Source organism: Pseudomonas kielensis, from assembly GCF_014236655.1.
Lineage (GTDB): Bacteria > Pseudomonadota > Gammaproteobacteria > Pseudomonadales > Pseudomonadaceae > Aquipseudomonas > Aquipseudomonas kielensis.
Window position 1 is genome coordinate 55,258 of the sequence record NZ_JACMYG010000023.1, and the last position, 45,453, is coordinate 100,710.

At 61.2% G+C, this 45,453-nt stretch carries 49 protein-coding genes (1 of these 49 only partly in view); 15 read left to right on the forward strand and 34 right to left on the reverse strand.

Annotation, left to right across the window (positions count from 1 at the left end; translation table 11 throughout):
* The 6 genes from H7995_RS19805 to H7995_RS19830 all read right to left on the reverse strand — a co-directional run.
* Positions 1-520 carry the 5' portion of an HAD family hydrolase gene (locus H7995_RS19805; RefSeq protein ID WP_166591650.1) on the reverse strand. Its footprint begins 134 nt before the window's first position, so the window shows 520 of its 654 coding nt (coding positions 1-520); its start codon is at positions 518-520; the stop codon falls past the left edge of the window.
* 34 nt (positions 521-554) lie between these two features.
* Entirely contained in the window at positions 555-1,544 is a 990-nt protein-coding gene (locus tag H7995_RS19810) for an ABC transporter ATP-binding protein (protein ID WP_185818761.1), read from the reverse strand.
* Positions 1,541-2,341, reverse strand: a complete 801-nt coding sequence (locus tag H7995_RS19815) for an ABC transporter permease (protein ID WP_159997430.1) — start codon at positions 2,339-2,341, stop codon at positions 1,541-1,543. The genes H7995_RS19810 and H7995_RS19815 overlap by 4 nt, the downstream gene beginning before the upstream one ends.
* The gene (locus tag H7995_RS19820; protein WP_302097663.1) at positions 2,328-3,173 is read right to left on the reverse strand and encodes an ABC transporter permease; all 846 of its coding nucleotides are present in this window, start codon (positions 3,171-3,173) and stop codon (positions 2,328-2,330) included. The genes H7995_RS19815 and H7995_RS19820 overlap by 14 nt, the downstream gene beginning before the upstream one ends.
* Positions 3,170-3,976: an alkaline phosphatase family protein gene (locus H7995_RS19825; protein ID WP_166591647.1), complete on the reverse strand. Its 807-nt coding sequence runs from the start codon at positions 3,974-3,976 to the stop codon at positions 3,170-3,172. Before H7995_RS19825 ends, H7995_RS19820 begins: the two co-directional genes overlap by 4 nt.
* Before the next feature lie 140 nt (positions 3,977-4,116).
* Positions 4,117-5,184: an ABC transporter substrate-binding protein gene (locus H7995_RS19830; protein ID WP_166591646.1), complete on the reverse strand. Its 1,068-nt coding sequence runs from the start codon at positions 5,182-5,184 to the stop codon at positions 4,117-4,119.
* 362 nt (positions 5,185-5,546) lie between these two features.
* Between H7995_RS19830 and H7995_RS19835 the strand changes: the two genes are divergently transcribed.
* Complete coding sequence (locus tag H7995_RS19835; protein ID WP_166591645.1) at positions 5,547-6,260, forward strand: UTRA domain-containing protein; 714 nt, start codon at positions 5,547-5,549, stop codon at positions 6,258-6,260.
* 73 nt (positions 6,261-6,333) lie between these two features.
* Here the strand turns inward: H7995_RS19835 and H7995_RS19840 are convergent, their stop codons facing one another.
* The 8 genes from H7995_RS19840 to minC form a co-directional block, all read right to left on the reverse strand.
* Positions 6,334-8,490, reverse strand: coding sequence for a mechanosensitive ion channel domain-containing protein (locus H7995_RS19840; protein ID WP_166591644.1), 2,157 nt, complete (start codon positions 8,488-8,490; stop codon positions 6,334-6,336).
* A 78-nt stretch (positions 8,491-8,568) separates the two neighbouring features.
* Positions 8,569-8,745 (reverse strand): hypothetical protein, encoded by a 177-nt coding sequence (locus tag H7995_RS19845; protein WP_166591643.1) that lies wholly within the window; start codon positions 8,743-8,745, stop codon positions 8,569-8,571.
* A gap of 116 nt (positions 8,746-8,861) precedes the next feature.
* Positions 8,862-10,151 (reverse strand): M18 family aminopeptidase, encoded by a 1,290-nt coding sequence (locus H7995_RS19850; protein ID WP_166591642.1) that lies wholly within the window; start codon positions 10,149-10,151, stop codon positions 8,862-8,864.
* 96 nt (positions 10,152-10,247) lie between these two features.
* Positions 10,248-11,351 (reverse strand): hypothetical protein, encoded by a 1,104-nt coding sequence (locus H7995_RS19855; RefSeq protein ID WP_166591641.1) that lies wholly within the window; start codon positions 11,349-11,351, stop codon positions 10,248-10,250.
* Positions 11,352-11,405: 54 nt separating this feature from the next.
* A complete protein-coding gene (locus H7995_RS19860; RefSeq protein WP_027620023.1) occupies positions 11,406-12,041 on the reverse strand; it encodes an RluA family pseudouridine synthase in 636 nt (211 codons plus the stop codon).
* A 91-nt stretch (positions 12,042-12,132) separates the two neighbouring features.
* Positions 12,133-12,387 (reverse strand): cell division topological specificity factor MinE, encoded by a 255-nt coding sequence (minE, locus tag H7995_RS19865; protein ID WP_095167919.1) that lies wholly within the window; start codon positions 12,385-12,387, stop codon positions 12,133-12,135.
* Entirely contained in the window at positions 12,387-13,199 is an 813-nt protein-coding gene (minD, locus tag H7995_RS19870; RefSeq protein ID WP_166591640.1) for a septum site-determining protein MinD, read from the reverse strand. The genes minE and minD overlap by 1 nt, the downstream gene beginning before the upstream one ends.
* Before the next feature lie 199 nt (positions 13,200-13,398).
* Complete coding sequence (gene minC, locus H7995_RS19875) at positions 13,399-14,136, reverse strand: septum site-determining protein MinC (protein WP_185818762.1); 738 nt, start codon at positions 14,134-14,136, stop codon at positions 13,399-13,401.
* Between the two features lie 121 nt (positions 14,137-14,257).
* On the opposite strand from minC, the gene H7995_RS19880 reads away from it, so the two are divergent.
* Positions 14,258-15,190 carry a lipid A biosynthesis lauroyl acyltransferase gene (locus tag H7995_RS19880; RefSeq protein WP_166591638.1) on the forward strand — a complete coding sequence of 311 codons (933 nt, stop codon included), beginning with the start codon at positions 14,258-14,260 and terminating at the stop codon, positions 15,188-15,190.
* A 46-nt stretch (positions 15,191-15,236) separates the two neighbouring features.
* On the forward strand, positions 15,237-16,406 hold the full coding sequence (locus H7995_RS19885; protein ID WP_166591637.1) for a patatin-like phospholipase family protein: 1,170 nt from the start codon (positions 15,237-15,239) through the stop codon (positions 16,404-16,406).
* 70 nt (positions 16,407-16,476) lie between these two features.
* Here H7995_RS19885 and H7995_RS19890 read toward each other — a convergent pair whose 3' ends face one another.
* The 9 genes from H7995_RS19890 to puuE form a co-directional block, all read right to left on the reverse strand.
* The gene (locus H7995_RS19890) at positions 16,477-17,262 is read right to left on the reverse strand and encodes an outer membrane protein OmpK (protein ID WP_166591636.1); all 786 of its coding nucleotides are present in this window, start codon (positions 17,260-17,262) and stop codon (positions 16,477-16,479) included.
* Positions 17,243-17,638 (reverse strand): hypothetical protein, encoded by a 396-nt coding sequence (locus H7995_RS19895; protein WP_166591635.1) that lies wholly within the window; start codon positions 17,636-17,638, stop codon positions 17,243-17,245. Before H7995_RS19895 ends, H7995_RS19890 begins: the two co-directional genes overlap by 20 nt.
* A gap of 1 nt (position 17,639) precedes the next feature.
* Entirely contained in the window at positions 17,640-18,425 is a 786-nt protein-coding gene (locus tag H7995_RS19900) for an outer membrane protein OmpK (RefSeq protein WP_185818763.1), read from the reverse strand.
* 98 nt (positions 18,426-18,523) lie between these two features.
* Positions 18,524-19,882: a nucleobase:cation symporter-2 family protein gene (locus H7995_RS19905; protein ID WP_166591633.1), complete on the reverse strand. Its 1,359-nt coding sequence runs from the start codon at positions 19,880-19,882 to the stop codon at positions 18,524-18,526.
* A 140-nt stretch (positions 19,883-20,022) separates the two neighbouring features.
* Complete coding sequence (locus H7995_RS19910; RefSeq protein WP_185818764.1) at positions 20,023-21,324, reverse strand: urate hydroxylase PuuD; 1,302 nt, start codon at positions 21,322-21,324, stop codon at positions 20,023-20,025.
* Between the two features lie 50 nt (positions 21,325-21,374).
* The gene (locus H7995_RS19915) at positions 21,375-21,878 is read right to left on the reverse strand and encodes an ureidoglycolate lyase (protein WP_166591660.1); all 504 of its coding nucleotides are present in this window, start codon (positions 21,876-21,878) and stop codon (positions 21,375-21,377) included.
* Positions 21,879-21,997: 119 nt separating this feature from the next.
* On the reverse strand, positions 21,998-22,993 hold the full coding sequence (gene alc / locus H7995_RS19920) for an allantoicase (protein WP_166591631.1): 996 nt from the start codon (positions 22,991-22,993) through the stop codon (positions 21,998-22,000).
* Between the two features lie 91 nt (positions 22,994-23,084).
* A complete protein-coding gene (uraD, locus tag H7995_RS19925) occupies positions 23,085-23,600 on the reverse strand; it encodes a 2-oxo-4-hydroxy-4-carboxy-5-ureidoimidazoline decarboxylase (RefSeq protein WP_166591630.1) in 516 nt (171 codons plus the stop codon).
* Positions 23,597-24,523, reverse strand: a complete 927-nt coding sequence (gene puuE / locus H7995_RS19930; RefSeq protein ID WP_095167940.1) for an allantoinase PuuE — start codon at positions 24,521-24,523, stop codon at positions 23,597-23,599. The genes uraD and puuE overlap by 4 nt, the downstream gene beginning before the upstream one ends.
* A gap of 435 nt (positions 24,524-24,958) precedes the next feature.
* On the opposite strand from puuE, the gene uraH reads away from it, so the two are divergent.
* Entirely contained in the window at positions 24,959-25,312 is a 354-nt protein-coding gene (uraH, locus tag H7995_RS19935; protein ID WP_095078352.1) for a hydroxyisourate hydrolase, read from the forward strand.
* Between the two features lie 186 nt (positions 25,313-25,498).
* Here the strand turns inward: uraH and H7995_RS19940 are convergent, their stop codons facing one another.
* The 3 genes from H7995_RS19940 to H7995_RS19950 form a co-directional block, all read right to left on the reverse strand.
* Positions 25,499-26,125, reverse strand: a complete 627-nt coding sequence (locus H7995_RS19940; RefSeq protein WP_166591629.1) for a LysE family translocator — start codon at positions 26,123-26,125, stop codon at positions 25,499-25,501.
* A gap of 64 nt (positions 26,126-26,189) precedes the next feature.
* Positions 26,190-27,539 carry an NCS2 family permease gene (locus tag H7995_RS19945; RefSeq protein ID WP_166591628.1) on the reverse strand — a complete coding sequence of 450 codons (1,350 nt, stop codon included), beginning with the start codon at positions 27,537-27,539 and terminating at the stop codon, positions 26,190-26,192.
* 219 nt (positions 27,540-27,758) lie between these two features.
* Positions 27,759-28,205, reverse strand: coding sequence for a MarR family winged helix-turn-helix transcriptional regulator (locus tag H7995_RS19950; protein ID WP_182341806.1), 447 nt, complete (start codon positions 28,203-28,205; stop codon positions 27,759-27,761).
* Between the two features lie 82 nt (positions 28,206-28,287).
* Between H7995_RS19950 and H7995_RS19955 the strand changes: the two genes are divergently transcribed.
* Positions 28,288-29,454 carry an aminotransferase-like domain-containing protein gene (locus tag H7995_RS19955; RefSeq protein ID WP_185818765.1) on the forward strand — a complete coding sequence of 389 codons (1,167 nt, stop codon included), beginning with the start codon at positions 28,288-28,290 and terminating at the stop codon, positions 29,452-29,454.
* 78 nt (positions 29,455-29,532) lie between these two features.
* Here the strand turns inward: H7995_RS19955 and H7995_RS19960 are convergent, their stop codons facing one another.
* The 5 genes from H7995_RS19960 to H7995_RS19980 form a co-directional block, all read right to left on the reverse strand.
* Positions 29,533-29,904 carry a glutathione S-transferase N-terminal domain-containing protein gene (locus tag H7995_RS19960; protein WP_166591625.1) on the reverse strand — a complete coding sequence of 124 codons (372 nt, stop codon included), beginning with the start codon at positions 29,902-29,904 and terminating at the stop codon, positions 29,533-29,535.
* Between the two features lie 103 nt (positions 29,905-30,007).
* Complete coding sequence (gene folE, locus H7995_RS19965) at positions 30,008-30,553, reverse strand: GTP cyclohydrolase I FolE (protein ID WP_003204506.1); 546 nt, start codon at positions 30,551-30,553, stop codon at positions 30,008-30,010.
* Between the two features lie 77 nt (positions 30,554-30,630).
* A complete protein-coding gene (locus tag H7995_RS19970) occupies positions 30,631-31,188 on the reverse strand; it encodes a Smr/MutS family protein (RefSeq protein WP_166591624.1) in 558 nt (185 codons plus the stop codon).
* A 75-nt stretch (positions 31,189-31,263) separates the two neighbouring features.
* Entirely contained in the window at positions 31,264-31,584 is a 321-nt protein-coding gene (locus tag H7995_RS19975; protein WP_166591623.1) for a hypothetical protein, read from the reverse strand.
* Positions 31,585-31,715: 131 nt separating this feature from the next.
* The gene (locus tag H7995_RS19980) at positions 31,716-32,306 is read right to left on the reverse strand and encodes a cysteine hydrolase family protein (RefSeq protein ID WP_166591622.1); all 591 of its coding nucleotides are present in this window, start codon (positions 32,304-32,306) and stop codon (positions 31,716-31,718) included.
* A gap of 239 nt (positions 32,307-32,545) precedes the next feature.
* Here H7995_RS19980 and prmB point away from each other — a divergent pair, with 239 nt between their 5' ends.
* Complete coding sequence (gene prmB / locus H7995_RS19985; protein ID WP_166591621.1) at positions 32,546-33,454, forward strand: 50S ribosomal protein L3 N(5)-glutamine methyltransferase; 909 nt, start codon at positions 32,546-32,548, stop codon at positions 33,452-33,454.
* 82 nt (positions 33,455-33,536) lie between these two features.
* On the opposite strand, the gene H7995_RS19990 is transcribed toward prmB, so the two are convergent.
* Positions 33,537-34,328 (reverse strand): hypothetical protein, encoded by a 792-nt coding sequence (locus H7995_RS19990; protein ID WP_185818766.1) that lies wholly within the window; start codon positions 34,326-34,328, stop codon positions 33,537-33,539.
* Positions 34,329-34,425: 97 nt separating this feature from the next.
* Positions 34,426-35,436: an alpha/beta hydrolase gene (locus tag H7995_RS19995; RefSeq protein WP_182341668.1), complete on the reverse strand. Its 1,011-nt coding sequence runs from the start codon at positions 35,434-35,436 to the stop codon at positions 34,426-34,428.
* 79 nt (positions 35,437-35,515) lie between these two features.
* Between H7995_RS19995 and aroC the strand changes: the two genes are divergently transcribed.
* The 4 genes from aroC (at position 35,516) to H7995_RS20015 (ending at position 38,831) form a co-directional block, all read left to right on the forward strand.
* The gene (aroC, locus tag H7995_RS20000) at positions 35,516-36,607 is read left to right on the forward strand and encodes a chorismate synthase (protein WP_166591618.1); all 1,092 of its coding nucleotides are present in this window, start codon (positions 35,516-35,518) and stop codon (positions 36,605-36,607) included.
* 28 nt (positions 36,608-36,635) lie between these two features.
* Positions 36,636-37,790, forward strand: a complete 1,155-nt coding sequence (locus H7995_RS20005) for an MFS transporter (protein WP_166591617.1) — start codon at positions 36,636-36,638, stop codon at positions 37,788-37,790.
* Positions 37,787-38,332, forward strand: coding sequence for an acireductone dioxygenase (locus H7995_RS20010; RefSeq protein WP_166591616.1), 546 nt, complete (start codon positions 37,787-37,789; stop codon positions 38,330-38,332). Before H7995_RS20005 ends, H7995_RS20010 begins: the two co-directional genes overlap by 4 nt.
* Positions 38,333-38,564: 232 nt before the next feature.
* Positions 38,565-38,831 (forward strand): helix-turn-helix domain-containing protein, encoded by a 267-nt coding sequence (locus H7995_RS20015; RefSeq protein ID WP_166591615.1) that lies wholly within the window; start codon positions 38,565-38,567, stop codon positions 38,829-38,831.
* Positions 38,832-38,894: 63 nt separating this feature from the next.
* Here the strand turns inward: H7995_RS20015 and H7995_RS20020 are convergent, their stop codons facing one another.
* Positions 38,895-39,173, reverse strand: a complete 279-nt coding sequence (locus H7995_RS20020) for a DUF3509 domain-containing protein (RefSeq protein ID WP_095167968.1) — start codon at positions 39,171-39,173, stop codon at positions 38,895-38,897.
* A gap of 407 nt (positions 39,174-39,580) precedes the next feature.
* Here H7995_RS20020 and H7995_RS20025 point away from each other — a divergent pair, with 407 nt between their 5' ends.
* The 5 genes from H7995_RS20025 (at position 39,581) to H7995_RS20045 (ending at position 45,419) form a co-directional block, all read left to right on the forward strand.
* Positions 39,581-41,419 carry a long-chain-acyl-CoA synthetase gene (locus tag H7995_RS20025; protein ID WP_166591614.1) on the forward strand — a complete coding sequence of 613 codons (1,839 nt, stop codon included), beginning with the start codon at positions 39,581-39,583 and terminating at the stop codon, positions 41,417-41,419.
* Between the two features lie 97 nt (positions 41,420-41,516).
* Entirely contained in the window at positions 41,517-42,035 is a 519-nt protein-coding gene (locus H7995_RS20030; protein ID WP_166593169.1) for an ankyrin repeat domain-containing protein, read from the forward strand.
* A gap of 91 nt (positions 42,036-42,126) precedes the next feature.
* Positions 42,127-42,657, forward strand: a complete 531-nt coding sequence (locus H7995_RS20035) for a hypothetical protein (RefSeq protein ID WP_095167974.1) — start codon at positions 42,127-42,129, stop codon at positions 42,655-42,657.
* A gap of 76 nt (positions 42,658-42,733) precedes the next feature.
* Positions 42,734-42,925 carry a PLDc N-terminal domain-containing protein gene (locus tag H7995_RS20040; protein ID WP_095167976.1) on the forward strand — a complete coding sequence of 64 codons (192 nt, stop codon included), beginning with the start codon at positions 42,734-42,736 and terminating at the stop codon, positions 42,923-42,925.
* A 400-nt stretch (positions 42,926-43,325) separates the two neighbouring features.
* A complete protein-coding gene (locus tag H7995_RS20045) occupies positions 43,326-45,419 on the forward strand; it encodes an LTA synthase family protein (protein WP_166593170.1) in 2,094 nt (697 codons plus the stop codon).
* Positions 45,420-45,453 lie beyond the last annotated feature (34 nt).

Genomic DNA, 45,453 nt, shown 5'->3' on the forward strand with positions numbered 1-45,453 from the left:
CGCCTTCGAGATTTTCTTCTTCGGCGTCCAGCCATTCCAGCAGGCGAGTGATTTTGCCTTCGCGGTAGGTCAGGGTGCCGACGGTTTGGCCGCTGTAGAAACCATTGACCACCTCCAGCTCGATACCCAGCACCTCATCGATACCCAGGCGCTCGGCGATGGGCGTGACCAGGTGGGTGCCCGAGGCGGAAATCACCAGGATCCGGTCGCCTGCCTTGCGGTGGGCGGCGATGGTCTTGGTGGCATCGCTGAAAATGATCGGCTCGATAAAGTCTTCGACCCAGGGCCCCACAAGGTGCTCGACCTCTTGCGGGGTGCGCCCGATCAAGGGTTCCAGGCTGAAGGCCATGAACTCTTCCATGGCCAGCTTGCCGTGGCTGTAGGCGTCCATCAGTTCGTTGTTGCGGCGCATGAACGACTCGCCGTCGACCCAACCCAGGCGGGCCATCTGTTCACTCCAGAGGGTGGCACAGTCGCCGTGAATCAGGGTTTCGTCCAGATCAAAAATTGCCAGGGCCATCAGTGCTCTCTCTTCAGCTCATTCGTTGACATCATCAGGCGACCTCACACAGGGCGCTCGGATCGATGGACAGTGCCAGGCGCTGACCGTCGGCATGCAAGTCAGCCGCCGAACGGTTCAGGACATCCACCACCAACTCCACGCCGCGTGACTCGACCCGATAGCGAATCACGTTGCCCAGCAGGCTGTGACTGCGGATCAGGGTATCGGGTTCGCCCGTGCGGCTCAGTACGATGGCCTCGGGGCGAATCGCGATGTGGCTGTTGACGGGACGTTGCAGCAGTTTACTGGCACTGGCGGCATCAAGCAGGTTGTAGTTGCCGATGAATCCGGCGGCAAACACGTCCACTGGCGCAGTGTAGAGGGTCTCTGCGTCGCCACTTTGTACGATTTTTCCCTGGTTCATGAGGAATATCCGATCAGACATGGTCAGGGCTTCCTCCTGATCGTGAGTGACGAAAATAGTGGTCAGCCCCAATTCACGCTGGATCTGTCGGATCTGCTCGCGCAGGTGCTTGCGAATCCGCGCATCCAGCGCCGACAGCGGCTCATCGAGCAGCAGCAGGCGTGGACGGGTGACCAGGGAGCGGGCCAGGGCCACGCGCTGGCATTGGCCGCCGGACAACTGGTGCGGATAACGCGCGGCAAAGTCCGTCAGCTCCACCAGTTGCAGCACTTCCTGCACGCGCTTGTGGCTGTCGTCGGCATTGACCTTCTGCATGCGCAAGCCGAAGGCGACGTTCTGCTCCACGGTCATGTTGGGGAACAGCGCATAGCTCTGGAACACCATGCCGATCCCGCGTTTTTGTGGGCTCATGGGCACCAGGTCCTGCCCCTCGAGCAGGATCTTGCCGCCATCCACCGCGGTCAGCCCGGCAATGCAGCGCAGCAGGGTGGACTTGCCGCAACCCGATGGGCCGAGCAGGGTGACGAACTCGCCCTTGTGGATTTCGCAATTGATGTCACTGAACACCGTGGTGCCGGAATAGTTTTTTTGCAGGTGTTGGACGCTGACATAGCTCATTGGCTTTTGTCCTTGTTCAAGATATTGGCAGCCCAGGTCAGAACCAGCACAAAGAGGAAGTAGGAGATCACCAGTGCGCTGGTGAAGTGGCCACTGCTGTTACGCATGTTGTTGAGGTACACCTGCAGGGTTTCGTAGCGGGTGCCGACCAGGATGTTGGCAAACACGAACTCGCCGAACAGGAACGAGAACGACAGCAGCAACGCCACCATCAGGCCCTTGCGCAGGTTCGGCAGCACCACCAGGAACGCCGCCTGGAAGGTGCTGGCGCCGAGCAACTGGGCAGCGTCCATCAGGTCGCGCAGGTTGATCGCCTGCAGGTTGTTGGTGATTGCCCGGTACATGAACGGCAGCGCCACGGTGAAGTAGCAGCCCACCAGGATCCAGGGCGTACCGACCATGGCGAACGGTCCGGAACCGTAGAGCTGCAACAGGCCCACCGAGGACACCACCGGCGGCACCGCGAACGGCAGCAGGATCAGGATGTTCATCAGCGCATCGAGTTTCGGGAAGTGGTAGTGCACCACGAACAGCAGCGGCAGGATCAGCACCACCGACAGGATCAGTGCCCCGACGCAGACCAGCAGCGACTGGCCGAAGGCATTGAGAAAACGCGGGTCACTCCACAGTTGCAGGTACCACTTGAAGGTGAAGCCGGAGGGCAGGATGGTCGCCGACCAACTGCTGGAAATCGAGTAGATCAGCGTGCCAACTAGCGGCAACAGCAAGATGGCAAACAGCAGGTAGACCACCACACGGTGATAAAGGGCTGCAGAGCCGGGTTCAGCGCGAGACATGGTAGCTCCTCTTCAACAGTAACTGATGGACCACGGTCACCAGGGTCATCAAGGCCACCAGCACCACGGCCAGGGCGCTGGCCATGTTCGGGTCGAGGGAAATGTCACCTGAAACCATCGCCGCGATGCGGATCGGCAAGACGTTGAAGTTGCCGGTGGTCAGGGCGTACACCGTGGCGTAGGCGCCCAGGGCGTTGGCCAGCAGGATCACGAAAGTGCCGAGCAGGGCCGGGGTCAGCACCGGCAGGCCGATGTGGCGCCAGAACTGCCAGCCGTTGGCCCCCAGCAACTCGGCGGATTCGCGCCAGTCTTCGCGCAGGGCGTCGAACGCCGGGTACAGCAGCAATACGCCCAGGGGGATCTGGAAGTAGGTGTAGAGGATGATCAACCCGGTTTTTGAGTACAGGTTGAAGTCCTCAATGATCCCGGCCTGCTTGAGCATGATGGTGATGCTGCCGTTGAAGCCCAGCAGGATGATGAAGGCGAAGGCCAGGGGCACACCGGAAAAGTTGCTGGTCATGTTGGCGAAGGCGTTGACGAAGTTACGCAGCCTGGAGTCGACCCGGCGCAGCGAGTAGGCGCCAAGGATGGCGATGACAATGCCGAACAGGCTGGAATAGAAACTGATTTCCAGGCTGTGCTGGATCGCTTGCAGATAGAACCTGGAGCTGAAGATTTTATCGAAGTTGGCCAGGCCCCAGCCAAACTCTTCCGATTGCAGGCTGTTGATCAGCACCCAGCACAGCGGGGCGATCTGGAACACGAAAAAGAAGATCGCAAACGGCACCAGGCACAAGGCTGCCAGCCATTTACCGCGCGTGATGGCGTTCACTTGAGCAACTCCCGGCATACAGGTTTGTCGTGGGGTATGCCGAGCAACTGGCACACCGTGCCGCACAGTTCGAGCTGTGCGGGAGCGGCATCGGGGTCGAAGCTGAAGGCATTGCCGATCACAAACAGCGGGACCTCCCGTTCCTCGGCCAGCAGGCCGTTGTGGGAGCGGTCGTTGTTCATGCCGTGGTCGGCGGTCACCAGCACCTGGTAGCCGGCGTCGAGCCAGCCTTGCAGGTAGTCGGCCAGGATGATGTCGGCCGAGCGGGCGCTGTTGCGGTACTGCGGGGTGTCGAGGCCGTGCTTGTGCCCGGCGTCGTCGATGTTCATCGGGTGCACCAGCAGAAAGTGCGGGGCATGTTGCAGGCGCAGGTGCTCGGCGTCGGCGAACAGGTGCGAATCCGGGTAGTGGTCGGACCAATAGAAGTGGCCGTACTGGATCGGCAACTCGGGCTCGGCGGTGTGGCGATCCCGGGCCGGGACGAAGGGGGAGCGGTTGTACAGCTCGCTGACCCAGTGATAGGCCGCGGCGGCGGTAGTCAGGCCGGCGTCACGGGCGTAGTGGTAAATGCTGCGCTGGTTGGACAGGCGCGCGACGTTGTTGTGGACGATGCCGCTGTCGATCGGCGTGACCCCGGTCAGGATCGTTTCGTAGAGCGGGCGCGACAGCGAAGGCAGCTCGCAGTTGAGTTTGTACAGGGCGGCTTTTTTCGCCTGCACATAGGCCTGCAAATGCCCCATGGCGTGCCGCGCGACTTCGTAGTTGAGACCGTCGAGGACGACAAGGATGACGTTGTGACTCATGGCACTGAAACTCCGTACATCAGTAACTCGAAACATCGTAATTCGTTGTGTGAACGAGCCTGCTCGCGAGAGCGGTCTGACACCCGAGAGGATCTTCGAATGTCAGGCCGCCATCGCGAGCAGGCTCGCTCTTACAGGGGTTACTTCATCTCTACGATGACTTCTTCGTTCCACTTCTGTGGCAGCGCCTTGGAGGTTTTTTCCCAGGCGTCGGCGTCCTTGATCGGGGTCACGCCTTTGTACTGCTCGTTAGGCAGCAACTTGGCCTGGATCTCGGCGGGCAGGGTCAGGTGTTCGGCGCGGATTGGCCGAGCGTTGCCTTTGGCCAGGTTGATCTGGCCCGCATCGCTGAAGATGTACTCGCGGGTCAGCTTGGCGGCGTTGGGGTTCTTCGCGTATTTGTTGATGATCGTGGTGTAGCCGGAAATTACCGAGCCATCGGAGGGGATCAGCACGGTGTAGTCATCCGGGTTGGCCATCTTGGCCTTGTAGCTCAAGCCGTTGAAGTCCCAGACCACACCCACTTCGACCTCACCTTTCTCCATGGTGGCAATAGTCGGGTTGGCCATCGACAGGCGACCCTGCTTGGCGATTTCGGCAAACATCAACAGCGCCGGTTGCAGGTTCTTCTCGTCACCACCGTTGGCCAGGGCCGCTGCCAGCACGCCGTTGGCAGCCTGGGCGGCGGTGCTCACGTCACCGATGGAGACTTTGTATTTGCCGGTCTTGAGGTCGGCCCATTTGGTCGGTGCCGGGGAGCCGTGCAGCAGCTTCTTGTTGACGATAAACGCGATGGTGCCGGTGTAGGCCAGGGCCCAGTTGCCGTCTTTATCCTTGGCCCAGTCGGGTACCTGGTCCCAGGTCGAAGGCTTGTAGGGTTGTACCACGCCCTGCTTGACCGCGATCGGGCCGAAGGCCGCGCCGACGTCGCCGATGTCGGCGCTGGCGTTGTCTTTTTCGGCGGCGAACTTGGCGATTTCCTGCGCCGAGCTCATGTCGGTGTCGATGTGCTTGAGGCCGTAGGTCTTGGCCAGGTCTTCCCAGGTGCCTTTCCAGTTGGCCCAGTCATCGGGCATGCCGACACTGTTGACCGCGCCTTCCGCTCGCGCAGCGGCTTCCAGGGTTTTCAGATCGGTATCAGCGGCCATGGCGGCGGTGCACATGGCAATGGTCGAGCCTAACAGGGATGCCAGGAAAAGCTGTTTCATCGAAAGCTCCTTTGGGCGTATTCAACGCTGCGTTTTTATCGAACGTTTGCGGTTGGGTTGGTCTAGGTCAGCAATACCTGAGCCAATTTAGGTGGGCTGGATGACACTTTGATGTCGGTGACCCCGGCCCTCGGCTTTTTTTTGCGCACTAGGGGTGACAACGAGCTAAGCGTAGACCATCGGGAGAAGGCCGGTTTACGGGGACTTGGCCGTAGAATTGCAGTGCTTGGCTGCTGCCGTTGGGCGGCTTTGTCATCGATCAGTCACATGTTGTGCCTAGGCTTGCACTAGCTTAGAGGAGGCGCTTTTTGGCGCACTCCGGCCCCGAAACAGTGCTGGTCTAGTCCAGAAAGGTAACCTTGATGCGTGAAGAGGCAACCCGTGCGGTGACAGCCATTGGCCAAGTCCTGCAAGAGCAGATCGACCACGGTCTGTTGGCGCCTGCCAGCAAGCTGCCGGCCGAGCGCAAGCTCAGTGAGCTGTTCGGCACCACGCGCATTACCGTGCGTGAAGCGCTGTTGCAACTCGAGGCCCAAGGCCAGATTTATCGGGAGGAACGCCGTGGCTGGTTCGTCTCGCCGCCCCGGCTGGCGTACAACCTGATGCAGCGTAGCCACTTTCACGCCATGGTCAGTGCCCAGGGGCGGGAGCCGTCGACCGAGGTGATCTCGGCGCGCCTGCAACCGGCGTCGGCGGCCGTGTGTGCGTGGTTGCAGCTGCCGGCGCTGTCGAGCGTGATCCAGATTTGCCGGGCGCGGCGCATTGACGGGCGGTTGGTGTTGTATGTGGAGCACTACCTGAACCCGCAGTATTTCCCGGGGATTCTCGAGCTGGACCTGAATCAGTCGATTACCGAGTTGTATGCCCGGCATTACGATTTGCACTATGGGCGGGTGCGCTTCGAGATCGTGCCGACCTCACTGCCGATGAACGCGGCGGCGGCCTTGCGGGTGTCGCTGGGCAGCCCGGGGTTGCGCATCGCCCGGGTCAACTACGATCAACACCAGCGGCTGATCGATTGTGACCTGGAGTTCTGGCGGCATGATGCGATTCATGTCGGGGTGGATGTGGTTTAACGGCCACCACTCTGTTGAATGTTCCGGCCCCTATCGCGAGCAAGCTTGCTCGCGATAGGGGACAGGCGGGTGATCAATCCTTCTCGGTGCCCCCTGCTGGGGTAATCACCTGGACGCTCATGCGTGGCGTCGCCAGGTCCAGGCCGGCCTCATCCATATGGCGCTTGAGCAACAGGTTGAACGCCCGTGACACTTCCCACTGCTTGATCGGCGCGGTCTTGAACCGGGCCCGCAGGATCGCGCTTCCGGACTCGAAGCTCTCGACCCCCTGGATCTCCAGCGGCGACCAGATGTTGCGGCGTTGCAGCGGATCGTTACGGATTTTCTGGCCGACGTCGCGCATCAGCTTGATCGCCTCGTCGATCTCCATGTTGTACGGCACCGCCACGCGGAAGATGGCGTAGCCGAACTCCCGCGAGTAGTTCTTGATGCTTTTGATTTCGCTGAACGGGATGGTGTGGACGATGCCGTCGATGTCCCGCAGGCGCACGGTGCGGATGGTCAGGCCCTCGACGGTGCCCAGGTGGCCGCCGACGTCGACGTAGTCGTCGATGGCCAGGGAGTCCTCGATGATGATGAACAGCCCGGTGATCAGGTCGGCCACCAGCGACTGCGCACCAAAACCGATGGCCAGGCCGATGACACCGGCACCGGCCAGCAGTGGGGTGACGTTCATGCCCATGTTGGCCAGGGCGACGATCAGCGCGATGATGAAAATCGCCACGAACAGCACGTTGCGAATCAGCGGCATCATGGTCTGCGCGCGGGCATTGGCCAGGCCTTTGCGCGAGCGAGTGAGGGCGTGGTGCACGGCGGTGTCGCTGAGGATCCAGATCAACCAGGCGAAAATCAGGGTGCCGGCCAGGCTGAACAATTTGACGCTGACGTCATGGCCTTCGCCTTCGGTGAAGCGGATCAGCGACATGCCCCAGACCCGCAGGCCCAGTTCGATGAATGCCAGCCAGATCGCCAGGTGCACCAGGGTGTAGCAGAAACTCTTGAGGCGTTCGGAGTACAGCGCGTGGCGCTTGGCCCCGCGTTGCGGTTTGAGGGAATGCCGGCGGACCAGGCCGTTGATGACCATGCACACCACCAGCAGCACGGTGCAGATCAGCGCCTGGCGCAGGGCGGTGCTGGTGTCGCCAGCCGAGACGAAGGTGGCAAACAGCGAGATCCCCACCAGCACCAGGGCGGGCAGGTACCAAAAGGTGCCGAGGATCTCGATCGTGTCGCTGAGGGCGCGGCGGGTCAGGCGTCGCGATAGCGGTTGGTTGCGAATCAGGTGCGCGATGGGGCGGCGGAAACGCAGGATGAACAGGCCGGTAAACAGGGCGGCCAGGACATTGGCCACGGTGGCGGTGGCGTGGGCCAGGTGAATCCCCAGGCTGGCCACCAGCCTTGGATCGTTCAAGGCTTCGCCGAACGCGGCAAAGCTGCCGATCAGCCACAGTGGGCGGAAGGCCTGGTGCCGCAGGATGTACAGCGCGCGGTGACGGTGCGGACCATCGAGCAGGGAAAAGGCGATGACGCAGACGGCCGAGAAACAGGTCCCCACCACCAAGGCGTAGGCCAGCACCATCGCCAGGTACTTGCCCAGGGACGGCGGCAGGGCGTAGCTCATGTAGACGGTGATCACCAGGGCGATCAACCAGGGCCCGAGTTTGCGCAGGGCGAAACGCACCAGGTCCCAGGTCCGGGGGTGTTGTGGCAGTTCTTCGGTCAGGCCGAAGCGCATGCGCAAGCGGTGGCTGAGCCAGATCAGGGCTGCGGCGAGCAGGCTCCAGAGCATCAGCACCACGGCAAAGCCAAAGATAATTGGCAGCCACTCGCTGGCCGGCAGCATCAGGCTGCTGAATTCTTCCTTGGCCAGGTCAAATTCGTCGCTCCAGCGGGTGATCGGGCTGTCGGCGCCACTGAACTGTTTTTCCAGGGTCGACAGGGTGCCGCCAATCAAGCCCAGCACGCCTTCTTCCACGGGGGGCTGGGCTTTTTTCGTGGCGTCGCGCAGTTTTTTCAGGTCGGCCAGCAGCTTGGTCCGTTGCTGGTCGTTTTCCAGTGACTTGATTACTTCGTCCAGCGACTGCCCCAAGGGCTCGGTCGCTTCCGGCTGGGTCTTGCTGGAGCTGCCCAGCAGGCTCGGCAAACCGACCGCCTGGGCCGACGCCATGGGCAGCAACAGCAGCAAGCAAATGAACAACGTGGACGGCAGGGCGAACAGGCGAGCAAACACTAGGCGGTCAACCTCAACAGGTGCAGGTTGACCGAGTGTACGAGGGGGGCAAACCCAATGCGAGCGCGGTGGGTGCTTTTATTCGTTGAGCTTGGCGAGGATCTTGATGACCACGGTGGCGAGAATCACCACCATGCCGATCCACATCGAGAACACGCCGGCGTTCTTGTCGCGAAAGTTGAAGCCGATGGCCAGCAGGATCATCCCCGACAGAATCGGAATGAGCATGGAGTTGAACAAAGACATCGAGATCATGGCGACAGCCTTAGAAAGGAACAGATTTAAGTTTAGGTGGCTTTTGCGTCAACTGGCGTGATGAATGTCAACGCCAGGGCAATCCGCGGCGAGGGCAGCAGCCTCGCCGCGACCGGTCATGGCAATTCGCGGGAGGCGTAGAACGCGCTGAGCACTTTGACCAGGTGCACCAGGTCGTGGCTGCCACACAGTTCGCGGATCGAGTGCATGGCGAACGTCGGCAGGCCGATGTCCACGGTGCGTACACCCAGGTGGCTGGCGGTGATCGGGCCGATGGTGGAGCCGCAACCCATGTCGCTGCGCACCACGAAGCTCTGCACGGGCACTTCCTCGGCCATGCACAGGTGGCGGAAGAAACCGGCGGTTTCACTGTTGGTGGCATAGCGCTGGTTGCTGTTGACCTTGATCACCGGGCCGGCATTGAGTTTCGGGCCATGGTTGGCGTCGTGCTTGTCGGCGTAGTTGGGATGAACGCCGTGGGCATTGTCGGCCGAGACCAGCAGGGATTTCTGGATGGTGCGCACGAACTCCTCACCTTCAGGCAGCAGGCGGCGCAGGGTCTGCTCCAGCATCGGGCCATCGGCACCGCAGGCCGAGCAGGAGCCGACTTCTTCGTGGTCGTTGGCGACAAACACGCAGGTCTCGTCGGTCTCGGCGTTCAGCAGCGCTTGCAGACCGGCGTAGCACGACAGCAGGTTATCCAGGCGCGCACCGGCAATGAAGTCGCCATGCAGGCCAATCACCGCGGCGCTCTGGGTGTCGTAGAAGCTCAGCTCGTAGTCCAGCACCACGTCGGCGTTCAGGCCGTGCTCCAGGGCCAATTGGTTGGTGAGCACGGCGCGGAAGTCGACGCGCTCGTCACCGGCAAATTGCGCGAGGATCGGTGGCAGTTCGGTCTGCGGGTTGATCGCCCAGCCCTGGTTGGCCTCACGGTTGAGGTGAATGGCCAGGTTGGGAATGGTGGCGATCGGTGCCTTGAAGTCGATCAACTGGCTTTCGACCTTGCCGTCGCGGCGGAAGGTCACGCGTCCGGCCAGCGACAGGTCGCGGTCGAACCAGGGGGCGAGCAACGCGCCGCCATAGACTTCGACGCCCAGTTGCCAGAACCCCTGGCGTTGCAATTCAGGTTGCGGCTTGACCCGCAGGCACGGGCTGTCGGTATGGGCACCGACCATGCGAATACCGTCGTACAGTGGCGAGTTGCGCCCCAGCTTGATGGCCACGATCGAGGAGTCGTTACGGGTTACGTAGTAACGACCGTTGGCTTCGGTCGTCCAGGGCTCGCGCTCGTCAAGGCGCTGATAGCCCGCCGCTTCCAGGCGCTGGACCAGGCTGGCAGTGGCATGAAAGGGGGTAGGGGAGGCCTTGAGGAAGTCGATCAGGCCTTGGTTCAACTCTTCGCGCATAAGTAGCTCCAGACAGCAGTGCCGCGAGTTTAACGTATTGGCCCGACGCATTGGGCATGTGCGTGTGGCGCACGGCAATCGACTCGCGACACGGGATCAATGTGCCAAACGCTTGCGCAGGTAGGCAATGATGGTTTGTTCGTCTGCCGATTTTGCCGGCTTGGGCAGGTGTTTGGGCCAGCGTCCCCGGTCGGGGCCGAAGAACTTTTTCTGCGCACCTTCGTCCCAGCGCAGAATCTCCCGCGACGCCGATTCCCACCACTCGTGGCGACACACTTCGTAGTACGGGTGCTCGGGGGCGGCGCTGCCATAGAGCAATGCGCGCCCGACCTTTTTCACCGCGCCACGCTTGTTGCGCAGCTTCCACTTGATGCGCAGGCGCTGCCACGGCGAAGGGATCGGCTTGCAGCGCGGCACCTCGGTGCACAGCGCGGGCAGTTCGGCGCGGAAGCGTTCGCCATGGAGGCTGAAGAAGTGCTTTTGCATGGCATGGAAAAAGCCCTTCTCGGCGAAGTAGTGGTAGATGTAGCGGTTCGCTTCATGCACTGGTTTGTCGCGCATGGCGAAGGACAGGGCGATCTGTTCGATGGTGTGGATGTCGAACGCATCGCGGGTCCACTCGTCGATCAGCTCAATGCTGCGTTCAAGCAAGGGACTATCGCCGTCGGTGACGCCACACAGGCCGCTGTTGTACAGCTTGAAACCGTTGTCAGGCGTGACTCCGTGGGCTTGCAGGCAAGTGCCCAGCTTGAGGTAGTCCGCACGTTCACAGACGGTGCGCCAGTCGTACTCGAAGCGGTCCATCACGTACTGGCCGGGGCCAATGTGCTCGAACACCCGCTGGGGATTTTCGAGGAACAGGGTGTCGGTGTCGACGAACAGGGTCTTGTGCGCCAGGGTCAGGCCGTAGGCAATTGCGCAGGCCTTGCGCCGGTGGTGATAGCCGTTGGTGCCCTGCCAGGCGGTCATGATCTCATCGCTCAGGGCGATGGTTTCGACGGGCCAGCCGGCGTAGTCCTGCGGGCGATCGGTCAGGACCCGGATGCACAGCGGCTCGGACTTTTTTAGCTGGGCCAGCGCCGTGAGGATGCTGAACTTGGCTTCGCGCCGGTACACGTCCTTGTCGCCGTAGACCAGATAGAGCAATTGCTGCGGCGCTTTCTCGAGGGGCGTCGACGGTTGTGGGGAGTCAGGCGTCATCGGTCCGGGCGTCCTTCAGGTTTCGACGGGTTGCTTGAAAGGGCTTCAAGGCGCTCAAAAGGGTGCCGGGCACTCGAAGCGCAGGCGTTCACCGCTTTGCGGGTGGGTAAAGCTCAGCATGCTGGCGTGCAGGCACAGCCGAGGATACGCCGCCAGGGCTTGGGGATGGGCATACAGCCCGTCGCCCAGCAGCGGATGGCCGATGGAGAGCATGTGCACGCGCAATTGGTGCGAGCGACCGGTAATCGGCGTCAACTCAACCCGGCACCAGTCGCCACAGCGCTCCAGCACGCGCCAGAAGGTCAGCGCATGTTTGCCGAACTCGTGGTCGACCACGTGCCGTGGTTTGGTCGGTGGGTCGTAGCGCAGCGGCAGATCGATACTGCCACTGTCCAGTTCCGGTTGGCCCCAGCAGAGTGCGGTGTAGGCTTTTTCGGTTTCACGGTCGTGAAACTGCCGAGACAGTTCACGATGGGTGTCCGGGTCCCGGGCCAGCAGGATGATCCCCGAGGTTTCCCAGTCCAGGCGATGGACGATTCGGGCTTCCGGGTAGCCGTTTTCCTGCAGGCGGGTAATCAGGCAGTCCTTATTGTCATCGGCGCGGCCAGGCACCGAGAGCAGCAGGGTCGGCTTGTTCACCACCAGGACGGCGGCGTCCTGGTGGAGGATGTGGATATTGGACAACGGCATTAAAACAGCCTCGTAACAAACGCCAACGGCGGCTCAGGCCCCTCCAGCTAACCTGGGGGACCTGAGCCGCCGTGGCTCCAGCCGGATCGACTCAGCGATCTGGCAGGGTGATATTGAGTTCCAGAATCGAGCAGCTGCCCTGGTTTTCCAGTGCGACATGCACGTCGTCGGACCCGATATTGACGTACTTGCGGATCACCTCGACCAGTTCCTTTTGCAAGGCTGGCAGGTAGTCAGGAGTACTGCGCTGGCCGCGTTCATGCGCCACGATGATCTGCAGACGCTCTTTCGCTACCGACGCGGTGCTGGTTTTTTTGCTGGCGCGAAAGAAGTCAAAAAGATTCATTATCTACCTCCAAAAAGGCGCTCGAAGAATCCCTTCTTCTCAACATCAAGGAACCGGTGTTCCACGGTTTTGCCCAACAGACGATCGACGGCATCGCTGTACGCCTTACCGGCGTCGCTCTGGTCGTCGAGAATCACTGGCACGCCTTGGTTGGAAGCCTTGAGTACGGCTTGCGATTCTGGAATCACGCCGAGCAGGGTCACTGCCAGAATCTCCTTGACGTCTTCGACGCCAAGCATTTCGCCGTTGCTGACGCGCTCAGGGTTGTAGCGGGTCAACAGCAGGTGTTCCTTGATCGGGTCTTCGCCTTTTTCGGCGCGTCGCGATTTGCTGGCCAACAGGCCCAGCATGCGGTCCGAGTCACGTACCGAGGACACTTCCGGGTTGGTCACGACAATCGCTTCATCAGCGAAGTACATGGCCAGGTGGGCGCCTTTCTCGATGCCTGCCGGGGAATCGCAGACCACGAATTCGAAATCTTCCTTGAGTGCCATCAGCACTTTTTCCACGCCTTCGACGGTCAGCGCGTCTTTGTCGCGGGTCTGACTGGCGGCCAGGACGTAGAGGTTCTCAAGGCGCTTGTCCTTGATCAGGGCCTGCTGCAGGTTGGCTTCGCCATTGACCACATTGACGAAGTCATACACCACGCGACGCTCGCAACCCATGATCAGGTCGAGGTTACGCAGGCCGACGTCGAAGTCGACGATGACTGTTTTGTGACCACGCAGAGCGAGGCCGGTACCGATAGCGGCGCTGGTGGTGGTCTTACCCACACCACCCTTGCCGGATGTAACCACGAGAATCTTGGCCAAGGTGTTTCACCCCTAAGGAAAAAGGACTTTTAGCCCCGAAAAACATCTCTTGAAAACTACTGCAGTCGGACAGCCTTGGCTGGAATCAGGCCTGGGGCAGGGTTTACCTCCGGTAAACACCGCTCTATGCCAATTTCCTACTTCGTTTGAGCCGTTTTCACTACGTTTTAGAGATGCTTGGAAAATGCGGCAGTATCCGTTAAAGCCGAATGATGTTCAACACGTCGCCCGACAGGCTGACTTGTACGCCGGCCCCCCAGAGCGGGTCGCGACGAAGATCTTCGGAAACCTTGTAATGACCGGCGATGGACAGCAGTTCAGCGCTCATTTGCTGACAGAAAATCCGTGCCTTGGTGTCGCCTTTGACGCCGGCCAGCGCACGACCGCGCATTGGCCCGTATACATGGATGTTGCCATCGGCCAGAAGTTCCGCCCCCGGGCTGACCGAGGACACCACCACCAGGTCGCTGCCCTGGGCGTAGATCTGCTGGCCGCCGCGTACTGGCGAAGTGATGATGCGCGTCGGCTTGATGCTCGGCTCCGGTGGTTTTTCCGGCTTTTTGCGCACTTCACCTTCCTGCGGCTCAAGGGCGCGCTCGCGGGCACCCGAGGGTGGCAACACCGGCAGGTCGACGGCAATGGCCGCGGCAATGTCTTCGATACGGCTGGCGCGGATGGCCAGGGTGCGCAGCCCGTGGTGGCGGCACACGCGCATCAGGGCCGGCAGGTCCACCGAGCCTTCGCTGGCCGGCAATTTGTCCAGAGCCAGCACCAGCGGGGCATTGCTGAAAAAGTTGGGTGCCAGAGCTACCTTTGCAGCCAGCTGCCGGTCGAGGGTTTCCAGGTCATTGCGGGCCAGCTCCAGCACCGTAATGGCGAGCATGCTGCCCTTCAACTGGAACACGGGATCTTGGTCTAGCAGTTCGGTTTGGCTCATGGTTGGCATACAACGGCTTGTCACTAAAAGTGCCGAGACTTATAACGAGAACGCCCGCAGCCCGCAAGCAGGGTCGAACCGATGTAGAATGCGCGACCTTGTTGTCCGTCCGGAATCGTTAATGGATCGCCCGCAATTTCGAGCTGCATTTCTTTCGCCACGTTTTTGGCCGCTATGGTGCGGTCTAGGGCTGCTGTGGCTGGTTGTCCAGTTGCCGTATTCGTGGCTGTTGCGCATTGGTCGCGTGCTGGGTGCCGGCATGTATCGGGTCGCCAGCGACCGCCGGCGCATTGCCAAACGTAACCTTGAACTGTGTTTTCCCGATAAAACTCCCGACGAACGCAAACGTCTGCTCAAGGAAAACTTCGCCTCCACCGGCATTGCCTTCTTTGAAATGGCCATGAGTTGGTGGTGGCCGCGCGAGCGCCTGGCGCGCCTGTCCCATGTCGAAGGCCTGGAGCACCTCAAGCAGGCCCAGCGCGATGGCCAGGGCGTGATCCTGATGGCCTTGCACTTCACCACCCTGGAAGTCGGCGCGGCGCTGCTGGGCCAGCAACACACCATTGATGGCATGTACCGCGAGCACAAGAACCCGCTGTTCGATTTCATCCAGCGTCGTGGCCGTGAGCGGCATAACCTGGATTCCCTGGCCATCGAGCGCGAGGACGTGCGCGGCATGTTCAAGCTGCTGCGCGCGGGCCGGGCGATCTGGTACGCACCGGACCAGGACTACGGCGCCAAGCAAAGTATCTTTGTGCCGTTGTTTGGCATTCTCGCGGCCACGGTGCCGGCCACCAGCAAGTTCGCCAAGCTGGGCAAGGCGCTGGTGGTGCCGTTTACCCAGGAGCGCCTGGCCGATGGCAGCGGTTACCGTCTGGTGATCCACCCGCCGTTCAGCGATTTCCCGGGGGCCAGCGACGAAGCCGACTGCATCCGCATCAACCAGTGGATCGAAAGCGCCGTCAGTGCCTGCCCCGAGCAGTACCTGTGGGCGCACCGGCGCTTCAAGAGCCGGCCGCCAGGCGAGCCGAAACTCTACGACAAGCGTGGTTGAGCCCGCGACGGCCTACCGTCAATAACCAGCACCAGGGAGTGTGGCGATGAGTTCGGCTGAACCGGTGACAGGCTTGATTCTTTCCGGCGGCGGGGCTCGGGCGGCTTACCAGGTGGGCGTGCTGGCGGCCATCGCGCAACTGTTGCCGGCCGGCGCGGCCAATCCTTTCCCGGTGATCGTCGGCACCTCGGCTGGAGCCGTCAATGCGGTCAGCCTGGCCGCCGGGGCCATGGACTTCAGGTCCGCCATCGAACACCTGACCGCATTCTGGCAGGGCTTTCGCAGCCATCAGGTGCTGCGCAGCGACTGGCCGGGCGTGATCCGCCAGGCCAGTCGTTTTGTCAGCCACAGTCTGCTGGGGATTGGCGCCAAGGTGCCGGTGGCGCTGCTCAACAGCTCACCCTTGAGTGAGTTGTTGCACGCCAGGCTGGACCTGTCGGGCATCAATCAGGCCATTGCGCAAAAGCAGTTGCACGCCGTGGCGGTGACTGCCTTTGGCTATGAATCCGGACAGGCGGTCACCTTTTATCAGGGCGGTCGCAGCATCGACCCCTGGTTGCGGCACCGGCGCATTGGCGTGCCAACCCAGTTGAGTGTCGAGCACTTGCTGGCCAGTTCGGCCATTCCCCTGTTGTTTGCGCCAGTGAAGATCGGCAATGAGTACTTCGGCGACGGCGCGGTACGCCAGTCGGCCCCGATCAGCCCGGCGTTGCACCTGGGGGCGAGCCGGGTGCTGGTGGTGGGTGTCAGCGGCAACCCGCGCGGCGTCGACCCCGACAACCTCCAGCGCACCTACACCGGCCAGCAGCCGTCCTTGGCGCAGATCGGCGGGCACATGCTCAACAGCACCTTTATTGACAGCCTGGAAAGCGACATTGAGTTGCTGCAACGCCTGAACCAGTTCAGTCGCTTGCTGCCCGACGGTACGCCAACCCGCGCCCTGGGCGTGGCACCGGTAGAGGTGTTGGTGATTGCCCCGAGCCAACCGATCGATGAGATCGCTGCGCGGCATCGCCATGAATTGCCGGCTGCACTGCGCTTGTTCCTGCGTGGCCCGGGGGCAACCAAGACCAGTGGGGCAGGGGTGTTGAGTTACCTGCTGTTCGAGGCGGGATATTGCAGCGAACTGATCGAGCTTGGTCGCAGCGATGCCTTGGCCAAGCGCGAGGAGCTGTGTCGGTTTCTTGGGGTGCAGGAGCCGCTGGCTCTGGCCTGACAGGCATGCCCCTTTACCCGCCTTCGATGCGCGAAGGCGGGTAAAGGGGCGCCTTGCTGTCAGATCAGGATCAGAAGTGCACCTTGACCAGGAAGCTGGTCACGCTCTGATCGGTTTTGAAGCCCTGGCTGTCGGCGATGCCGTACTTGTCTTTCCAGTAGTCGTACTCCACACCGACGTACAACTGCTTCTCGCCCAGGTTCAGGGCCTTGCCCAGGTCGTATTTGACCTGTGGGTTGAAGTGCAGGTTGGCGTGGTATTCGCCTTTGCTGTTGACGTCGTTGTCGACGACCCAGTCCATGTAACCGTCGATCAGCACGTCGGAGCGGCCCACAGGGATGGTGTAGGACCACACTGGGGTGATCTGCCAGACATCGTCACCCGGGCGGTCGCCTTCGGTGTGGCGGTTGTAGAAGTTCAGCTGGAAGTAGTCGAAGCCTGGAATGGCCAGGTCGAAACCCGGACCGATCAGGTAGGACTCGGTGTCGTTTTCGCCAAACTCGTAGGTCATGGCCAGCAGCACGTCCTTGATCGGGCCAAACTCGAACTTCTGGTCGAAGATCTTGCCCAGCGACAGGCGCGGCTGGAACTCACCGTAGTGGGTGTTCTCGCCGGCGAAGGCATCTTCTTTGCCGTTGTAGAAGATCTTGTCGATGAAGAAGAAGTTGTCGCCGTACTTCCAGGCGTCGGCGTGCTCGAAGGTCACGGTCTGCTGGATGCGCGGGTTGACTTGAAAGTCTTTGCCGTAGAGGTAAGTCAGGCTGTTGTTCTGCCACAGCAGCAGATCGCCGGCCATGGCCTGACCCCCTGCCAGCAAGGATCCGGCGAGCATCAGGCTAGTGCACGTACGTTTCATTCGGTTGCTCCCAAAGTAGGTGTTCCACGTTTTTTTGACGGCGCTCTGGTGTGGCGCCTTTTTTCAGTGCTGCAAAAACCATCCAATCGGTCAGCTTTACAGCTCTTAGCAAGAGCTGGGCCAAGGCATTTAAAAAGGCAAAAAACGCCTGTTCGGCTGTTCGAAAACAGTCGATCAAGCGTCCATTGGGCTTTTGTTTGACTAGCCTCGTGACCGTCCAGGGCCGGGATAAGTTGGCTTTCTGGTCAGGAATTAAATCCGGGCTTTTTTTTATACCGGATTCAGACGGCCGCGGAGAATACTGGCTCCCGCGCCACGGCTCAAGCGCCCCGCAACAGCGCACCGGTCGCAAACCTGGGGCACTGTTGCGGGCCATTTTAGAAGTGCACCTTGATCAGCAGGCTGGCGGTGTTCTGGTTGGTGTCCAGGTTGGCGTTGTCCTGGATGCCGTATTTGTTTTTCCAGTAACTGTATTCGGCCCCGACGTAGATCTGTTTGGCCGGGCCATTGAGGGCCTTGCCCAGGTCGTACTTGATCTGCGGGTTGAGGTGCAGGTTGGCGTGATAGGTGCCGCGCGAGTTCTGGTCGTTGTCCACGACCCAGTCGAGGTAGCCGTCGATCAGCACGTCGGAGCGGCCCGCGGGAATGGTGTAGGACCAGGTTGGGGTGATCTGCCAGACCCCATCACCGGGGCGCGGCCCTTCGGTCTGGCGGCGGTAGAAATTCAGGGTCACGTAGTTGAACCCGGGTACCGCCAGGTCGAAGCCGGGGCCGATCAGGTAGGCTTCGCTTTCGCCTTCGCCGTACTCATAGGTCATGGCCAGCAACACGTCCTTGATCGGACCCAGTTGCAGTTTCTGGTCGAAGATCTTGCCGGCCGACAGGCGTGGGCTGAGCTCGCCGTAAAAACTGTGGGGGCCTTTGTTGGGGTCTTCCTTGCCGTTGTAGAAAATCTTGTCGACGAACAGAAAGGTGTCGCCGTACTTCCAGCGGTCGGCGTGCTCGAAGGTCACGGTCTGCTGGATCGATGGGTTGATCGCAAAATTCTTGCCGTACAGGTAGCTCAGGCTGTTGGTTTGCCACAGCAGCAGATCGCCGGCCATGGCCTGGCTCGCAGCCAAGAGGCTTGACCCCAACAGCAGGCATGTTTGTGAACGAATCATCTGTTGCTCCCTTTTTGTTTTTATTTTTTGTCTTGCAGGCAGCCGCCAACCCTGAAGACGCTGGAAGGCCAGCGCCTAGAGGGGATGTTGCGTTGGCATCAGTGCGGGTGAGCGGCGCAATCATTGATGGCAGCCCGTTCGCTGCCACCCAGGATGTTGAACAACAGGTTCAGCGTCAGCGCGCTGAGGGTGGCCATGGCAATGCCGCTGTGGGTGATCGGGCTCATCCACAGCGGCAGGTGGGCGAAGAACTCCGGACGAACCACCGGGATCAGGCCCATGCCGATACTCACCGCGACCAGCAACTGATTGCGGCGGTCGGCGATGTCGGCTTCCTGGAGAATCTTGATCCCGGTGGCGGCGACCATGCCGAACATGGCGATGGCTGCCCCGCCCAGCACTGCCGGCGGAATCGAGGCCACCAGGAACGCGGCCTTGGGCAGCAGGCTCAGGAGGATCAGCAAGCCGCCGGCAACGATGGTGACCGAGCGGCAGCGCACGCCGGTCATCTGCACCAGGCCGATGTTCTGGGCGAACGAGGAGTGGGTGAAGGTGTTGAGGAAACCGGCGAAAAACGAGGCGCCGGCATCACACAGCAAACCGCGGCGCAGCATGCGCGGGCAGACTTCCTGGCCGGTGATCTTGCCCAGCGCCAGGAACATCCCGGTGGACTCGACGAAGATGATCACCACCACCAGGCACATCGACAGGATCGGCGCCAATTCAAACTTCGGCATGCCGAAGTGCAGGGGCGTGACGATCTGCAGCCACGGTGCCTGGGTCATGCCGCTGAGGTCGACCATGCCCAGCAGGCCGCAGAGGATGTAGCCCAGGGCCATGCCGATCAGCACCGAAATGTTGACCCAGAACCCGCGCATGAAGCGGTGCACCAACAGGATGGTGCCCAGCACCAGGGCGGCGATGCTCAGGTAGATGGGGGAGCCGAATTGTGCGGCGGAACTGCCGCCACCTGCCCAGTTCACCGCAACGGGGAACAGCGACAAACCGATCGAGGTGATGACGGTACCGGTCACCAACGGCGGGAAGAAGCGCACCACCTTGGACATGAACGGTGCGATCAGCATGCCGAAGAACCCTGCGGCAATGGTTGCACCAAAGATGCCTTGCAGGCCGATGCCGGGCATGCCGGCCATGGCCACCATACTGCCGACCGCCGCGAAGCTGGCGCCCATCATCACCGGCATGCGAATGCCCATGGGGCCGATGCCCAGCGACTGGACGATGGTGGCGATCCCGGCGACCAGCAGGTCGGCATTGATCAGAAAGGCGATTTCATCACGACTCAGGCCAGCGGCCTGTCCGATGATCAACGGCACCGCGATGGCGCCGCCGTACATCAGCAGAACGTGTTGCAGACCTACCAGGATCAGTTGCAATAACGGCAGGCGCGCAATAGCGGGTGCGTCGGGGATGCGCGCTTCGGATGACACGGACATGCAACACCTCGGATCTTTTTTATTCTTGTGATTTTGTGCAGCAGGGAGGACCGCGGCGCGGCCAATCGCTGGCAAGCCAGCTCCCACAGGATTTAGGTGATCCTTGTGGGAGCCGGCTTGCCAGCGATGCTTTGCGCTACTTAATTGGTCTGGGCTCCCTGCACGATCCAGGCGCCGATCAAATCACGTTCCTGCTGGGTCATCTGGGTGATGTTGCCCAGTGGCATGATCTGCGTGGTGACCGCCTGGGCTTGAATGCGCGGGGCGTTCTGGCGGATCTGCTCGGGGGTGTCGAGCATCACGCCGGCCGGGGCGGCACTGAACAGCGGGCTGCTGGGCTTGGCCGAGTGACAGACCGCGCACCGTTCCTGGATCACGCTGTGTACCTTGTCAAAGCCAGGACCGGCATTGGATGCCTGGGCCGGGGCAGTGGCAGGTGCAGCGGCTGGCGTGGCTTGAGCCGGTTTCGCACCGCCACCGACGGCGGTTTCCGGCAGCGGCTGGTACTCGATCTGCGCGGGTGACTTGGCCACGTCCGGGCTGGTCATCGGCGCAGGACCGGTCACGTACGCCAGGCTGATCATGCCCACGGCCGCAACGGGCAGGGTCCAGGCGAACTTGTGGCTGTCGTGGCGGGTGTTGAAGTAGTGACGCACCAACACCGCCAGCACCGCGATCCCGGCCAGGATCAACCAGTTGTACTGGCTGCCATAGGTGCTCGGGAAGTGGTTGCTGATCATGATGAACAGCACCGGCAAGGTGAAGTAGTTGTTGTGTCGCGAACGCAGCAGGCCCTTGGCCGGCAAGGCCGGATCCGGCGTGCGGTTCTCGGCGATCGCCGCCACCAGTGCCCGTTGTGCCGGCATGATGATGCGAAACACGTTACCGACCATGATGGTGCCGATGATGGCGCCCACGTGCAGGTACGCACCCCGGCCGCTGAACACTTTGCTGAAGCCGTAGGCCGCGCCGATGATCAGCACGAACAGGATGAAACCCAGCAGGGCAGGGCGTTTGCCCAGGGCCGAGTCGCACAGGAAGGAGTAAATGAACCAGCCGGCGAACAGCGAGCCGATACCCAGCAGGACCCCTTCAGGACCGCTCAGGCTGCTGCCAGGTGCCAGCAGGTAGAGGGTCGGGTTGGAGTAGAACACCACGCACAGTAGCGCGATCCCTGACAGCCAGGTGAAGTAGGCTTCCCACTTGAACCAGTGCAGGTTGTCCGGCATGGTCGGTGGAGCCAGTTTGTATTTCTCCAGGTGGTAGATCCCGCCACCGTGAATCGCCCAGAGATCGCCCGCCAGACCGCTCTTCGGGTTGACCCGATTGAGGTTGTTTTCCAGCCAGACAAAATAGAACGACGCGCCGATCCAGGCTACGCCAGTGATCATGTGAACCCAGCGCACGCTCAGGTTCAGCCATTCGAACAGATGTGCTTCCACAGTCTTTACCTCTCGCCTGTCACTCTGTTGTCGAGTGATCAGACCTTCTCTTATTGGTGGGGGGCAAGGATCAAGCGTTGATCCTCTTTGAAAAAATGCTCATCGCAGTTATTGCCTGTGCCACTGCGATCAACCACCAGGAAGTCATCCCGCTTTTCGATCGTCAGCACCGGGTGGTGCCAGACGCCGCGATGGTAATTAATGCCCTGCCTGCCGTTGGTGACGAAGGCGCGGACCAAGCCTGATACAGGTTCATCGCCAATGGGCGCGACCACGATCAGAAAGGGGTTGCCGAGCAGCGGAATGAAAGCCTGGCTGCCCAGCGGATGGCGCTCCAGCATGCAAACGGTCAGCGGCATGTCCTGCGCGTCGGCGCGAAAGATGCTGATGATCGCCTTGTCCTCTGGCGTGGCGGTTTCCACCGTCGCCAGTTTGTGAAAGCGCATGGTCGAACCGTTGTTGATCATGAAGTGATCGCTGCCGTCGGTTTCGATCACGTCACCGAAAGGGGCGAAGGCTTCTTTGGTCAGCGGTTCAATCGTCAATGTGCGCATGCTGTTCTTCTTATCCGGATTCTGTGTTGTTGGTTCTATTGCCTTCGCTGGCAAGCCAGCTCCCACATTTGGAATGCATTCCCTTGTGGGAGCCAGCCTGCTGGCGATTGGGTCCACCCTTATTTAGCGACCTTGCCGAGAACACGCAGGCGGCTCACACCGCCGTCCGGGAATACGTTCAGGCGGATGTGGGTGATCGGGCCCAGGGCCTTGATCTGCTCGGCGAAGGTGTGTTCGGCGTGCATTTCCAGTTTCTGTGCCGGCAACAATTCGCGCCAGAACAACGACTGGGTCTCGATCTGGCTGTCGGTACCGCCCTTGACGAACGCGCCCTGGATCGAGCAGGTGTCCGGGTAGTTGCCTTTGAAGTGCAGGGTGTCGACGACGATTTTCTCGATCTCGCCCGGGTGGCCCAGGGCGACGATCACCCAGTCATTGCCAGGTGTGCGACGACGGGCAGTTTCCCAGCCATCCCCCATGTTGATCCCGCGGCCCGGGTTGAGGATGTTGCTCATGCGGCCGAAGTGTTCATCGGAGCAGGCCAGGGCGCGGCCACCGTTGAGGGCTGCGGCCAGGTCAACCTGCTCGTTGTCGCCAACGGCCGACCAGTCGCGGAACGGAATGCCGTATACGCGCAGACGGGCTACGCCGCCATCAGGGTAGATGTTGAAACGCAGGTGGCTGAACGACTGGTCGTTGTTGATTTCGTGGAAGTGGTGGCTGTTGCCCTGCAGCTCGACAGCCGACAGGACTTCGGTCCACTGGGTGTTTTCGTCCGGCTCACCTTCGGTCAGGAAGCAGGCTTCCAGGGAGGCCGAAGGTGGGAAGTTGCCGGTGAAGAATGAAGTGTCGATGTCCACACCTTTGATCGAACCCGGTACACCCAGGCGGATCACAGCGCTGTCGTAGCCTTCGAAGCGCTTGCGGCGCGACTCCCAGCCGTCCATCCACTTGCCGTTGTCATCGAAAACGCCCTCCTTCCATACGGCCGGGGTCGGCTGGAACAGACGGTTGGCGTCGGCAAACCAGTCATCGGTGACTGAGATGATTTTGGTGCCCAGGCGGGCGTCGGCCAGGTTGACGAACTTCTCGAAAGGTACGGCGTAAGCTTTCATTCTTCTTGTCTGCCTTTAATTAGTTGGCTTGGGATGCTTGCCAGGCCCCGGGGCTGTCTCGGCGTTCATGATTCAGCCTGGGCCGGGATCGCTATAGGGTCAGTAAGCGGAACAGGGCGATCTTGTTGATCTGCGCTAACGCGCACTTGAACTCGGTGTCGACCGGGTTGTGGATGCGCGTTTCGAACGCTGCGAGGATCTGATGCCGGTTGCTGCCTTTTACCGCCATGATGAAGGGAAACTTGAACTTGGCTTTGTAGGCGTCGTTCAGCTCGGTGAAGCGAGAAAACTCTTCGGCCGTGCATTGGTGAATACCGGCGCCGGCTTGTTCATGGGTGCTGGCTTCGGTCAGTTGGCCCTGGACGGCAGCTTTGCCGGCCAGGTCCGGGTGAGCGTTGATCAGCGCAAGCTGGCTTGCGTGATCGGCGCTCAACAGGATGTCGCTCATGCGCTGGTGCAGGGTCTCGATCTCATCGATCGTTGGGTCCTGGCCCAGGTCGAAGGCCTTTTCGGCCACCCATGGCGAATGTTCGTAGATATCGGCGAAAGCGTTGACGAAGGCGTCACGGCTCAGGGTCGAGGGTTTCAGCGTTTGGAAGGTGGTCATTTCGACGCCCCTTGGTACGGGTGGGTTTGTTGCCAGTGGCGAGCGATGTCGACGCGGCGGCTGAACCACACCTGTTCATGACTTTTAGCGTATTCGATAAAGCGCTTGAGCGACGCCAGGCGCGCCGGGCGGCCGATCAGGCGGCAGTGCAGGCCGATCGACAGCATCTTCGGCGCTTCGGCACCTTCGGCGTAGAGCACGTCAAACGCATCCTTGAGGTATTCGAAGAAGTCGTCGCCCTTGTTGAAACCCTGGACCTGGGTGAAGCGCATGTCGTTGGTGTCCAGGGTGTAGGGGATTACCAGGTGCGGCTTGCCGGTAGGGTTGTTCGGTTCCCAGTAGGGCAGGTCATCGTCGTAGGTGTCGCAGTCGTAGAGGAAACCGCCTTCTTCCATCACCAGGCGTCGGGTGTTCGGGCCGGTGCGGCCGGTGTACCAGCCTAGCGGGCGTTCGCCAGTGATTTCGGTGAGGATGCGGATCGCTTCGAGCATGTGCTCGCGCTCTTGCGCTTCGTCCATGTACTGGTAGTCGATCCAGCGGTAGCCGTGGCTGCAGATCTCGTGACCGGCCTCGACCATCGCGCGGATCACGTCCGGATGGCGCTGGGCGGCCATGGCTACGGCGAAGACGGTCAGCGGAATGTCGAATTCCTTGAACAGTTTGAGAATCCGCCAGACGCCGACACGGCTGCCATACTCGTACAAGGACTCCATGCTCATGTTGCGCTCGCCCTGCAGCGGTTGCGCCGAGACCATTTCCGAGAGGAAGGCTTCCGATTCTTTGTCGCCGTGCAGAATGTTGCGCTCGCCGCCTTCTTCGTAGTTGAGCACGAAGGACAAGGCGATGCGGGCATTGCCCGGCCAGTGTGGGTGGGGAGGGTTACTGCCGTAACCGATCAGGTCGCGTGGGTAGTCAGCGCTCACTGCAGTCTTCCTTCTTATTCGAGTTTGCTTATTCGCGATAAGGGGTGGTGTGGCGGCCTGGTGGTGAGGTGGCAGGCTGGCGTCACAGCGATGGAGTGATTGTATACAACTTTATGTGCGCTTTGTAAGCCTGATTTTTTCCATTTTTCATCCGCTGTCATCTTCCAGTGCGACTGCAAGAAATCTACCTGAATGGTCAGCTTATGGACAGGAGGTCGTTATTGGCTGTGGTTCTGCGGATAAACGGGGCGAGGCGGGTAGGTCAGGAAGCTTGGGAGAAAAAGTGATTATTATTGTGTACAATTTTTATTGAAAGTGTCTTAATCAGCTGCTCGCCGCAACTTTTCGTGCTCCGAAAGGGTGCGGTCTCCTTTCAACTGACTTCGGGAGGCGCGAGGCCTGACTGCCGTACACGGGGGCAGGCGCGCAGAATCAATGGGACGTTTGACTACACACGTTTTGGATGCAGCACACGGTTGCCCGGGCAGCTCGATCAAGGTCGAGTTGTACCGCGTTGAGGGTTCGCAGCTGGAATTGGTCGCCAGCGCACTGACCAACAGCGATGGCCGTTGTGATGCGCCCTTGTTGCAAGGCGATGACTACCGTTCCGGGGTCTATCAGCTGCAGTTTCATGCCGGCGACTACTACCGCGCCCGCGGTGTCCAGCTGCCGGAGCCGGCGTTCCTGGATGTGGTGGTACTGCGCTTCGGTATCTCGGCCGAGCAGGATCACTACCATGTGCCGCTGCTGATTTCGCCATACAGCTATTCGACCTACAGAGGAAGCTAGATCCCCCAAGAATCTGCGCAAAAAGCTTCTTTGGTCTTTCGCCCGCTCACACTGCGGGCTTTTTTTCGCCCTGGAAAAATGTGGTGCCTGTGCTGACGCCATCGCTAGCAGGCTAGCTCCCACACTGGATTTATGAATGCCGAAAACCCAATGTGGGAGCTAGCCTGCTAGCGATGCTCTTTGCTGTTAGCGGCTCAACAGGGAGGCCGCGCCGGCGCCACTGAACAAGCCGGCGCTGATCCGGTTGAACCAGCTTTGCCCCTTGCCGCTGCGCAGGTAGCGCGCGGCCCCGTGGGCGCCCAGGCCGTAGGCCAGCTTGCAGCACAGGTCAAGCAGGGTCCAGGTGACGATCATGATCAGCAACTGCGGCAAGAACGGCTGCTGTGCGCTGAGGAACTGGGGCAGGAAGGCGGCAAAGAACAGGATGTCCTTGGGATTGCTCGCTCCCAGTACAAAGGCGCGCCCGAACAGTGCACGAAAGCGCGGCACGGCTGTCGCCTGGGGCACTTCAGTGGCGTGGGCCGGTTGCCGGGACTGCTGCCAGCTCTGCCAGGCAAGGTAGAACAGGTACAGGGCACCGACGATCTTCAGCGCGCTGAACAGCTGCTCCGAGGCCAGCAGCAACGCGCCAAGGCCCAGGGCCGAGGCGCTCAGCAGGCAGATCGAGGCGAACACCCCGCCGAGAAACGCCGGGTAAGAGCGGCGCAAACCATAGTTCAGGCTGTTGCTGATCATCAATAACGACAAGGGGCCCGGGATCAGGATCACGACCAGGGCGGCGCCGCTGAACAGCAGCCAGGTTTCCAGACTCATCACTTTCCTCCATATGTGCAAAAGCCCCACCCGACGGGGTGAGGCTGGGTCACGCTTGAAACGCTTACAAGAAAATGAACTTGGCGATGAAGATCGCGCAAAGTACCCACAGGCTGACGGAAATTTCCTTGTACTTGCCAGTACCGGCCTTCAGGGCCACGTACGTGATAAAGCCCAGCGCGATGCCGTCGGCGACCGAAAAGGTCAGGGGCATCATGATCGCGGTGACGATCGCTGGAATACTGTCGGTGGCTTCGTCCCACTCGATGTGAGCCATGCCGCCCATCATCAGCATCGCCACATAGATCAATGCACCGGCGGTGGCATAGGCAGGAATCATGCCCGCCAGCGGAGCGAAAAACATCGCGGCAATAAACAGCACGCCGACGGTCACGGCGGTAAGACCGGTGCGACCTCCTGCTGCCACACCCGCGGCACTTTCCACATAGCTGGTGACTGGAGGGACGCCGACCACCGCGCCAAACACGCTGGAGGCACTGTCGGCCTTCATGGCGCGGGAGAGGTTTTCGATCTTGCCGTCCTGACCCACCAGGTTGGCCCGCTGCGCGACACCCATCAGGGTCCCGGCGGTGTCAAACATGTGTACGAAGAGGAACGCCAGCACCACGCTGATCATGCTGACATTGAACACGCCAGCGACGTTCATGGCCATCCAGGTCGGCGCCAGGCTCGGCGGGGCGGACATGATGCCCTCGTAGTGCACCAGGCCCAGGCCCCAACCGGCCAGGGTCACGGTGATGATACTGATGAGGATGGCGCCGAAGACCCGGTGATAGCTCAGGATGGCGATCATCAGGAAGCAGATGGCGGCCAGCAGCGGGCCCGGCTCGCGCAGGGAACCGAGCTTGATCAGGGTGGCCGGGCTGTCGACCACGATGCCGGCGGTCTTCAGGCCGATCAGCCCGAGGAACAGGCCGACACCGGCACCCATGGCATAGCGCAGGCTCACGGGGATGCTATTGAGCAGCCATTCGCGGATTCGCGAGAAGGTCAGGATCATGAACAACACACCGGAGACGAACACCGCGCCCAGTGCGGTTTCCCAGTTGTAGCCCATGGTCCCGACCACGGTGTAGGTAAAGAACGCGTTCAAGCCCATGCCCGGCGCCAGGCCCACAGGCCAGTTGGCATACAGCCCCATCAACAGGCAGCCCAGTGCTGCAGCGATGCAGGTGGCGACAAAGGCCGCACCGTGATCGATGCCGGCATCGGCCATGATGTTCGGGTTGACGAAGATGATGTAGGCCATGGTGATGAAGGTGGTCAGGCCGGCGATCAGCTCGGTCTTCACCGTGGTGCCATGCACGCTGAGTTTAAACAGGCGTTCCAGCCAGCCGGTGCGTAAGGGCGGCGAGAGATCCAGCGGCGATGCTTCGGATTTGCGGCTTTCCACAGCGAGTACTCCTCAAGAGTTTTATTGTTATTTCCAGAGCCGGACACAGAGGTGGGTAGCGGCTCTTTGAGGCACTTGCGAATTTGTTGACCGCTTGGTCAGGAACTCGCACGAAGCGAATTATGCTTTTGTATACAAATAAAGCAAATAATGTTTTCTGTTTTGTCGACGAAAAATCTGGCGATAGGGATATATCGCCAGTGGATCCAGACTGAGGGCTCAGTCTGCGAGCGCTTGGGTTTGCCCCAGGGCTTTGTTGACCGCCAGCCAGCCATCCACTGCGGCTTCACCCGCCTCGGCAAACACGCGCTCGAGCAGTTTCACCTGTTCACGGCGCAGCGCGGCTTCGAAGCGCACACCTTCGCTGGTCAGTTGCAGCAAGCGCTTACGTTTGTCGTCCACGGCCGCGACGCTGTCCACCAGGTGCATTTCCAGCAATTGGCGCAGGGGCATGTTCAGTGCCTGCTTGCTCACGCCCAGCAGCGCAAGCAATTGCTTGACGCTCAAGCTCGGATAGCGGGCGATGAAAAACACGATGCGCTGGTGTACCCGGCTGAGGCCGCGGCGTTCGAGCATTTCGTCGGCTTTGGCGGTGAAGGCCTGGTAGCCGAAAAAAAACGCTTCCATGGCGGCTTGCTGGGTGCTTTGGGATTTAAGGTCAAGCATATTGACGTATCTGTCCGGGCTGGCGTAATTTCGGTCAATCAGTTTGACTTAATTCCCTTGGCCTTTGCTACCGGTGACCCCCATGGCTTTTTCCGAACGTGTTGCGCGCCTCAAGAGTTCCTTGATCCGTGAAATCCTCGCCGCGGCCCAGCGCCCGGAAGTGATGTCGTTTGCCGGCGGCCTGCCGGCCGAAGCCATGCTGCCGAAGGTGGAGTGGGCCGATATGCCGGTGTCCATGGGCCAATACGGCATGAGCGAAGGCGAGCCGGCGCTGCGTGAAGCCTTGGCGGCAGAGGCGCGAGCCCTCGGTGTGCCCTGTGAGGCGAGCCAGGTCCTGGTGGTCAGTGGTTCGCAACAGACCCTCGACCTGGCGGCCAAGCTGTACATCGATCAGGGCACCGAAATCCTGCTCGAAGCGCCGACCTACCTGGCCGCGCTACAAATTTTCCAGCTGTTTGGTGCTGATTGCCTGAGCGTGCCGCTGGAGGCCGACGGCCCCGACCTGGTGGAGCTGCGGGCGCGCCTGGAGCAACACCGTCCGGCGTTCATCTACCTGATCCCAACCTTCCAGAACCCCTCGGCGGTGCGCTACAGCGAGGCCAAGCGTGATGGTGTGGCGGCGTTGCTCGACGAGTTCGGCGTGACCCTGATCGAGGACGAGCCGTACCGCGAGCTGACATTCGATGGCGCCAGCGCCACGCCGATTGTCAGCCGCTTGCAGCGGGCGAGCTGGATCTACACCGGCACCGTGTCCAAGACCTTGCTGCCGGGCCTGCGTGTCGGCTACCTGATTGCCAGTCCGGACCTGTTCCCGCACTTGCTGCGGCTCAAGCAGTCGGCGGACCTGCACACCAACCGTGTCGGCCAGTGGCAGGCCTTGCAGTGGATCGGCACCGAGCGCCTGCGTGATCACCTGAGCGAGCTGCGGGACTTCTACCGGGGCCGGCGCGATGGATTCCAGGCGGCGCTGCACAGGCATTTCAGCGAGCTGGCGGACTGGGAGCTGCCCCAGGGCGGTCTGTTTTTCTGGCTGACCCTCAAGCAGCCGCTCGACACCCGGACCCTGCTCAAGGCGGCATTGGCCAATGATGTGGCGTTCATGCCGGGTGAGCCGTTCTTTCCCGACCCGGATCGCAACCTGGGTCACCTGCGGCTGAATTTCAGCCACATTGACCCAGCGCGCCTGGATGAAGGGCTCAAGCGGTTGGCGGCGGTGGTGCGTGAGGGACAGGCGCGGCAGGCGGCATGAGGGGAGGCTAGACAACAATAAACCGGCCAATCGGCCGGTTTATTGTTGTCTGGGGTTTGTGTTTCCAGCGCCCAACGATCAGGCGGCGGCGAAACGCTGGTCCAGGTAATCGATGATCACCTTGGACTCGTACATCCAGGTGGTCTGGCCGTTCTCTTCGATGCGCAGGCACGGCACCTTGATCTTGCCGCCTTGCTCCAGCAGGGTCTGGCGGTCCTGCTCGTTGTTCTTGGCATCGCGCAGGGCGACTGGCACGTTCAGGCGGCGCAGGGTGCGGCGGGTTTTCACGCAGAACGGGCAAGCGTGGAACTGGTACAGGGTCAGGCCCTTGGCGGCGGCTTCAACCTGGGCCTGGGCAGGGGCAGGGCGCTGCTTTTTACCAGGACGGGTGATGAAGTCGATGAAGATGATCAACTGGCCGAGGCCGACACGAAGCGCTTTGACGAACACGATGTAAGCCTCACGGGGCAAATGGGAATGGCGCGCAGCTTACCTGATTTTTCACCGACGAAAAAAAACCGGCGATGAACGCCGGTTTTCCAGGGGCCGCGTATTACTTGATCAGGCTGAGAAACTCGCTGCGGGTGGCCGCATTTTCGCGGAACTCACCCAGCATCACCGAAGTGATCATCGACGAATTCTGTTTCTCCACACCGCGCATCATCATGCACATGTGCTTGGCCTCGATCACCACCGCAACGCCCAGGGCGCCGGTGACTTGCTGCACCGCATCGGCGATCTGGCGGCTGAGGTTTTCCTGGATCTGCAGGCGACGGGCGTACATATCGACGATCCGCGCGACTTTCGACAGGCCCAGTACCTTGCCACTCGGAATATAGGCGACGTGCGCCTTGCCGATGAAAGGCAGCAGGTGGTGTTCGCACAACGAGTAAAGCTCGATGTCCTTGACCAGTACCATTTCGCTGTTGTCGGAGCTGAACAAGGCACCGTTGGTGACTTCTTCAAGTGTCTGTTCATAACCGCGGCAAAGGTACTGCATGGCTTTGGCGGCACGCTTTGGCGTGTCGAGCAGGCCCTCGCGGGACACGTCCTCGCCCAGTTGGCCGAGAATCGCGGTGTAATTCTGTTCCAGGGACATGAAACTACCTGTGGGATTTTACGCAAAGGGCAAGGGTACGGTGGCGGACACGGCGCTGCAAGCGTGATGCATCAGCTTTACTCGTCGCGGCCTTCCATCATGGTTCGTTTGAGCATCACATACACCGCACCGGCGCCGCCGTGCCTGGCCTGGCAGGAGGTGAAGCCCAGGACCTGTGAATGCTGGCGCAGCCAGGTGTTGACGTGGCTTTTGATCATCGGGCGCTTGCCGTCCAGGCGCACGGCCTTGCCGTGGGTCACGCGCACGCAGCGGATTTCGAATTTTGTTGCTTCGGCGAGAAATGCCCAGAGCGTCTCGCGGGCCTTTTCCACGTTCATGCCGTGCAGGTCGAGGCTGCCTTCGAACGGGATCTGCCCGATCTTGAGCTTGCGCATCTGGCTTTCCTGGACCCCGTCACGTGCCCACATCAACTCGTCTTCCGGGCCGACATCGATCACGAACTGGTCGGACAGGCCGTCCACAGCCGCCACGTCGGTACGGATGGTCGCTGCCTGGCGCAGCTTGGCAATCTGCGCGCGGTCAGCCTTGGGCTTGCCGGTTTCGGCGCGGTCGTGCTTGATCGGCTTGACGCCTTGGATCGCACTTTTGAACAGGGAAAAATCGTCGTCTTGCATGTCAGCCTCCGCGAAGGGCGGCCAGTTTACCCAAGTCGAGGTGAATCGGGCGCGGCAAAACGCGTCGCGCGCGACTCAGTCATGCTTTTTCATCAAATGCGGGGCCATGTTCAGCTCGCGAGGTTGACGCATGCGGCGACGGCAGCGACGCCAGAACGCGACCCCCAGGTAGAGTACTAACAGGCCAATCGCCAGAATGATCGTCGAGCCCAGCGGGCTGGCGTTCAGTTCGCCCAGCGCGGGCGGACGGCCCAGCAGGCTGGCAGCACCGGCCATTGCCAGCAGCACACCGAGGGTGGCGAGCAGGGCGGCGAATGCAGCGCCGAAACGATAACGCCAGTTGCGTGGTCCTTTGGGGCGCAAGCGGCGAGCGTCAAATCCATCGGATATCTTCATTCCGACCTTCCTCAATGGGTATCGGCCCTTCGACCGGGAGTTGACCGGGTTGTTCCTGAGGCTAAGGCAATTATAGGAAATGAGAGTCTTTTGCGGATGAGCGGCGATAGTCGCCGCTCATCGGCGGGCGATCAGATCAGGTCCCGGGTCTGGGCGAGGGTGGCGAAGTTGTCGGCCATGATCGCCATTTCGGTCTGCTGGACATGCTCGGCAGTGAGCACGCCGCCTTTGTAGGGCAGGTCCCGGGTGGCGCAGGCGTCTTCGACCAGGGTGCAGCGAAAGCCCAGGTTCTTGGCGGCACGCACGGTGGTGCTGACGCTGGAGTGACTCATGAAGCCGCAGACGATCAGGTCCAGGGAGCCAAGGTCCTGCAGGCGTTTTTCCAGGGGCGTGCCGTGGAATGCGCTGGGCAGCAGTTTACCGATGATGGTTTCGTCGCTCAGGGGTTCGAGGCCGGGAATGAACTCACCGCGCTCGCCCTGGGGGTCGAACAGGCCGCCGACGGTGCCCAGGTGATGCACATGGACGATCGGCCGCCCCGCGGCCCGGGCCGCTGTGAGCAATTGCTGGATGTTGGCCACAGCCTCGGCCATGCCGGTCAGAGCCAGCGGGCCGCTGAGGTATTCTTTTTGTGCATCGATGATCACCAGTGTCGCGTGGGCCAGATTGGCTGGCGCGTAACCACGACCGCTGAGTTGAAACATCGTCTTTGGAACGGACATTCTGGGGCTCCTTCGAGTGGGGCTTTTGCGACATTGTCCTCTGGCTGAGCGCTTCTGTGAATCGCTACCATCGTAGGCACCGTCGTTGCTGGGCTGCAGCCTGTCAAGAGCTGACCGGATGTTCAACCAAAAGCTGAAAAAGCGGATAAATCCTACATTCGTCCGGGGTTTTTTTCATTGATCGTCGGGGCAGGTTAAGGCTGTTAGAATCCCCGGTCGTTTTTTCAGGAGTTTACCCCGTGATCACTTCCCGTCTGCGCACCTTGCGCGACCACATTCGTTGGGCAGTCAGCCGTTTTCATGGGGAGGATCTGTTTTTCGGCCATGGGACCGACAACGCCTGGGATGAAGCCCGTCAACTGGTGCTGGGGGCGTTGCACCTGCCGTGGGAAATTGCCGACAGCTACCTGGACTGCGCGCTCGAAGACGACGAACTGGTCAACCTGCAGCGGTTGCTCAAGCGTCGTATCGAAGACCGCATCCCCACCGCCTACCTGCTGGGCGAGGCCTGGTTCTGCGGCATGTCGTTCATCGTCGATGAGCGCGTGTTGATCCCGCGTTCACCGATTGGCGAACTGATCGAAAAACGCTTCGCCCCCTGGCTGGACAGCGAGCCGGCGCGCATTCTCGACCTGTGCACGGGCTCCGGTTGCATCGGTATCGCCTGTGCCTATGAGTTCCAGGACGCTGAAGTGGTGCTGGCGGACTTGTCGTTCGAAGCCCTTGAGGTGGCCAACCAGAACATCGAGCGACATGGCGTCGATGAGCGGGTGTACACGGTCCAGGGCGATGGCTTCGACGGGTTGCCTGGTCAGCGTTTCGATCTGATCGTGTCCAATCCACCTTACGTGGATGCTGAAGACTTTGCCGATATGCCGGACGAGTTCCAGCACGAGCCGGAACTGGGCCTGGCCTGTGGCGAAGACGGTCTGAACCTGGTGCGGCGCATGCTGGCGCAGGCGGCCGATCACCTGAACGAGAAAGGCTTGCTGATTGTCGAGGTGGGCAACAGCCAGGTACACGTCGAGGCGCTGTACCCGGAAGTCGATTTCGCCTGGCTGGAGTTCGAGCGCGGCGGCCACGGTGTGTTCATGCTCAGTGCCGAGCAATGCCGTGAGCACCAGGCGCTGTTTGCCTCGCGGACCTGACCCGTTCCCAGGTATCGGTCCGATTCCTGTAGGAGCAAGCCTTGCTCCTACAGACCGGCGCCGACAAGTGACATTCCGGTACTCAGCGGTGCGTCGCAATCCAGATCAGCAAACCGGCCTGGAACACTGAAAACGCCACCAGGCAAGTAATGGTGAAGCGCAGTCCGGTTTCTTCGCGTTTGAATTTGCTGACGGTTTCTTCCTGTTTCTGCAGTTTGACTTCCTGTTCGGCCAGATTCTGCTCGGCCTGCTGCAACATCTGCGCGGCTTCGAGGATTTCCACGAACTGCAGCTTCTCGGTGTTCCAGTCGCCCAGCAGGTCTGCGACCTTGCCGGCCTTGACGCTGCCTTTCAAATGCTGGGCGTCGGCGTAGACCACGTCAAAACCATGTACACGCAAAAAGTGGTCGCGGCGCAGGCGGGTGTCTTCGACCAGGGCATCCTTGTTGCTCAGATCCATGGCATCAAAGCTGTAGCTCGCCCACTTTTTCTTCGCCCAGGTAATGCCCTGGGCCGCTAGAAAGCGCCCGATGCCACGGTTCATCGGTTCTATCTGTACACCGCTGTCGGGGCCGAAGTGCACGCGACGCTGTTCGTGGTCAACCCAGACGTCCAGGTGGTTCTGCTCCTTGCGCACCCGCTGGCCCGGGAGCGTGATGCTCATGCGCAACAGGCTGCGCTCCTTGTTGTTGCGCTCGGCATAGCCGAACTCGACAAAGCGCAGCGGCCGTCCCCCGGTGCTGCGGTCGGTTTTCAGTGGCGCCAGGCGCAGCATCCGCCGGTGCTCGGCCTCCACATCCGCCCACGGCAGTTCCGCCGCTTCCGGGGTTGTGGTGTCGGGCGTGGTGTCGGGTGATTTATGGGTATCAGTCATAACGGCGAGATCCTGTCCAAGCTGCGTGTCGACAGACAATGGGCTGTCGACATTGGCTTATCGGCCGATTTGCGCAGGACTGGAGGGTAAAACCGGGCTAACTTCGAGCAATGGCATCAATAAAGCCGAGGATCCGGGTGCCGAGTTCTGCCGCCAGTGGCAGTTGCGGATCCTTGTAGGACGCCACCTGGCGCTTGATGTCGTTGGGCACGATGCGCATCACGTGGTTCATGCCCTCGATCACGGCCAACTGGGCGTCGGGCTTGGCAGCCTTGAGCATTTGCGCGTCCCCGACACCGACCTGCATGTCGTTGCTGCCCTGGACGATCAGCGCGGGGATTTTCACGCGGGCGAAAGCGGCGGCCGGGTCCTGGCGGAACAGGCTGATCAGGTAAGGCTGAACACTGGGGCGGAAGATCACTTGCAGCGCAGGGGGCACATCGGTGTCCACTTGGCCGGCCTTGAGGCTGTCCAGCAGTTCATTGCTGCGCAGCAGCAACTGGGGCGGCAGGCGATGGCTCAGTTGTTGGCGCAGCACCTGGTCCACGGGGCGGGCGCTGCCGGACAGGGAAATCAGGCCGGCGGCGTCCACCTGGGGGGCGGCGAGGGTGGCCACCAATGCCCCTTCGCTGTGCCCCAGCAGAATCAGTGGCCCCAGGCGCGGGTCGCTCTTGAGTTGCTTGCCCCAGGCCACGGCGTCGGCCACATAGGCCTCCAGGGTCAGGTTGCGCTCGTCCGGGGTGGCCGCCAGGCTCGCCGCCACGCCGCGCTTGTCATAGCGCACGCTGGCGATATTGTGTTTGGCCAGCACCCAGGCCAGGCGCTTGAGGCTATCGTTGTTGCCGCCCTCGGGGTTATTGCCGTTGCGGTCGGTGGGGCCTGAACCGGAAATGATCAGGACCACCGGTACCGGGGTGTCGGACTTGGGCAGCAGCATCGAGCCAAACAGCTCGCCGCTGCCGGTATCCAGGCTGACCGGGCGTTGCAGGACCGTGGCCTGCGCGAAGTTGCACAACAGACCGGTCATCAGGGTAAGGCTCAAGGCTATAACTCGCAGCATCATCACGCCATCATTCACAAGGTGTCGGTTGGACTCGCAGACACCCATAAGGTTCGAGGATGAACTACGGAGTGAGCCTGCGTATACTGGCGCGCACTTAGTTCAGCGATTTCACGGAGCGCCCTGCATGTCCGGCAATACCTACGGCAAGCTGTTCACTGTCACCACCGCGGGCGAAAGCCATGGTCCGGCGTTGGTCGCCATTGTCGACGGCTGCCCGCCGGGTCTTGAGTTGTCCCTGGACGACCTGCAGCGCGATCTCGACCGACGCAAGCCAGGCACCAGCCGCCACACCACCCAGCGCCAGGAAGCCGACGAGGTGGAAATCCTCTCCGGCGTGTTCGAAGGCCGTACCACTGGCTGTGCCATTGGCCTGCTGATCCGCAATACCGACCAGAAGTCCAAGGACTACTCGGCGATCAAGGATCTGTTCCGCCCGGCCCACGCCGACTACACCTACCACCACAAATACGGCGAACGCGATTACCGCGGCGGCGGTCGCAGTTCCGCGCGCGAAACCGCCATGCGCGTGGCGGCCGGGGCGATTGCGAAAAAGTACCTGGCCACCCAGGGCATCGTGATTCGCGGCTACATGAGCCAGTTGGGCCCGATCGAAATCCCGTTCAAGAGCTGGGAGTCGGTGGAGCAGAACGCGTTCTTCAGCGCCGACCCGGACAAGGTGCCGGAGCTCGAGGCCTACATGGATCAGCTGCGCCGTGACCAGGATTCGGTCGGCGCCAAGATCACCGTGGTCGCCGAAGGCGTGAAGCCGGGCCTGGGTGAGCCGATCTTCGACCGCCTCGATGCCGAGCTGGCCCATGCGCTGATGAGCATCAACGCGGTCAAGGGCGTGGAAATCGGCGCCGGGTTCGCCAGTGTCGCCCAGCGCGGTACCGAACACCGCGACGAGCTGACCCCACAAGGTTTCCTCAGCAACAACGCTGGCGGCATCCTCGGGGGCATTTCTTCCGGCCAGCCGATCGTCGCCCACCTGGCGCTCAAGCCAACGTCGAGCATCACCACCCCGGGCCGTTCGATCGATGTCCACGGCAACCCGGTGGACGTGATCACCAAGGGCCGCCACGACCCGTGCGTCGGCATCCGTGCCACGCCGATTGCCGAAGCGATGATGGCCATTGTGTTGATGGACCATCTGCTGCGCCATCGCGGGCAAAACGCCGACGTGCGCGTCAGTACCCCGGTGTTGGGCCAGCTGTGAAGCCCGGCCCTGACGTCGCCGCGGTCTGATGGCCGTGGCGGCGCTCCCGTACTGGCGGCTTTCCAGCTTTTATCTGTTCTATTTCGCCTTGCTCGGTTCGACAGCGCCTTTCCTGGCGCTGTACTTCGACCACCTGGGGTTTTCGCCTGCGCGCATCGGCGAACTGGTGGCGATTCCCATGCTGATGCGCTGCGTCGCGCCCAATATCTGGGGCTGGCTGGGTGACTACACGGGCCGGCGGCTGGCCATCGTGCGTTTTGGCGCGGTCTGTACGCTGCTGACGTTCTGCCTGATCTTCGTCAGCAAAAGCTACGCCTGGCTGGCCATGGTCATGGCCCTGCACGCTTTTTTCTGGCACGCCGTGCTGCCCCAGTTCGAAGTGATCACCCTCGCGCACCTGCAAGGCCAGGCGTCGCGCTACAGCCAGATCCGCTTGTGGGGTTCGATTGGCTTCATTATCGCGGTGGTTGCACTGGGGCGGCTGTTCGAATGGTTGAGCCTGGACATCTACCCGGTAACCCTGGTGGTGATCATGGCCGGGATCATCATCAGCAGCCTGTGGGTGCCCAACGCCCAGCCAGCGCCTGGCAGCCGGCTGGCGGGGGAGGGCTTCGTCAAGCAATTGCGCAGCCCGGGGGTACTGGCATTTTATGCCTGCGTGGGCCTGATGCAGCTCAGCCACGGGCCGTACTACACCTTCCTGACCCTGCACCTGGAACGCCTGGGCTACAGCCGTGGAGTGATCGGCATGCTCTGGGCCGTGGGCGTGGTCGCCGAAGTCTTGATGTTCCTGTTCATGAGCCGGATCCTGGCGCGGTTTTCGGTGCGCCGGGTGCTGCTGGCCAGCTTCCTGCTGGCCGCGTTGCGCTGGCTGCTGCTGGGCTCGTTCGCCGAGTTTCTCTGGGTGCTGCTGTTCGCGCAGGTCCTGCACGCGGCCACGTTTGGCAGTTTTCACGCCGCGGCCATTCATTTTGTCCAGCGCAGTTTCGGCCCGCGCCAGCAGGGTCAGGGCCAGGCGCTCTACGCGGCACTGGCCGGTACCGGGGGCGCGCTGGGGGCGTTGTACGCCGGCTACAGCTGGAATGCCCTGGGTGCCACCTTCACCTTTAGTATTGCAAGCCTCGCCGCGCTGGCTGCAGCCGTTATCATTGCCTCACGCATGCAAGAGGAGTTGCCGAAATGAGCAGCCTGTCGGTTTACCACGTTTCAAGCCCGGACCTGCCGAACAAGGTCCTGACCCACTTCGACGACATCACCGCGACCCTGGCAGAACAGGGGGTCAGGTTCGACCGTTGGCAAGCGACGGCGAAGCTGCAACCGGGCGCCAGCGATGAAGAGTTGGTGGCCGCCTATCAAGGGCCGATCGACCAGTTGATGACCGCGCGCGGTTACCTGGGGGTGCAAGTCACCAGTGTCAGCAGCGAACAGTCACCCCACGCCGAACCCCATGCCGGGCTTTTCGAAGAACAGCACTTTGACGAGGACCTGGTACGGTTCTTTGTCGCCGGACGCGGCCAGTTCAATCTGCACATCGACGATTATGTGTACGCCGTACTCTGCGAGAAAAACGACCTGATCCTGGTGCCTGCCGGTACCCGGCACTGGTTCGATGGGGGCGAGCGACCGCACTTCGTGGCCATCGGCCTGTTCAGCAATGCCCTGGAACCACGGGCCCGCATCACCCCAGGTGGCATCGCCGGGCACTTCCCACGGCTGGAAGATTAAACAGCCGACCGGATGCGCTACAGGCGATTAAACGCTGGCGCAGTGCGCCATCCGGGCCTTCCTTGCACTGTGCGTAGGACGTTGCCTATTGCTGAGTCAGTGAAGACTGATTCAGCGTTGATGCGCTTGTTTAATCCGCCCTCTATGTAACTCTTTCTTTCTGACACCCAACCACTGGCCCGGACGATCGCCGTCCGAGCGCAGGGCATGGACGATCACCAGGAGAAAGGTAATGGACAGTGCAACGGGCGACGCCGGGCCGGGGAGCAAGCCAGTCAAGCGCCGGCGTCCGGATCGGGCAGGCAAGCCGCTGAGCGAGAAGGAGTTGGAGATCCTGCACTGGGCCAAGCGCGGCAAGACCGTGTGGGAAATCAGTGTGATCCGCTCGATTTCCCAGGCCACGGTGAAATATCACCTGGCCAATATCTACGCCAAGCTGCAGGTCAGCAATCGTGCGCAAGCGGTGGGGGAGGCGGCCAAACGCGGCATGTTGCGCTGAAAAAAAGGGCCACCTGACGGTGTGTCAGGTGGCCCAGGGATGTCTGGCAACGAACCCGCTCGATCACATTGAGTGATAGGTCGGCAGGGCAAAGCGTTGTTGGCTCTGCAGCATGGAAATTTGTGGCAACTCGCTGGCCTGTTCCGCCAGGTCGCGACGAATTGCGCTGATCACCCAGGACAGTTGATCGCCAGCATGCAATTGGGCGTAGGAAATCGAGCGCTTGAAGACTTTGCCTTCGCTGCTGCGCAAGGTCAGCAGAATGCCGCCATCCGGGCGTGCCTGGGTGGTGACGTCGAAGTTGGAGAACAAGGAAGTGAATTTTTCTTGGATCAGGCTCATGTCTATCAGCTCCGTGTGCACATGAATGGCAAGCATGGAGGGGTAGTTGCAGCGTTTGTGCCAGTATTGTTTTTTTAAAAATTCCTTATAAATCAAGCGTATACGATAAAGTGAATTTTTCGGATTCGTGCATTCTGCATGAATGGCCATCGTGCATCCTGCATTTTGCGAGAGTGTGCCGCCGTGGTCGGGCGCGCTGGGCGGCCGCGGCAGTGGGCGAGGGCCGGATACAAAACATTTCAAAAACCGCGTGTACAGCGACAGAACCCCTGGCGTACTTTTTTGCCGTTAAGCAGAGGTTTTCCGTTGTGTCTCATACAGGGATGAAGTTGCCCGAACACCTCGATTGCATGTTCGCCCGACAATAACAATACCGGCCCGCCGCAGAGGGCCGAACGGGAGCAACCATGAGCAGCACGCACCACGACACGATTACCTGGAGCATGATGCTCCGTAAGTTGCCGTCGATCATCAAAGCCCTGCCCCGGGTGGCCAAGGGCCTCAAGCTGGCCAATGTCAAACAGCCGGACCAGCCTTGTGGCCTGGCGTTCACCTTCGAACAGGCGACAGTTCGTAACCCTGATGGCCCCGCCTTGCTGCACGGCAGCGTGTCGTTGACTTATGCACAGGTCAACCAGTGGGCCAACCGTATCGCTCATCACCTGTTGGCCCAGGGCATCGGCAAGGGCGACGTGGTCGGGGTGTTCATCGAGAACCGTCCGGAACTGCTGGTGACGGTGCTGGCGGTGGCCAAGGTCGGCGCCATCAGCGCCATGCTCAATACTTCGCAAACCCAGCAAGCGCTGTTGCACAGTGTCAACCTGGTGAAGCCGGCGGCCATCGTCGTCGGCGGGGAGTTGGTCCAGGCCTATTCAGCGATTCGCCAGCAGGTGGCCATCGACGAAACCCGCACCTGGTGGGTGGCCGACCAGGATTGCTCGCGGCAAAGCGGTGAGGCGCCAGAGGGCTTGCGCAACCTGATGGCCGAGTGTGTCGATTGCGCCAGTGACAACCCGCCCAGCAGCCAGCAGGTGTTTCTCGACGACCCGTGCTTTTACATCTATACCTCCGGCACCACGGGGTTGCCGAAGGCCGGGGTCTTCAAGCACGGGCGCTGGATGCGCAGCAGCGCCAGCTTCGGCATGATCGCCCTGGATATGAGCCCGGACGACGTCGTCTATTGCACCTTGCCGCTGTACCACGCCACGGGGCTGTGTGTGTGCTGGGGCTCAGCCATCTGCGGTGCCTCGGGGTTCGCCATCAGACGCAAGTTCAGCGCCAGCCAGTTCTGGAACGATGTGCGCAAGTACCAGGCCACGACCATCGGTTACGTGGGCGAGTTGTGCCGCTACCTGATCGACCAGCCGCCGGCCACCAACGACCGGGATCAAGCGGTCGTGAAGATGATTGGCAACGGTTTGCGTCCCGGCGTGTGGAGCGAGTTCAAGGAGCGTTTTGCGGTCAACCATATCTGTGAGCTGTACGCCGCCAGTGACGGCAACATAGGTTTCAGCAACATCCTCAACTTCGACAACACCATCGGTTTTTCGTTGATGTCCTGGGAACTGGTCGAGTACGCCCATGACAGTGGAGCGCCGCTACGCAACAGCGCCGGCTTCATGCAGAAAGTCGGCAAGGGCCGGCAAGGCCTGTTACTGGCGAAGATCGACGACAAGGCACCGCTGGACGGCTACACCGACCCGCAAAAGACCGAAAAAGTGGTGCTGCACGATGTGTTCGAAAAGGGTGACCGTTACTTCAATACCGGTGACTTGCTGCGCAATATCGGTTTTGGTCACGCCCAGTTCGTTGATCGGCTGGGCGACACCTATCGCTGGAAGGGCGAGAACGTCTCCACCACCGAGGTCGAGAACATCCTGCTGCAGCACCCGCATATCGCCGAGGCGGTGGCCTATGGCGTGGAGATCAGCAACACCAACGGGCGTGCCGGCATGGCGGCGATCACCCCGGCCGAATCCCTGGCGACCCTGGATTTCACTGAGCTGCTGAGTTTTGCCCGCGAGCAGATGCCGGCCTATGCGGTGCCGCTGTTCCTGCGGGTGAAAGTCAAAATGGAAACCACCGGGACCTTCAAGTACCAGAAGACCCGCCTCAAGGACGAAGCCTTCGACCCCGGCAAGACCGGCGACGATCCGATCTACGCCTGGCTGCCGGGTTCCGACACCTACGTGCAGATCACCGAGCAGGTACTGGCGGATATCCACGGCGGCAAGTTCCGTTATTGATTGTGGCTATGGTGGCGTGAGAGAAAAAAGGGGTGACAGGGGGCAGGCCGCTTGCGGACACTAGCGGCTTATCGATTGACCGAATGTGGAGTCACCAATGTCAGACCAACCCCGCCAGATGACCCCGGAAGAAGCCGCGGACTTTGCCGAGCAGGTTTTCAACAAGGCCCGTGAAGGCGATGCAGCCATGCTCGCGGCGCTGTTGAGCAAGGGCTTGCCGCCGAATCTGCGCAATCACAAGGGCGATACCCTGTTGATGCTGGCGGCTTACCACGGGCATGTCGATGCGGTGAAAGTGCTGCTGGAGCATAAGGCCGATCCGCAGATTCGCAACGACAACGGCCAAAGCCCGATTGCCGGGGCGGCGTTCAAGGGTGACCTGGCGGTGGTGACGGCACTGGTCGACGGCGGGGCGCAGATCGAAGGTTCGTCCTTTGATGGCCGGACCGCGTTGATGATGGCCGCGATGTTCAACCGCACAGCCATCGTCGACTACCTGATTGGCAAGGGCGCCGATCCCAAGGCCAAGGACGCCAATGGCATCACCGCGCTGGACGCGGCCAAGACCATGGGCGCGGCGGATACTACGGCGCAGTTGGAGAAGATCCTCGCTTGATAACGGGGTGGGGTCGCAAGCTTCGCTGAATAATTACCGGTAAATACGCTATCCTTCGCGGCCGAAAATCTCCCTCGCTACAGGATCTGCCATGAAAGCCGCACTCATCGAACTCATCAGTAAAATCAGCTCCGGCTGCATGAGCGACGCGCAAATCGTGCAGATCGCCGATGAGGCGGCGCAGGCGTACGCCGACCCCGAGGCCTTCCTGGCGGCCAACCCGGACATCAACTACGACGACACGTTCCCGATTGCGTTGGGTGAGTGGGTGGTGGTCGGCAGCCTGCCGGACACCGTGCTGTTCCAGGCCGACACTTACATGGACCTGTTCGAGCAGATCGTTGCCTCGTTCGGCCCCGGCGTGGCGTTCAACATCAAGCCCAAGCAACTGGCCAAGACCGAGGCGCTGACCGCGCTCAACCGGATCCAGATCCAGATGGGCAGCATGAACCCGGAGAACGGCGGTTACACGCTGCTCAACTTCAGCCAATTGCTCGACGATGAGATCCAGCTCGTGCTGGTGTACGGCAACGACGTGGCGCGGGTCCTGGAGTTGTGTGCCGAGGTCGGGATCAATGCGGCGCCGTCCCTGGAAGCACTGAAGGTAGCCGTGCACGTCTAACTCGCAGCAATAAAACGGAACCCTCCCGGGAGCCGGCTATCCTAAGGGGGGAATGCCTTCTATTGGGAGCAACACCATGGGTTCCACCTTTAACGGCCTGGTTGGCCTGATTATCCTGGCGCTGGATATCTGGGCGATCATCAACGTGCTCAAGAGCGGCGCGCAAACCGGGATGAAAATCGTCTGGATACTGCTGATCCTGCTGCTGCCGGTACTGGGCCTGATCATCTGGGCCATCGCCGGCCCCCGGGGCAACGTGCGCCTATAGCCCCCCTCAACGACCGTAGCAACTGTCGAGCAGCGCGAGGCGGCGTCAACGGCCGCAGGACGTTCATTCAACTTGGCACTACCGCCGAAGGCTGCGCAACCCAACGCAGCCTTCGGCAGCGGCTGCAGGACCAGGTTAGCTCGTAGTACCTATTTTGTGTTTCCAGATATGCTTTGCACGAAATTTTCACAACCGCTCCAAGACAATTCGCCCGCTTGATTTTCATCCCCGGCTCTCGTCCCGCCTGTGCTTGCGAGTAATCAATGGCAATGCCGTGGGTGATCGTGCAACATTTGTGCTCCGCGCAGGGTCCCGGCCATTTTCCGCAAGGCATGGCAATAAGAAGACCTGGGCGCCGCTACTTCTTGTAACTTCAACTTCCAATGGGTCCTAAAACGACATGGCAAACACGGACGCCCTGAATCAGCAGCGAGCTTCGAATCGCTTGCTGCAACCGACCGTCAAATCCCATCTGGCGTACACGCTACTCTGCGCCCTGGTCATGATGGTGATGCTCTCCCTGCTGCGCCTGGCGTTGCTGGTGTACAACCGGGAGATGATTCTTGACACACCGGCTTCGACGTTCCTCGAAGCTTTCGCCAATGGCCTGCGTTTCGACCTGCGTCTGGTGATCTACCTCAGCATCCCGCTGTTGCTGTCGCTGTTCAGCGTACGGGCGATGGCGGCCCGTGGCCTGTTCCGGTTGTGGCTGACGGTGGTCTCGAGCATCGCGCTGTTCCTCGGCCTGATGGAGATGGACTTCTACCGCGAGTTCCACCAGCGCCTCAACGGCCTGGTCTTCCAGTACGTGAAGGAAGACCCGAAGACCGTGATGAGCATGCTCTGGTACGGGTTCCCGGTGGTGCGCTACCTGCTGGCGTGGGTTGTCGGCACCTGGCTGCTGAGCCTGGCGTTCAAGGGTGCTGACCGTGCCACCCGTCCGCGCGGCCCGTTCAGCGGCGGCAACGTCGGCACCCGTCAGGTGGCGCCGTGGTACACCCGCACCGCGGTGTTCATGGTCTGCCTGCTGATCTGTGTCGCGGCGGCCCGTGGCACTCTGCGTCAGGGCCCGCCAATGCGCTGGGGCGACGTGTACACCACCGACTCCAACTTCGCCAACCAGTTGGGCCTCAACGGCACCCTGCAACTGGTCGCCGCGGCGAAAAGCCGTATGTCCGAAGACCGTGACAACATCTGGAAAGCCACCCTGCCGCAGCCTGAGGCGCAGCAGATCGTGCGCGACATGCTGGTAATGCCGGACGAGAAGCTGGTGGATGCCGACAGCGCTGCCGTGCGCCGGGATTTCCTGCCGCCTGCCGACAAGACCCTGCCGATCAAGAACGTCGTCGTGATCCTGATGGAAAGCATGGCCGGTCACTCGGTCGGTGCGCTGGGCGCGCCGGGCAACATCACGCCGTACCTGGACAAACTGTCCCAGGAAGGCCTGCTGTTCGACCGCTTCTTCTCCAACGGCACCCACACCCACCAAGGCATGTTCGCCACCATGGCGTGCTTCCCCAACCTGCCGGGCTTCGAATACCTGATGCAGACCCCGGAAGGCAGCCACAAGCTGTCGGGCCTGCCGCAGTTGCTCAGTGCGCGCAAGTTCGATGACGTGTATGTCTACAACGGTGACTTTGCCTGGGATAACCAGTCGGGCTTCTTCAGCAACCAGGGCATGACCAACTTTGTCGGCCGCAACGACTTCGTCAACCCAGTGTTCTCCGACCCGACCTGGGGCGTGTCCGACCAGGACATGTTCGACCGTGGCCTGGTGGAGCTCAAGGCGCGTGAAAACGGCAAGCCGTTCTATGCCTTGCTGCAAACCCTGTCCAACCACACCCCGTACGCCTTGCCGACCCCGTTGCCGGTGGAGCCGGTCACCGGTCGTGGCAGCCTCAACGAACACTTGACCGCCATGCGCTACTCCGACTGGGCGCTGGGGCAGTTCTTCGAGAAGGCCCGCAAGGAGCCGTACTTCAAGGAAACCCTGTTTGTCATCGTTGGCGACCATGGATTTGGCAACGAGCGCCAGATCACCGAAATGGACCTGGGCCGCTTCAACGTGCCGATGCTGATGATCGCGCCAGGTATCCAGGAGAAGTTCGGTACCCTGAACCACACCGTGGGGACTCAGGTCGACATCGTGCCGACCATCATGGGTCGCCTGGGTGGCGAAGTGCGTCACCAGTGCTGGGGGCGTGACCTGCTCAACCTGCCGCAGGGCGACACCGGCTTCGGTGTGATCAAACCTTCGGGTAGCGAGCAGACCACGGCGATCATCACCCAGGACCAGATCCTGGTGTTGCCGAAGGAGAAGGACATGGCGCCGAAAATGTACCAGTACCAACTGGGCGCCAATCCACGTGCCGAGATCGTGCCGGATGCCCCGGGCACCGCCGAGATGAAGCAGAAACTGGAAGCCTTCCTGCAGACGGCAACCAAAAGCCTGATCGATAACACCGCTGGTGTGGTCGACGGCACGCCGGAATAACACCTGGCGCAATAAAAAAGAGGCCCGTTCGGGC

Coding starts and splice junctions, on each gene's coding strand:
- H7995_RS20015 (WP_166591615.1), top strand. CDS start 38,565: ATGGACAGTGCAACGGGCGACGCCGGGCCGGGGAGCAAGCCAGTCAAG.
- H7995_RS19825 (WP_166591647.1), bottom strand. CDS start 3,976: ATGAGTCACAACGTCATCCTTGTCGTCCTCGACGGTCTCAACTACGAA.
- H7995_RS19955 (WP_185818765.1), top strand. CDS start 28,288: ATGGCTTTTTCCGAACGTGTTGCGCGCCTCAAGAGTTCCTTGATCCGT.
- minE (WP_095167919.1), bottom strand. CDS start 12,387: ATGAATCTTTTTGACTTCTTTCGCGCCAGCAAAAAAACCAGCACCGCG.
- H7995_RS19915 (WP_166591660.1), bottom strand. CDS start 21,878: ATGCGCACATTGACGATTGAACCGCTGACCAAAGAAGCCTTCGCCCCT.
- H7995_RS19885 (WP_166591637.1), top strand. CDS start 15,237: ATGAGTTCGGCTGAACCGGTGACAGGCTTGATTCTTTCCGGCGGCGGG.
- uraD (WP_166591630.1), bottom strand. CDS start 23,600: ATGACCACCTTCCAAACGCTGAAACCCTCGACCCTGAGCCGTGACGCC.
- H7995_RS19855 (WP_166591641.1), bottom strand. CDS start 11,351: ATGACGCCTGACTCCCCACAACCGTCGACGCCCCTCGAGAAAGCGCCG.
- H7995_RS19815 (WP_159997430.1), bottom strand. CDS start 2,341: ATGTCTCGCGCTGAACCCGGCTCTGCAGCCCTTTATCACCGTGTGGTG.
- H7995_RS20020 (WP_095167968.1), bottom strand. CDS start 39,173: ATGAGCCTGATCCAAGAAAAATTCACTTCCTTGTTCTCCAACTTCGAC.
- H7995_RS19810 (WP_185818761.1), bottom strand. CDS start 1,544: ATGAGCTATGTCAGCGTCCAACACCTGCAAAAAAACTATTCCGGCACC.
- uraH (WP_095078352.1), top strand. CDS start 24,959: ATGGGACGTTTGACTACACACGTTTTGGATGCAGCACACGGTTGCCCG.
- H7995_RS19850 (WP_166591642.1), bottom strand. CDS start 10,151: ATGCGCGAAGAGTTGAACCAAGGCCTGATCGACTTCCTCAAGGCCTCC.
- H7995_RS19835 (WP_166591645.1), top strand. CDS start 5,547: ATGCGTGAAGAGGCAACCCGTGCGGTGACAGCCATTGGCCAAGTCCTG.
- H7995_RS19990 (WP_185818766.1), bottom strand. CDS start 34,328: ATGACTGATACCCATAAATCACCCGACACCACGCCCGACACCACAACC.
- H7995_RS20030 (WP_166593169.1), top strand. CDS start 41,517: ATGTCAGACCAACCCCGCCAGATGACCCCGGAAGAAGCCGCGGACTTT.
- H7995_RS19975 (WP_166591623.1), bottom strand. CDS start 31,584: ATGAAGATATCCGATGGATTTGACGCTCGCCGCTTGCGCCCCAAAGGA.
- H7995_RS19830 (WP_166591646.1), bottom strand. CDS start 5,184: ATGAAACAGCTTTTCCTGGCATCCCTGTTAGGCTCGACCATTGCCATG.
- folE (WP_003204506.1), bottom strand. CDS start 30,553: ATGTCCCTGGAACAGAATTACACCGCGATTCTCGGCCAACTGGGCGAG.
- H7995_RS20045 (WP_166593170.1), top strand. CDS start 43,326: ATGGCAAACACGGACGCCCTGAATCAGCAGCGAGCTTCGAATCGCTTG.
- H7995_RS19970 (WP_166591624.1), bottom strand. CDS start 31,188: ATGCAAGACGACGATTTTTCCCTGTTCAAAAGTGCGATCCAAGGCGTC.
- alc (WP_166591631.1), bottom strand. CDS start 22,993: ATGAAAGCTTACGCCGTACCTTTCGAGAAGTTCGTCAACCTGGCCGAC.
- H7995_RS20040 (WP_095167976.1), top strand. CDS start 42,734: ATGGGTTCCACCTTTAACGGCCTGGTTGGCCTGATTATCCTGGCGCTG.
- H7995_RS20025 (WP_166591614.1), top strand. CDS start 39,581: ATGAGCAGCACGCACCACGACACGATTACCTGGAGCATGATGCTCCGT.
- H7995_RS20035 (WP_095167974.1), top strand. CDS start 42,127: ATGAAAGCCGCACTCATCGAACTCATCAGTAAAATCAGCTCCGGCTGC.
- H7995_RS19940 (WP_166591629.1), bottom strand. CDS start 26,125: ATGAGTCTGGAAACCTGGCTGCTGTTCAGCGGCGCCGCCCTGGTCGTG.
- H7995_RS19895 (WP_166591635.1), bottom strand. CDS start 17,638: ATGGCCCGCAACAGTGCCCCAGGTTTGCGACCGGTGCGCTGTTGCGGG.
- H7995_RS19900 (WP_185818763.1), bottom strand. CDS start 18,425: ATGATTCGTTCACAAACATGCCTGCTGTTGGGGTCAAGCCTCTTGGCT.
- H7995_RS19845 (WP_166591643.1), bottom strand. CDS start 8,745: ATGATCTCGATGTCTTTGTTCAACTCCATGCTCATTCCGATTCTGTCG.
- H7995_RS19995 (WP_182341668.1), bottom strand. CDS start 35,436: ATGGGTGTCTGCGAGTCCAACCGACACCTTGTGAATGATGGCGTGATG.
- H7995_RS20005 (WP_166591617.1), top strand. CDS start 36,636: ATGGCCGTGGCGGCGCTCCCGTACTGGCGGCTTTCCAGCTTTTATCTG.
- H7995_RS19950 (WP_182341806.1), bottom strand. CDS start 28,205: ATGCTTGACCTTAAATCCCAAAGCACCCAGCAAGCCGCCATGGAAGCG.
- aroC (WP_166591618.1), top strand. CDS start 35,516: ATGTCCGGCAATACCTACGGCAAGCTGTTCACTGTCACCACCGCGGGC.
- H7995_RS19980 (WP_166591622.1), bottom strand. CDS start 32,306: ATGTCCGTTCCAAAGACGATGTTTCAACTCAGCGGTCGTGGTTACGCG.
- H7995_RS19905 (WP_166591633.1), bottom strand. CDS start 19,882: ATGTCCGTGTCATCCGAAGCGCGCATCCCCGACGCACCCGCTATTGCG.
- H7995_RS19890 (WP_166591636.1), bottom strand. CDS start 17,262: ATGAAACGTACGTGCACTAGCCTGATGCTCGCCGGATCCTTGCTGGCA.
- H7995_RS20010 (WP_166591616.1), top strand. CDS start 37,787: ATGAGCAGCCTGTCGGTTTACCACGTTTCAAGCCCGGACCTGCCGAAC.
- minC (WP_185818762.1), bottom strand. CDS start 14,136: ATGAGCCAAACCGAACTGCTAGACCAAGATCCCGTGTTCCAGTTGAAG.
- H7995_RS19880 (WP_166591638.1), top strand. CDS start 14,258: ATGGATCGCCCGCAATTTCGAGCTGCATTTCTTTCGCCACGTTTTTGG.
- H7995_RS19860 (WP_027620023.1), bottom strand. CDS start 12,041: ATGCCGTTGTCCAATATCCACATCCTCCACCAGGACGCCGCCGTCCTG.